Source organism: Azotosporobacter soli (assembly GCF_030542965.1).
In the GTDB taxonomy this organism is placed as follows: domain Bacteria; phylum Bacillota; class Negativicutes; order SG130; family SG130; genus Azotosporobacter; species Azotosporobacter soli.
The window spans coordinates 1-57,671 of record NZ_JAUAOA010000023.1; the positions used below are offsets into that span (position 1 = coordinate 1).

General features: G+C 50.7%; 46 protein-coding genes and 1 tRNA gene (1 of these 47 running past the window's edge). 34 read left to right on the forward strand and 13 right to left on the reverse strand.

The genetic code is table 11. The annotated features are described in order from the left end of the window. Positions 1 to 114 precede the first annotated feature (114 nt). From tnpA to QTL79_RS15300, 4 genes are all read left to right on the forward strand, one after another. Entirely contained in the window at positions 115 to 585 is a 471-nt protein-coding gene (tnpA, locus tag QTL79_RS15285; protein ID WP_346353254.1) for an IS200/IS605 family transposase, read from the forward strand. Positions 586 to 785: 200 nt separating this feature from the next. Further along, entirely contained in the window at positions 786 to 2,765 is a 1,980-nt protein-coding gene (locus QTL79_RS15290) for a methyl-accepting chemotaxis protein (protein WP_346355833.1), read from the forward strand. Positions 2,766 to 2,895: 130 nt separating this feature from the next. Then, positions 2,896 to 3,180: a hypothetical protein gene (locus tag QTL79_RS15295; RefSeq protein WP_346355834.1), complete on the forward strand. Its 285-nt coding sequence runs from the start codon at positions 2,896 to 2,898 to the stop codon at positions 3,178 to 3,180. A gap of 84 nt (positions 3,181 to 3,264) precedes the next feature. Further along, entirely contained in the window at positions 3,265 to 3,969 is a 705-nt protein-coding gene (locus QTL79_RS15300; RefSeq protein ID WP_346355835.1) for a 5'-methylthioadenosine/adenosylhomocysteine nucleosidase, read from the forward strand. 58 nt (positions 3,970 to 4,027) lie between these two features. Here QTL79_RS15300 and QTL79_RS15305 read toward each other — a convergent pair whose 3' ends face one another. From QTL79_RS15305 to QTL79_RS15315, 3 genes are all read right to left on the reverse strand, one after another. Continuing rightward, on the reverse strand, positions 4,028 to 4,711 hold the full coding sequence (locus tag QTL79_RS15305; RefSeq protein WP_346355836.1) for a response regulator transcription factor: 684 nt from the start codon (positions 4,709 to 4,711) through the stop codon (positions 4,028 to 4,030). Continuing rightward, positions 4,708 to 5,880 carry a sensor histidine kinase gene (locus tag QTL79_RS15310; protein WP_346355837.1) on the reverse strand — a complete coding sequence of 391 codons (1,173 nt, stop codon included), beginning with the start codon at positions 5,878 to 5,880 and terminating at the stop codon, positions 4,708 to 4,710. Before QTL79_RS15310 ends, QTL79_RS15305 begins: the two co-directional genes overlap by 4 nt. A 104-nt stretch (positions 5,881 to 5,984) precedes the next feature. Then, the gene (locus tag QTL79_RS15315) at positions 5,985 to 6,623 is read right to left on the reverse strand and encodes a hypothetical protein (protein ID WP_346355838.1); all 639 of its coding nucleotides are present in this window, start codon (positions 6,621 to 6,623) and stop codon (positions 5,985 to 5,987) included. Positions 6,624 to 6,809: 186 nt separating this feature from the next. Here QTL79_RS15315 and QTL79_RS15320 point away from each other — a divergent pair. The 6 genes from QTL79_RS15320 (at position 6,810) to QTL79_RS15345 (ending at position 15,657) form a co-directional block, all read left to right on the forward strand. After that, positions 6,810 to 6,886 (forward strand) — tRNA-Arg (locus QTL79_RS15320). A 128-nt stretch (positions 6,887 to 7,014) separates the two neighbouring features. Beyond that, on the forward strand, positions 7,015 to 8,346 hold the full coding sequence (locus tag QTL79_RS15325) for a PAS domain-containing sensor histidine kinase (protein WP_346355839.1): 1,332 nt from the start codon (positions 7,015 to 7,017) through the stop codon (positions 8,344 to 8,346). A 129-nt stretch (positions 8,347 to 8,475) separates the two neighbouring features. Then, the gene (locus QTL79_RS15330; RefSeq protein ID WP_346355840.1) at positions 8,476 to 10,740 is read left to right on the forward strand and encodes a HelD family protein; all 2,265 of its coding nucleotides are present in this window, start codon (positions 8,476 to 8,478) and stop codon (positions 10,738 to 10,740) included. Between the two features lie 296 nt (positions 10,741 to 11,036). Beyond that, positions 11,037 to 13,082, forward strand: coding sequence for a methyl-accepting chemotaxis protein (locus QTL79_RS15335; RefSeq protein ID WP_346355841.1), 2,046 nt, complete (start codon positions 11,037 to 11,039; stop codon positions 13,080 to 13,082). Positions 13,083 to 13,206: 124 nt separating this feature from the next. Continuing rightward, positions 13,207 to 14,922: a DUF3329 domain-containing protein gene (locus QTL79_RS15340; RefSeq protein ID WP_346355842.1), complete on the forward strand. Its 1,716-nt coding sequence runs from the start codon at positions 13,207 to 13,209 to the stop codon at positions 14,920 to 14,922. Between the two features lie 30 nt (positions 14,923 to 14,952). Next, on the forward strand, positions 14,953 to 15,657 hold the full coding sequence (locus QTL79_RS15345) for a 2-phosphosulfolactate phosphatase (RefSeq protein ID WP_346355843.1): 705 nt from the start codon (positions 14,953 to 14,955) through the stop codon (positions 15,655 to 15,657). Positions 15,658 to 15,699: 42 nt separating this feature from the next. On the opposite strand, the gene map is transcribed toward QTL79_RS15345, so the two are convergent. Both map and yjeM read right to left on the reverse strand, forming a co-directional pair. Further along, positions 15,700 to 16,497 (reverse strand): type I methionyl aminopeptidase, encoded by a 798-nt coding sequence (gene map / locus QTL79_RS15350; RefSeq protein WP_346355844.1) that lies wholly within the window; start codon positions 16,495 to 16,497, stop codon positions 15,700 to 15,702. A 114-nt stretch (positions 16,498 to 16,611) separates the two neighbouring features. Continuing rightward, positions 16,612 to 18,132, reverse strand: coding sequence for a glutamate/gamma-aminobutyrate family transporter YjeM (gene yjeM, locus QTL79_RS15355; protein WP_346355845.1), 1,521 nt, complete (start codon positions 18,130 to 18,132; stop codon positions 16,612 to 16,614). A 594-nt stretch (positions 18,133 to 18,726) separates the two neighbouring features. Between yjeM and dcuS the strand changes: the two genes are divergently transcribed. The 11 genes from dcuS (at position 18,727) to QTL79_RS15410 (ending at position 33,025) form a co-directional block, all read left to right on the forward strand. Then, positions 18,727 to 20,355, forward strand: a complete 1,629-nt coding sequence (gene dcuS, locus QTL79_RS15360; protein WP_346355846.1) for a DcuS/MalK family sensor histidine kinase — start codon at positions 18,727 to 18,729, stop codon at positions 20,353 to 20,355. Further along, positions 20,348 to 21,043 carry a response regulator gene (locus QTL79_RS15365; RefSeq protein ID WP_346355847.1) on the forward strand — a complete coding sequence of 232 codons (696 nt, stop codon included), beginning with the start codon at positions 20,348 to 20,350 and terminating at the stop codon, positions 21,041 to 21,043. The genes dcuS and QTL79_RS15365 overlap by 8 nt, the downstream gene beginning before the upstream one ends. A gap of 80 nt (positions 21,044 to 21,123) precedes the next feature. Continuing rightward, complete coding sequence (locus QTL79_RS15370) at positions 21,124 to 22,710, forward strand: ATP-binding protein (RefSeq protein ID WP_346355848.1); 1,587 nt, start codon at positions 21,124 to 21,126, stop codon at positions 22,708 to 22,710. 73 nt (positions 22,711 to 22,783) lie between these two features. Then, the gene (locus QTL79_RS15375) at positions 22,784 to 23,593 is read left to right on the forward strand and encodes a DUF4931 domain-containing protein (RefSeq protein WP_346355849.1); all 810 of its coding nucleotides are present in this window, start codon (positions 22,784 to 22,786) and stop codon (positions 23,591 to 23,593) included. A 186-nt stretch (positions 23,594 to 23,779) separates the two neighbouring features. Continuing rightward, positions 23,780 to 25,963: an ATP-binding protein gene (locus QTL79_RS15380; RefSeq protein ID WP_346355850.1), complete on the forward strand. Its 2,184-nt coding sequence runs from the start codon at positions 23,780 to 23,782 to the stop codon at positions 25,961 to 25,963. A 22-nt stretch (positions 25,964 to 25,985) separates the two neighbouring features. Further along, entirely contained in the window at positions 25,986 to 26,663 is a 678-nt protein-coding gene (locus tag QTL79_RS15385; protein WP_346355851.1) for a GNAT family N-acetyltransferase, read from the forward strand. A gap of 96 nt (positions 26,664 to 26,759) precedes the next feature. Beyond that, entirely contained in the window at positions 26,760 to 28,319 is a 1,560-nt protein-coding gene (locus QTL79_RS15390; protein ID WP_346355852.1) for a sensor domain-containing diguanylate cyclase, read from the forward strand. Positions 28,320 to 28,372: 53 nt separating this feature from the next. Then, positions 28,373 to 29,035: a glucosaminidase domain-containing protein gene (locus tag QTL79_RS15395; RefSeq protein ID WP_346355853.1), complete on the forward strand. Its 663-nt coding sequence runs from the start codon at positions 28,373 to 28,375 to the stop codon at positions 29,033 to 29,035. Positions 29,036 to 29,223: 188 nt separating this feature from the next. Next, positions 29,224 to 30,825, forward strand: coding sequence for a sigma-54 interaction domain-containing protein (locus QTL79_RS15400; protein ID WP_346355854.1), 1,602 nt, complete (start codon positions 29,224 to 29,226; stop codon positions 30,823 to 30,825). Between the two features lie 236 nt (positions 30,826 to 31,061). Next, positions 31,062 to 32,450, forward strand: a complete 1,389-nt coding sequence (locus QTL79_RS15405; RefSeq protein WP_346355855.1) for a tryptophanase — start codon at positions 31,062 to 31,064, stop codon at positions 32,448 to 32,450. 194 nt (positions 32,451 to 32,644) lie between these two features. Further along, positions 32,645 to 33,025: a RidA family protein gene (locus tag QTL79_RS15410; protein ID WP_346355856.1), complete on the forward strand. Its 381-nt coding sequence runs from the start codon at positions 32,645 to 32,647 to the stop codon at positions 33,023 to 33,025. A gap of 56 nt (positions 33,026 to 33,081) precedes the next feature. Here QTL79_RS15410 and QTL79_RS15415 read toward each other — a convergent pair whose 3' ends face one another. Continuing rightward, positions 33,082 to 33,405, reverse strand: a complete 324-nt coding sequence (locus QTL79_RS15415; RefSeq protein ID WP_346355857.1) for a hypothetical protein — start codon at positions 33,403 to 33,405, stop codon at positions 33,082 to 33,084. Between the two features lie 165 nt (positions 33,406 to 33,570). On the opposite strand from QTL79_RS15415, the gene QTL79_RS15420 reads away from it, so the two are divergent. The 3 genes from QTL79_RS15420 (at position 33,571) to pap (ending at position 36,947) form a co-directional block, all read left to right on the forward strand. After that, entirely contained in the window at positions 33,571 to 34,992 is a 1,422-nt protein-coding gene (locus QTL79_RS15420; protein ID WP_346355858.1) for a sodium:solute symporter family protein, read from the forward strand. A 72-nt stretch (positions 34,993 to 35,064) separates the two neighbouring features. Then, positions 35,065 to 35,304 (forward strand): hypothetical protein, encoded by a 240-nt coding sequence (locus QTL79_RS15425; RefSeq protein ID WP_346355859.1) that lies wholly within the window; start codon positions 35,065 to 35,067, stop codon positions 35,302 to 35,304. Positions 35,305 to 35,447: 143 nt separating this feature from the next. Then, positions 35,448 to 36,947, forward strand: coding sequence for a polyphosphate:AMP phosphotransferase (gene pap / locus QTL79_RS15430; protein WP_346355860.1), 1,500 nt, complete (start codon positions 35,448 to 35,450; stop codon positions 36,945 to 36,947). 103 nt (positions 36,948 to 37,050) lie between these two features. Here the strand turns inward: pap and glsA are convergent, their stop codons facing one another. Together glsA and QTL79_RS15440 are read right to left on the reverse strand one after the other, a co-directional pair. Continuing rightward, positions 37,051 to 37,968, reverse strand: coding sequence for a glutaminase A (gene glsA / locus QTL79_RS15435; protein ID WP_346355861.1), 918 nt, complete (start codon positions 37,966 to 37,968; stop codon positions 37,051 to 37,053). Positions 37,969 to 38,062: 94 nt separating this feature from the next. Beyond that, positions 38,063 to 38,479 carry a rhodanese-like domain-containing protein gene (locus QTL79_RS15440; RefSeq protein ID WP_346355862.1) on the reverse strand — a complete coding sequence of 139 codons (417 nt, stop codon included), beginning with the start codon at positions 38,477 to 38,479 and terminating at the stop codon, positions 38,063 to 38,065. Between the two features lie 173 nt (positions 38,480 to 38,652). On the opposite strand from QTL79_RS15440, the gene trhA reads away from it, so the two are divergent. Then, complete coding sequence (trhA, locus tag QTL79_RS15445; RefSeq protein ID WP_346355863.1) at positions 38,653 to 39,282, forward strand: PAQR family membrane homeostasis protein TrhA; 630 nt, start codon at positions 38,653 to 38,655, stop codon at positions 39,280 to 39,282. 4 nt (positions 39,283 to 39,286) lie between these two features. Further along, on the forward strand, positions 39,287 to 39,694 hold the full coding sequence (locus tag QTL79_RS15450; RefSeq protein ID WP_346355864.1) for a (deoxy)nucleoside triphosphate pyrophosphohydrolase: 408 nt from the start codon (positions 39,287 to 39,289) through the stop codon (positions 39,692 to 39,694). Between the two features lie 259 nt (positions 39,695 to 39,953). Here the strand turns inward: QTL79_RS15450 and QTL79_RS15455 are convergent, their stop codons facing one another. The 4 genes from QTL79_RS15455 to QTL79_RS15470 are packed head-to-tail and all read right to left on the reverse strand — an operon-like array spanning position 39,954 to position 45,767. Next, positions 39,954 to 41,222 carry an NAD(P)/FAD-dependent oxidoreductase gene (locus tag QTL79_RS15455; protein ID WP_346355865.1) on the reverse strand — a complete coding sequence of 423 codons (1,269 nt, stop codon included), beginning with the start codon at positions 41,220 to 41,222 and terminating at the stop codon, positions 39,954 to 39,956. Between the two features lie 55 nt (positions 41,223 to 41,277). Continuing rightward, positions 41,278 to 42,600 (reverse strand): SpoVR family protein, encoded by a 1,323-nt coding sequence (locus QTL79_RS15460; protein ID WP_346355866.1) that lies wholly within the window; start codon positions 42,598 to 42,600, stop codon positions 41,278 to 41,280. Beyond that, complete coding sequence (yhbH, locus tag QTL79_RS15465; protein WP_346355867.1) at positions 42,597 to 43,805, reverse strand: sporulation protein YhbH; 1,209 nt, start codon at positions 43,803 to 43,805, stop codon at positions 42,597 to 42,599. Before yhbH ends, QTL79_RS15460 begins: the two co-directional genes overlap by 4 nt. A 27-nt stretch (positions 43,806 to 43,832) precedes the next feature. Next, complete coding sequence (locus tag QTL79_RS15470; protein WP_346355868.1) at positions 43,833 to 45,767, reverse strand: PrkA family serine protein kinase; 1,935 nt, start codon at positions 45,765 to 45,767, stop codon at positions 43,833 to 43,835. A 229-nt stretch (positions 45,768 to 45,996) separates the two neighbouring features. On the opposite strand from QTL79_RS15470, the gene QTL79_RS15475 reads away from it, so the two are divergent. Continuing rightward, positions 45,997 to 47,265 carry an HD-GYP domain-containing protein gene (locus QTL79_RS15475; RefSeq protein ID WP_346355869.1) on the forward strand — a complete coding sequence of 423 codons (1,269 nt, stop codon included), beginning with the start codon at positions 45,997 to 45,999 and terminating at the stop codon, positions 47,263 to 47,265. Positions 47,266 to 47,341: 76 nt separating this feature from the next. Here QTL79_RS15475 and QTL79_RS15480 read toward each other — a convergent pair whose 3' ends face one another. After that, the gene (locus QTL79_RS15480; protein ID WP_346355870.1) at positions 47,342 to 48,226 is read right to left on the reverse strand and encodes an EamA family transporter; all 885 of its coding nucleotides are present in this window, start codon (positions 48,224 to 48,226) and stop codon (positions 47,342 to 47,344) included. 179 nt (positions 48,227 to 48,405) lie between these two features. On the opposite strand from QTL79_RS15480, the gene QTL79_RS15485 reads away from it, so the two are divergent. The 7 genes from QTL79_RS15485 to QTL79_RS15515 all read left to right on the forward strand — a co-directional run. Further along, positions 48,406 to 50,421 carry a DNA topoisomerase III gene (locus tag QTL79_RS15485; protein ID WP_346355871.1) on the forward strand — a complete coding sequence of 672 codons (2,016 nt, stop codon included), beginning with the start codon at positions 48,406 to 48,408 and terminating at the stop codon, positions 50,419 to 50,421. Positions 50,422 to 50,588: 167 nt separating this feature from the next. Then, positions 50,589 to 51,752: an MFS transporter gene (locus QTL79_RS15490; protein WP_346355872.1), complete on the forward strand. Its 1,164-nt coding sequence runs from the start codon at positions 50,589 to 50,591 to the stop codon at positions 51,750 to 51,752. Between the two features lie 184 nt (positions 51,753 to 51,936). Further along, complete coding sequence (locus QTL79_RS15495) at positions 51,937 to 53,397, forward strand: APC family permease (protein ID WP_346355873.1); 1,461 nt, start codon at positions 51,937 to 51,939, stop codon at positions 53,395 to 53,397. Positions 53,398 to 53,529: 132 nt separating this feature from the next. Beyond that, the gene (locus QTL79_RS15500) at positions 53,530 to 54,480 is read left to right on the forward strand and encodes a GGDEF domain-containing response regulator (protein WP_346355874.1); all 951 of its coding nucleotides are present in this window, start codon (positions 53,530 to 53,532) and stop codon (positions 54,478 to 54,480) included. Between the two features lie 59 nt (positions 54,481 to 54,539). Continuing rightward, positions 54,540 to 55,520, forward strand: coding sequence for a Gfo/Idh/MocA family protein (locus QTL79_RS15505; RefSeq protein ID WP_346355875.1), 981 nt, complete (start codon positions 54,540 to 54,542; stop codon positions 55,518 to 55,520). Positions 55,521 to 55,712: 192 nt separating this feature from the next. Next, positions 55,713 to 57,320 carry an ABC-F family ATP-binding cassette domain-containing protein gene (locus QTL79_RS15510; protein WP_346355876.1) on the forward strand — a complete coding sequence of 536 codons (1,608 nt, stop codon included), beginning with the start codon at positions 55,713 to 55,715 and terminating at the stop codon, positions 57,318 to 57,320. An 84-nt stretch (positions 57,321 to 57,404) separates the two neighbouring features. Then, positions 57,405 to 57,671, forward strand: partial view of a helix-turn-helix domain-containing protein gene (locus tag QTL79_RS15515; protein WP_346354983.1) — the 5' portion only. 81 nt of this gene lie beyond the right edge of the window; the window shows 267 of its 348 coding nt (coding positions 1–267); it begins with the start codon at positions 57,405 to 57,407; the stop codon falls past the right edge of the window.

The window sequence follows — 57,671 nt, forward strand, 5'->3', positions numbered from 1 at the left end:
CTAGGCGTGTGGTTCCGGAAAGCTTATAGCTATAAGTAGAAAAGAAAAGCCTCCTTTGCTAGAATAAATGCAGGTTTGCCGACCGCATAAACTAACAAAGGAGGAGTATCCAAAATGGATAACAGCAGTTTAGCACACACAAAATGGAAATGCAAATACCATATAGTTTTCGCACCGAAATACAGAAGACAAATCATATATGGGAAAATAAAAAGTGATATCGGAGTTATACTGAGAAAGCTATGCGAACATAAAGGTGTTGAAATTATAGAAGCAAGTGCTTGCCCGGATCACGTTCACATGTTGGTAAGCATACCGCCGAAAATAAGCGTGTCAAGTTTTGTGGGGTATCTAAAAGGAAAGAGTTCATTAATGATATTTGATAGGCATGCGAACTTGAAATATCGATATGGCAATCGACAGTTTTGGTGTAAAGGATACTATGTAGATACAGTAGGTCGAAATAAAAAAGCAATTGAAGAGTATATCAAAAATCAGTTAAAAGACGATGTGATCGCCGAGCAACTTACTTTGAAAGAGCTAGTTGACCCGTTCACGGGTGAGCCAGCAAAAAAGTCGAAATAAGACCCCTTTAGGGGTAGACTGAAAAGGCTATGCGGTTGGCGGACTATTCAGCGAGTCTTGAGACTCAGCCAGTATTATGCCCTTATAGGGCTAAAGCAAACCACCCGTTAGACGGGTGGTCCTGATTTGCAGAAGGGAGGCGGATAAAAGAAAAAAAGTACTGACAAACGCGATGGAATGAGCGATGAGGGGGAATCAAGATGAAATTACGCGGCAAACTTACGTTGATCTTTTCGGTACTGACACTGCTCGTGTTGCTGATTACATCGATTGTCGGTTATAAATTTGCCGAACAACAAGTGACGAGCGGAATTGAAAGGGAACTGAATGAAAGCATCAATGCGCATGCGAACAAGTTGGACGGTTGGTTGATCAGTAAAGCGAAGATGCTGGAAATTACAGTGGGAACGCTGAAAAGTACGGTCGGAGACGGTGAAATTACGGTGCCGATGCTGGCCGGATACAAGACGGTGGACAAGGAATTATCGGATGTGTATTTCGGTTCGGCGGAAGGGAAAATGATTGACGGCAGCGGCTGGACGCCGCCGGCGGATTATGACCCGCGCGCTCGTTCCTGGTATAAGGATGTAAAAGCGCAGGATAAGTTGATCTTTACCGATCCGTATCTGGATATGGTTACGAAGAAGATGGCGGTGTCGGTCGCGCTGCCGGTGAAAAACGCGGCAGGCCAATTGCGCGGCGTGGCGGCGGAAGATATTTTGATGCAGACGCTTGTCGATAGCATCAAAGATATCACTCTGAACGGTGAGGGGTATGCGTATCTGCTTGACGCAAAGGGCGTGATGCTGGCGCATCCGGTAGCCGAGCTGGTGAACAAGAATGTATTGAATGATGAAAGCGACAAAGCATCTGCGGCGCGAACCAAAGAAATGCTAAGCAATGAACGGGGCTTCATCAAGTACAGCTTTAATGACAAGGACGTCATGGTCGTATACAAGAAAGTGCCTGCAACGGGCTGGGTCTTGGCGATTGCGGTGCCGCAAGAGGTCGTGTACAAGCCGTTGGCGGCGCTGAAGTGGCTCTATGGGGCGCTTACGTTGGGCGCGATGCTCCTAGTGCTTTTGGTCACGTTCATCACCGCGAAGCGGATGACGAAGCCGATGGAAATTCTGGCTTCACAGGTGAATGTCGTAGCGAACGGCGATTTGACGGTACAGGCGACCGTTAATGGTCAGGATGAGATTGCTTCTCTGGCAACGGATTTCAACAAGATGGTAAGGAATTTGCGCAAGCTGATCCTTGAGGTGAATCATAGCGCCGAGCAGGTGGCGGCATCTTCGGAAGAGTTGACGGCCAGCGCGGAGGAATCGGCCAAGGCGTCGAGCCAGGTGGCCGGTTCGATTACCGATATCGCGCAAGGTACGGACGAACAATTGCGCGCGGTTGAGCAGGCGGAAGACGTGGTCAAAGCGATATCGGACGGAATTGAGCGTATGACGGTCGATGCTGACAAAGCGGTGCAAAAATCGGCGCAGGCGGCCGAACGCGCTAAGGCGAGCGGTCTTTCAATCGACAAGGCGGTGCATCAAATGCAGTTGATCGAAGAGACGGTCAACACGTCGGCGCAGGTCGTTGCGAATCTTGGCGAACGTTCGAAGGAAATCGGCCAGATTGTTGAGACGATTTCCGGCATTGCCGGGCAGACGAATTTGCTGGCGCTCAATGCGGCGATTGAAGCGGCGCGCGCCGGAGAACAAGGGCGGGGGTTTGCCGTAGTGGCCGATGAGGTTCGTAAACTAGCAGAGCAGTCGCAGGAAGCCGCCAAGCAAATTGCCGCGTTGATTGGTGAAATTCAAAGTGAGACTGCGAAGGCGGTTGCAGCGATGGACAGCGGCACACATGAGGTCAGCGTTGGGACACAGGTCGTCAATGAAGCGGGCGGCGCGTTCACTGAAATCGACGGATTGGTGCGGCAGGTAGTGGAACAAATCGAAGGCTTCTCGTCTGCGATGCAACAGATCGACAATGGAAGCCGAAGCATCGTTTCATCGATGAAAACGATTGATGCGTTGAGCAAGAAGGCGGCTGGGGAAACGCAGACGGTATCGGCTGCGACCGAAGAACAGTCGGCGTCGATGCAGGAAATCGCGTCGGCGAGCCAAAATCTGGCCGAAATGGCGCAAAAACTGCAGGAAACGGTGAAGCAATTCGAGGTGTGAAGTTTGTTGTAAAAAGCAGGCCGATAAAAGCATAACGCAAGTTAAAACAGCAGCCGATGGCTGCTGTTTTAACTTGTTCTTTCTACGCTGATTCGTGGTAAAATAAAAAGCGAAGCAGAGGAGGGAGAGAATGAAGTCATTACAAAAAGCGGCCGCGTTTCTGGTAATGATCGGTTTGGAACGGGGGCGTAGTGTTCTTGATCTGATGGATAGTGATGAAATAAAAACGGTGGTGGACGCGATCGGCAAGTTGCCGGCGTTAACGCCCGAGATGCAGCAGCTGGTGTGGCGTGAGTTTGCCGCTTTGGGCTATAAGGAAGATATGAATCCCTCGGATACGCTGAATGCGATACGGGGACTGTTTAACGGCAGCAAGATCAGCGAAAGGGCGGCTGCCGGCTGGTTCCAGAAGTAGCGGCAGGAAGTTTTGCGTCGGGACAGAATATTAGCGAAGTATGGTTTTGTTGGTCAGCGTAAAAAGGAAAGGATGATGAATGAAATGATATTGGGAATTATTGGCGCGATGCAGGAAGAAATCGAACTGTTATTGACGAAGGTGAAGACCGAAAAGACCGTTGAAAAGGCCGGGCTGAAATTCTTCGTCGCAACCTATAAGGGAGTAAAAGTCGTCATTGTCAAAAGCGGCATCGGCAAGGTCAATGCGGCGCTGTGTGCGCAAATCCTGATTTCGGAATTTGCCGTGACCGGAGTTGTCAATGTCGGCTGCGCGGGCGGCGTAATCCCGAGTTTGGAAATTGGCGACGTTGTCGTAGCGGATGAGGTTGTTGAACACGATTATGATTTGAGTACGGTATGGCCATCGTTCAAGGTGGGGCAATTGCCGGAGATCGGCCAGTTCATGCAAACCGATGCGACGTACCGCCAAGCGGCGATTAAAGCGGCGCAGTCCATTACGGATATCGGCGTATCAACCGGAAGAGTGGCGAGCGGCGACACTTTCGTCAGCGATTCGGCGCTGCGTCAGCGGATCGTCGATGCGGTCGCACCGGCCGCGGTGGAAATGGAAGGCGCGGCAATCGGTCATGTCTGCGTTTTGAACAAAGTTCCGTTCGTCGTAATCCGTTCGATCTCTGATAACGCATCGACCGGCGCGCATAGCTCGTTCGAGGAATTCCTGCCCAAGGCGGCTGCGAATGCGGCGGCCATCCTGCTGGCGATGCTGGACGGCTTTGCAGCGCAATAATAAAACGGATAAAATAAGACCTCCGGCCAATTGTTTTAGGCTGGAGGTCTTTTGTCGTTTAAGCGTTGAAGCGGTAGCCTGCACCCCAAAGCGTTTCGATGTATTCCGGTGCGGCTGGGTCGGTTTCAATTTTTTTGCGTATTTTTTGAATGTGAACCGCGACAGTCGCCGTATCTCCGCAGAAGTCATCGTCCCACAGCGTGTCGAACAAATGAGACTTGCTGAATACGATGTTTGGATTGGAAGCCAGAAAAAACAGCAAATCATATTCTTTGGCGGTAAAGGTGACGGGGTTGCCGTTGACGCTGACTTTGCGCGAGGCCGGAGTGATTTCGAGTCCACGATGTTGCAGGACGGTGGAGGCAATAGGGCCTTTGAGGCGTTCATAGCGTTTGATATGTGATTTGATTCGCGCGACCAATTCGGCGGGACTGAATGGTTTTGTCAGATAATCGTCTGCACCGAAGTCGAGGCCTCTTATTTTGTCGATGTCATCGCTGCGCGCCGAGACGATAAGAATCGGCACTTCGAGGTTCCGGCGAATTTCCTTGATGATTTCAAAACCGTCTTTTTTCGGCAGCATCAGATCGACGACGATCAAATGATAGACGCCGGACAGTGCATGGCTGAGTCCGAGCAGACCATCGGATACGATGTCGGCCTGATAGCCGTTTAGTTGCAGATAATCGCGTTCGAGCTCGGCGATGTCGCGGTCGTCTTCAATGAGCAAGATTCGTTTCATAAAGGAGCCTCCTGTTCCAGCGCGTCTGAGAGCGGCAGACGGAGCGAAAAGCAGCATCCCTGACCAAGCTCGCTGACGACGCTGATCGTGCCGCCATGCGCTTCAATCAATTCTTTGGCGATTGCAAGGCCCAGACCGGTACTGGCGTAGTCTTTTTTGCGTTCGCTGTCGACGCGGAAAAAACGGTCGAAGATAAACGGCAATTGATCGGCGGGAATGCCGGGGCCGTTGTCGGAAACGGCCAGCGTAAGCCAGTTGTCCGCTGCCGATACGGTCACGCGGATTGCGAGCTGGCCGTCAGTGCTGTGTGTTACCGCATTGCTGATCAGATTGTTAAAGGCTTGATGAAAGCGCTTGCCGTCGATTTTTATCTGATAGTCTTGCGTCAATGCGTCGCAATACTGAAAGGAAACGCCTTTTTCGCGCAGGTCAAATTCATATTCTTCCATAAAATCGCTGAGAAATGGGCGGATCGAGACGGGGGCATAGCAAAACTCAAGCTTGGCCATGTCCAGCTTGGAGAAGAGGAATAAGTCGTCAATCAGATTATTAATGTATATGGCGTTGGAATGGATCGTGCGTAAATATTTTTCTTGCGCAGTCGGCGGCGTCTGTGCGTCGCACAGCGCTTCGATATAACCTTGGATAGCGGTGATCGGCGTTTTCAAATCGTGCGAGATGTTGGCGATTAATTCTTTGCGATTGGCTTCGTACTCAGCCTGCATTTGCTCGCTTTCGGCCAATTTTTGCGCCATTTCGTTGAACGAAAGAATCAGCAAGCTGAGATCGTTTGGCTCGGCGCAATTTACTTTCACGTTGTAATTTCCGTTGGCAATTTCATCGATACCTAACTTAAGGTTTTCGAGCGGGACAAAAATTCTTTTTTCAAAACGTTCGAGAAAGAAAAAATGCGCGACTTCTTTTATAATAATCAAAGCGGCGAGAAAAAGAGCGACTCCTTCAAAACCAAGCCAAGTGAATAACAAATATAAGAGCAACAGGTTAAAAAGTAAAAGGATCGGGCGAAGCCGGCGAAAATTGCGATGATGACGATGAAAGTCGCGATGGTGATGTCCGTGAATCATGCGCAGACGCATGAGAAAAGGATCGCTGCAGCAACTGTTTGGCTGCGTGTCCGGCTGAGAGCGCGAGGCGCGACATTTAAACATAATCAAATCACCTGCCGTTTTTCCGTATAGCCGCATTATAGTGCAAATGACCGAAAGGGTGCAAACCATTTTTGGCTGCACCCGTGACGATTCTGCTTGGCGGCTTATTTTTTAAACTGTAGATCGCCGGAGAATTGGAGCGTGTGATTGCCTTTTTCTTCGCTGCGCTGCACGCCGTCGAAGGCGAGCGTCGCCGTTTGAATATCGCTCTTTTCGCTGACGAGAACGGTTAGCGAAAATTTTCCTTCCGTCAAAGCGGCGAGTTCTTTTCTGACGCAGCAATCGTCGCCTTCACCATGTTGTTCTTTGGCCATTTCCAAGAGTTCTTTGAGTTCTTCGGGCAGTTTTGTCAGGTTCAATGTCAGTCGAATCGTATGATCGGCCTGCTCTTCAGCCTGCAACTCCTGTAGAAGATGGAAGGCCAATGCCAGTTTGCTTAGTTTGGCCTTAAAGCCGCAGCAGCGGCCCATGTGGCGGTGATGATGGCCGAAAGCGTGCCCGCGACTATGGCAACAATTGCTGAATTCGGTCGTGCTTTGATGCTGGACTTGTTTTCCTTCGTAGTCGAGCGTGGTGTGAATAATGGATTTGCTTTGTTTGGTGAGTAAATTTTTTTCGAATTCATTTTGCAGCGTAAAAATTGTGTTTTGATCTTTTTTGATTTCCAGTTTGACAATTCCGGCGGCGCGCTCTTTGGCACGCAAATTTTTTACCACATCATAAATTACTTTTAGCTTGTTCATGTTATAGCCTCCTGATTTCTTTGTATTGGTTTCTCTGGCTTTAGTATAAAAAATGAAAATAAATGGCTGATAACCAAAAGATAAAAGTTTTATAAAATCAGTTAAAAGTTTTACGACAGAAGACGGCGGTCTGCTGATCATTGACAGAGCAGAATGGATTCGGTACAATAATAGCGGTGAACCAATGGCTCCGTAGCTCAGCTGGATAGAGCACTTGACTTCGAATCAATAGGTCGGGGGTTCGAATCCCTCCGGGGTCACCATTTAAAACAAGGCGTCCCAAGCTTAGGCTTGGGACGTTTTTTCTATCTTTCAAACAAAAGAAGGTAAAAAATGGAATGACAGGGAAGTGCTAATAGCAGAGCGATAAAAGAACAAGGAGCTGGAAAAAATGGAGCGGAAAACTGCTGCAACGAATTTTCTTGCTGAGCGGTCAGATGCAGCGGATAAAATGAAAATTTTATTTCAGGCGGTGCAGCAAAGTACGAACGTTGTGATTATTACGAATCGCCAAGGGAGCATTGAATATGTGAATCCGCAATTTTGCCGTGTTACCGGCTATACGGAACAGGAAGCGATTGGCGAGAATCCGCGGATTTTGAGATCGGGTAGTCAGCCGGACGCGGTATATAAAAGTCTTTGGCAGACGGTGTTGCGGGGCGAAAGCTGGAGCGGCGAGTTTTACAATCGTACGAAGAGCGGCGGTTATTATTGGGCAAATGCCGTGATTTCACCGGTAAAGAATGAAGCGGGGGAAATCATCCATCTGATGGGCATTCAAGAGGATATAACTCAACGCAAATTAGTCGATCAGGAGCTACAGCATAAGACGGCCGAATTGGAAGAGATGCTGCGAAAACTGCAGCAGACGCAAGGCGTGTTGATTCAACAGGAAAAAATGGCGGGTCTCGGACAATTGGCGGCCGGGGTGGCGCATGAAATCAATAATCCGCTCGGTTTCATCATGAGCAATTTGAACACATTGCAGAGCTATGTGGCTAAGATCAGTGAAATGCTGGAACTTGGACGGCAGCTGCGCAGTCAGGTGTTGAAAAGCGATGTCCGCGAAGCGCGTCTCTTGGCGGAGCGCATTGAACAGCAGGCGCAGGCGGCGCAGCTCGCGTTCATCTTGGATGACCTGCCGGCGTTGTTTAAAGAATCCGGCGAAGGCATGGAAAGGGTCGGCAAGATCGTGAAAAGTTTGCGGGCGTTTGCCCGGATTGATCAGCTTGGCGAAAAGGAACAGTACAATTTGCTGGAAGGCATACGCAACACTCTGTTGATCGCTAACAGTGAGTTGAAATATGTTGCCGATGTTGTCACGCAGCTAGAGCCGGTTCAAGAGATTGAAGCATTGGGCGGCGAAGTCAATCAAGTGTTGCTGAATATCATCATGAATGCAGTGCAAGCGATCAAAAAACGTCAGTCAGGAAGCGGCTTGGGACGAATCACGCTGAAAAGCTGGCAAGAAGCGGAGTATGTCTGCTGCAGCATTGCCGATAGCGGCGGGGGAATCAGTGAGGAGCATTTGACGCGAATTTTCAATCCGTTTTTCACAACAAAACCGGTTGGCGAGGGAACGGGGCTGGGACTTAGTATTTCGTATGATATTATCGTCAAGCGGCATGGCGGGAAGTTGTGGGCGGAAAACAAAGAGGACGGTGCGGTTTTTTATATAAAATTGCCGATTGTTTGCATGCAGAATTCGGAAATCATTTCGTGATAAATGGACAATTTATCCGGCATCGTGTATAGTGTAAGTGACGATACCTGCCACGCTGCGGTATGGCTTTTGCCCGTACTGCGAACTTGGCGGGTTGTCTCTTTTTCTATTTACAATGAAGGAGCATACATGAACGAACAAGAACAACGACAAGAAATAGAACGTCTGGCGATTACGATGCAGCAACTGGAATGCCAGTTGGCGATCAGTGAAGATCTGTGCAGCGAGAAACATTCGGAAACGCGCGATACGCTGCTTGATTACTGGGGCTTATGCGGCGGCAACATTGCTGACGAGGCGCAGCTGGTGGAGACGGCAAACCGGCAACGAGCGCTTTCGACGATCGTGCACGAGCTGCCGCGCAACTTGCGCAAGATGCTCGATGCGCCTTATTTTGGCCGAATTGATTTTGCGGAATCTGAAGGTGTTGTCCTGGGAACGCCGGAAGCGATATATGTCGGCTTGGCGTCGCTGAGCGATGGGGAAAGCGGTGAATTCCTCGTTTATGACTGGCGTGCACCAGTCGCGGGCATGTTTTATGATTTTGGTCTGGGCAAGGCCGGATACGAATGCCCCGGCGGCCGGATCGATGGAATGATCAGTTTGAAGCGGCAGTATAAGATCAAACAGGGACGGATGCAGTTCATGTTTGACGCCGATTTGAAAATAGACGACGAAGTATTGCAGGAGATTCTCGGTAAGAGCGTCGACGACAAGATGCATACGATTGTAAACAGCATCCAGCGCGAACAAAATCAAATCATTCGCGACGGAAAGTATCGGGCGCTCTTTGTTGAGGGGCCGGCAGGCAGCGGTAAGACCTCGGTTGCGCTGCACCGGATCGCTTTCTTGCTCTACCGCGATCGCGCAAGCATCAATGAGAAAAATGTGCTGATCCTTTCGCCGAACCATGTGTTTAGCGATTATATATCCAATGTCTTGCCGGAAATGGGCGAAAAAAACGTCTTGCAAATGACGTTTCAGGATTATGCCGCGGAGGTGATGGCCGAGCAGCCGATTCGCTTTGAAACTCGTACCGCGCACTTGGAAGTCGTTCTTTCCCCTGTCGGCGGTGATGCACAAGCCGTACGGGCGGCCAATATCCGCTTCAAGTCGTCCGCTGCATGGGAAAAGATCCTGCAGGCGTATCTGGGCTGGCTGGAAAAAGATTTGGTCGACGATTATCCGGATATCATGCTGCGCGACAAAGTGGTTTTCAGTAAAGAGAAATGGCGCAGTTACTATAAAGACATGTTTGCAGCGATGCCGCCGCATGTCCGCTTGGACAAAATCAGGCGACTGGTTCACGATGCATTACGTCCGTTGATTTATGAAATCCGTACAGAACAGGAAAAAAAGATTCTGGCGACGACGAATGAAGTGAACAAGAAGACGATTAAGGCGATGGCTCGCATGGCGGCGCAAAATGAATTGCGCCCGGTTTTTGAACGGATTGACAAACTGACGCGCCTGACGCCGCTCGCGGCGTATCGCAAATTGTTCAAAGGAAATTGGCTGGCGGCAAAGTTTTCTCGCGTTGCAGCGTTTCCGTCGGAATGGACAGCCATTCAGCGGCAAACATTGGCGTTTTTGAACAACGGCATCCTGACGAATGAAGATTTGGCGCCGTTTTTGTATTTTCAAGGCATGTGGCAGGGCTTTCCGGTGCGACGCGACGTCAAACATCTGATTATCGATGAGGCGCAAGATTATACGACGCTGCAGTTTAAGATTTTGAGCCGCATGTTTCCCGAGTGTACTTGGACGGTGGTCGGCGATACGGCACAGGCGATTCACCCGTTTTTGCGCACAGCTAGCTTTGCCGAAATGAGTGAAATTGTTGCGTTGCCCGATGCGCATACCTTTCAACTGAGTCGAAGTTATCGTTCGACGCGCGAAATACAGGCGTTTTGCCAGGCGCTGCTGCGTCAGACGATGCCGACCGACTCGGTCAATCGCAGCGGTGTGCTTCCGGCATTGACAAAGCTCTCCAGTCCGCAGGCGTTAGCGCCGACGCTGCTGGCGGCCATCGAAGAAATCCGACAGGCTGGCTGGAACTCGATCGGCATCATCGGCAAGAACATCGAAACTTGTCGACGGATTTTCCTTGCGCTAAAAGGAAAATTGAACGTCAATCTGGCGGTGGAAGAAGATGGCGGTTTTTATCGCGGTATTGTTATCATTCCGTCGTACTTGGCGAAAGGGTTGGAATTTGATGCGGTGCTGGTGGTCGATGCCGACGCAAGCCATTATCGACGCGAAGAAGAGCGCAATCTCCTTTATACGATTTGCACGCGGACGTTACACGAACTGCGTCTCTTTTATCGTAACCAGCCGTCGCCGTTTTTGGCCGGACTGGACGAAACATTATATCGTCGTCTGCCAGGCGCATGAAAAAAGAAGTCCCGTATTGCTTGTAAGCAATGCGGGACTTCTTTTTTACGAGACCTGCAGGGGGAAAGTATACATGTTTCTAAAGAAATAGAAACAGGAGAAAAACTGAAAAAAAAAGAATATTGGATCATAAGGAGAGATATAAATAAGATAGGATTTTGGAATTACTTTAGTTACACAATACTTAGAAAATGTGCGAAAAGAGAACGGACACAGGGGAACGATTGTTAAGTGGAGAAGTGTAACTTAATTATGTGTATTAGAAGAAGGGTTATAACTAAAAAGGAGGTTTCATTATGGAGAAGAAAATTGCGATTGGCGGAATACGGGGGAAGCTGCTAAGCGTCATGCTCTCGTTGTTGGTACTGTCACTGGGCGTCTCGGCGCTGCTCAGTTATTATTTCGCCAATCAGTATTTGAAAAAAAGCATTGATGATACGGCGATGGCGGTGGCATCGGATTATTCGCAGCGAATTCAAGGTGATATTGACAATCTGAGAATACAGTTGGAAGAGTTAGCGAACAGTCCAACAATTGAGATGGGCAAGGAACCGGCTGCGATACGCTCTTTGCTGGCAGATTTACAAAAGCGGCAGTCTCGTTTCGATAATGTGAACTTCATTCAACCGGACGGCAATGGTTTTCGTAATGACGGAAGCGTGACAAATGTCAGCGACCGTGATTATTATAAGAAGGTCGTAGAAACGAAAAAACCGTATGTCTCCGATCCGCTGCTTTCGCGCTCAACTGGCAAACTGGCCGTGATTATCGGCGTGCCGGTGCTTAACAGCCAAAACCAGCTGATCGGGATGATCAGCGGCAATTTATCACTCGACAGAGCCAGTGAAATGCTGAAAGATCTGAAATTCAAAGAGACCGGCTATGGTTTTCTGGTCGATGACGGCGGCCTGGTCATTGCACATCCAAAGCGGGCGGAGTTGATCGGCAAGCTTGATTTGAGCAAAAAGGAAATCGATCCGGTTGTCAAGGCCGCTACGAAAGAAATGGATGAACGTTTGATGAAGAATTTTGCCGCCGCGAAAAGCGGCAAGGCGGTACTTGGCGAATATGCCGCCACCGACGGAGTCAATCGTTTGGGAATCTTTGCACCGTTTCAAGTGTCGGAGGGGCAGCAGTGGATAATGGTCGTATCGGCGCCGATGGAAGAGGCGACGCGTGAAGTAAACAATCTGACGAAGATCATGCTGGGCGTCGCGATTGGCGCGGTACTGCTCGCTTCGCTTGTCATTTGGATCGTCAGCGGCAAACTGGCGATGCCGATCAGCCGGATGCGAGACGAAGCAATGCTTCTGGCCGAAGGAAATTTGCGGCGGCGTGATATTCTGATTGATTCCAACGATGAGATCGGGCAGCTGTCGAGGGCGTTTGATGTGATGACCCGGAATCTTAGGGAATTGATCACCAAGGTGCAGTCGCAGTCGGATACGGTTGCCGCATCGAGCGAAGAATTGACCGCGAATGCGCAGCAATCGGCCGATGCCGCGAGCCAGGTTGCCGATTCGATTACGACGATTGCCGGCGGCATCGACAGCCAGGCTACGGCGGTCACAAACATGTCGGCCGTGGTGGAAGAGATGTCGGGCAGTATCGAGCAAATCGCCGCGACCGGAAAACTGATCTCGGACATTGCCGCACAGGCTGCGCAAAATACCAGCCAAGGCGGCCGCGTCATCAGTCAGGCGCTTGAACAGATGAAAGAAATCGGCAATGGTTCACAGGCGGTGGAACACGCTATCGGCGAACTGGCAAAAGGATCGCAGGAAATCAGCGAGATTGTCAATCTGATTTCTTCGATTGCGGGACAGACGAATTTACTGGCGCTGAATGCTGCGATTGAAGCGGCGCGCGCCGGGGAACAGGGTCGCGGTTTTGCCGTGGTAGCCGAAGAGGTGCGTAAGCTGGCCGAGGATTCCAATCAGGCGGCGCAGCGTATCGCCGGATTGATACAAAAGAATGAAACGGATATGGCGGAAGCGATCCAAGCGACCCAGTCCAGCAGCAAAGGCGTTGTCGCCGGTGTTACGATGGTCGGCGAAGCCGGTGAAACGTTCAAAACGATTGCAGGCGCGGTCGAGACTCTATCGATTCAGATCAAGGAAGTCTCTGATGCAATCGATCAGATTGCGGTCGGCAGTCAGGATCTGGTCGGCTCGGTGCAGCATATCGACAGCATCAGCAAGACCAACGCCGATGAAGCGCATACGGTTTCGGCCGCGACGGAAGAACAGTCGGCCAGCATGGACGAAGTCGCTTCGGCCAGCCTAGCCTTGGCGACGACCGCTGGCGAACTGCAGTCGGCAGTGGCAAAATTCGAGGTCTGAGTTAGAACAAGAAAAACCTGTCTCTCAAAAGAGACGGGTTTTTCTTTGCCCAGAGCTTGATTGACGCAAAATAACGGGAGTGATAAAATTATATTTCGAGTATACGATGGGGGATGAAGAGATAGTGAGTATCGATAAAGGATCCGAAGAGGTTCAACCTTTGACAAAGGAAAACTGGTTTGCCTGGGGCATGCTTGGGGCAGTATTTGCCTATATGCTGACCCTGAACATATGGATGCCGCTACATCGCGATGATTATGAGTATGCGTTGATCTGGGGCACGCTTGATAAGATTGCGAGTTGGTCGGATGTCTATCAGTCGCTGCAGCTGCATTATCTGACGCATGGAGGCCGGATGGTCGCTTTTGCCGTTTTAGACAGTTTTCTGCTGCTCGGGAAACAATGGTTCAATCCGCTCAACGCGTTTTTGTTTGTCGCACTGATTGTTTTAGTTTACTGGCATTCGCAGCGAACGCTGACCAATCGCTTCAACCCGTATATTTTGGGTCTGATCACCTTGTTTTGCTGGTTGTGCTTTCCGCAATTCGGTTCCGTCAACATCTGGATGACGGGCGCGTGCGTATATTTGCTGACGGCAGTCTTGATTTTTTCTTTTTTATTGCCGTATCATCTGGCGTTTTGGAAAAGGTCGCCGCTGCAGGATACTTGGCTGAATGCGGTGCTCTTTTTTCCGGCTGGCATTATCGCGGGCTGGACGGTCGAAAATACGGCGGTGACGATGATTTTTGCGGTGCTTTGTTTGATATGGGATGCTTATCGAAAAAAATACCTTGAAAAGTGGATGTGCTCCGGTTTTGCAGGGGCTGTCCTTGGCGGTGCGCTATTGACAGGCGCTCCGGGCAACTATGTTCGCTACGCCGAACAAAGCGCCAAACCGATCGTACACGTTACGAATATCCTTGCCGCTAGCGGTGAAATGCTGCTTTATATGCTGCCGCTTGTTCTATTCGGCGTTTTGCTGTGGCGCGCCGTTCGCGTGGAATATGCCGTGACGCATCAGGGCCTGCAAATGCCAAAACCGATGCTTGCCGGTCGTGGTGTTGCCGCCGCATTAAACTGGTCGGTGATTGCGCTTATCGTGATATCCTATTGTAACGGCAAATTTCTTTCGCTTTGGTTGGGTCAGCTTTTATTCAATAAAGTGGCGGTGCCGCTGGGGATTGCTACCGGCCATTTGCAGGTGCAGCTTTCGAATACATTGGCAGGCCTGGAGGAAATGGCTTTGTACCTGCTTGTGATAACGCAGATATATAAACAGCTCGCGAAAAAAATGACGCTGCGCAAATGCGACGTCAAAGGTTTGGAGCCAAAGGTCGGCTGGCGAAAACTGGCGGCGGTATACCCGGAAGTCGGTGCGGCTGCTCTGGCTCTCTCTTTGGCGCTGCTAAACAATTTCGTTATGATCGGGTCGCCGCGTTTTCCGGGGCGCGCGACATTCGGCACGGTGGTGTTCTGCATCATTGGCGTGATGGCGCTCTTATCCGTAGCGCAGGTCAAAGAACGTTTTCTTGGCGCTGCAAGTAAAAAATATGCAGCAGCAGCGCTCATCGGATTGCTGCTTTTGCCGCTGGCGACAGTAACGCTGCAGCAGTATGCGATTGTCGACCGGGTGGATCAGGAGCGAATTGTCTATATCCGGCAAATGGTGCAACAAGGCAAAACCGATTTGGAACTGAGTCCCGTGCCAATTACGAATCGGGCGCTGCTCCATGTTTATTATATTGAATGGAACAATCCGGTATCTAAGTATGGCCTCTGCCGCTATTATGGCTTAAAAGATGTAAAAGTGATTGATCAGAATGGTTCGTTAGCGAAATAAGCAAGAACGAGTTGGAAAGGAAAGAATCGCATGAAAATTGATGTTGCATTATTGCCTGGTACTGTCAAAGAAAGAGAGCTAACGTCTACGGTCTGCATCGTGCTCGATATATTCCGCGCGACGTCTTCGATTGTCACCGCGCTTACCAATGGGTGCGCAGCGATTTTACCCGCCCTTTCGGTCGAACACGCGCAAGAGCTGGCGAAACAAAGCGGTGCGACGTTGTTTGCCGGTGAGCGAAAGTCGATACGGATCGAAGGGTATGATTTCGGCAATTCGCCTTTGGAATTTTCGTCCGCGAAGGTGAAGGGCAAGCAGATCGTGATGACGACGACGAACGGTACAAGCGCGATCAAATCGACGGAAGGCGCGTATCGCACGTTGATCGGTTCGTTTTTGAATGCGGCCGCCGTTTGCGCCGACGCCGCTGCAAGCGGCAAGGATATCCTGATCGTTTGCGCCGGAACGGACGGTCTGTTTTCGCTCGAAGACAGCCTGTGCGCGGGTCTGCTGACGGAAAAGCTGGCGGCATTGGCCGAAACGGAACTGACCGATGCGGCGCAGGGCGTACTCTTGATGTATCGGGCAGCGCAAGCGAACTTGGTGGCGAGCGCGGTGACCAGCCGCAACGGCAAGCGCCTGCAGGATCTCGACCTGATGGACGATGTCCGGTACTGCCTGCGGCAAGATGCGTTGACAGTTGTTCCCTGCTATGCGCAGGGAGTAATACGTTAAAAAAAGAGAGGCTGTCTCAGTTGAGACAGCCTCTTGTTCTCTTTATTCATCTTGTGCGGTCAGAATCAGGGGGCCTTCTTCTGTGATCGCCAGGGTATGTTCATATTGTGCGGAGCGGCTGCCGTCGACAGTGCGCGCGGTCCAGCCGTTCTGATCCATCTTACACTGCCAGGCGCCGACGTTGACCATCGGCTCGATCGTGATGACCATGCCGGCCTTCAGTTTTGCGCCCTTACCCGGTGCGCCAAAATGCGGTACGGCCGGGTCTTCGTGCAGGTCGCGTCCGAGACCGTGACCGGTGAAGTCGCGCACGACCGAGTAGCCTTCTGCTTCGACGTAAGTTTGGATCGCGTGACCGATATCGCCGATGCGATTGCCGACAACGGCTTTTTCGATGCCTTTATACAGCGCCGTCTTTGTGATCTCAAAGAGGCGTTTGGTTTCGGAGGAAGCGGTGCCGACCGCGTAACTCCAAGCCGAATCAGCCAGTGCGCCGTTCAGGTTCACGACCATATCGATTGTCACGATATCGCCGTTGCGCAACGGCTTCTTGCTTGGAAAGCCATGGCAGATCTCATCGTTGACGGAAGCGCAGGTTGCGTAGGGGTAGCCGTGATAGCCTTTTTGCTCAGGCGTTGCGCCATGTTTGCTCAGATAGCTTTCGACGAAGGCGTCGATCGCCAACGTGGTGATGCCCGGACGGATCAACTGCGCTATTTCCTTATGGCAATCGGCCAGCAGTTTTCCGGCCTCCTGCATCAATTTAATTTCCCGTTCACTCTTTAAGATGATCATGAAAAACAGTACCTCGATTTCTATAAAAATCCATCTGACTTTCATTATAGCACCGATCGGCGAACAATATGGCGACGCTTTTAAAAAAATCCTAAGGCGGCTTAACGCAAGAAAAAGTCCGTGCCGACAAAACGTGCGACACGGACGGAAAAAATAGTCTTAAGCAATGTTTTCGCTGTCGGAAGAATTCGCTTTGCCCTGGCGTCCATAGAGGACGAGCGCAATGATTGAAAAGACGGCCGGACCGGCGATCATCCAGATCGTGTCGTCGATTTCGCCGTTCATCGCCGGTTCGATAATCGTGAAGAAATTAGCGAAACCGACGGTCAGCGTCACGATGACGCTCGCGATCAAGGCGCTGCGGTAGCTTTTGAAGACTTCAAACGGTTTGTGGATTTCCTGTTTCTTTTTAAAGGAAGCGAAGGCGCCGGAGAGGAACATGTACGGGAGCGTCATCGCGACATTGGTCATCAACACTAACTTATTAAAGAACTTCGAAGCGCCTTCGCCGCCGAAGGTAATCATCAGGATAAAGGCGATGATAATGCCGCACTGCGCCCACATCGCATTTGCCGGCATGCCGGTCGTCTTGTGCAGGAGCGTCAGTTTTTTCGGCCACAATTGGGCGGGCGTTCCTTCGATCATCTGCTTGAGCGGTGCATAGCAGAGCGTGAAGAAAGCGCCGCTTAGGCAGAGGAACATGGAAAGGCCGACGAAACGAGCCATCCAGATGCCGAGGAGAAGCGAAGTCGGCTCAGCGGCGCCGAAGCTGTGGCCAAGCTGATAACCGAGGTTTTTCATCAGGACATAAGCGACATTGCCCATATGGACGTTTTTCGCAGACAGTACGTCAGCCCAGTTGGTGAACAGGCCGCAGAGGAATACGCCAAGCGAGTAAGCGATGGAGATGATGAAAGCGGAAATGGCGACGCCGCGCGGGAAGGTTTTTTCCGCTTTTTCCGTTTGGTCGACCAGACCGCCGACGGCCTCAATGCCGCCGTAAGCAAAGAGGGCAAAAACGAGGAAGGAAAGAATGGAAAGACCGGATTGATATTTGGGGTTCGGGGCATGGAAGAATCCGTTGCCCGCATCACTGAGTACCGGTTCGGCGAAATGACCGCCGTTTGCCAGCAGTACCGCGGCAGCGCCAATCAGCAATACAATGTTGAGCAGCGCGACAAAGGTGCCGCCGATCGAAGTGACCTTTGTGATGTTCTTTAAACCTTTATTGGCAATATAAGTGACGCTTAGAATCCAGCAGATGCCGAGAATGCCTAAGACCTGCGTTGATTTTAAGCCCATGACGCCCCAACTGGCTGTAATGTCGGAACCGAACAGCGCGTTAGAGAATGGAATCCAGATCGCGGAACAGATATTGACCATCCAAACGACATAAGAAGCATACCACATAAAAGTACCAATAAATGCATATTTAGGGCCGACGGATTTTTCCATCCAGGAATAGATGCCGCCGCGTTCGTTTTTAAAAGCGGCGCCGTATTCGGCCATCATGAAGGCGAACGGCAAAAAGAAAGTGAACGCCGACAAGATATACCAGGGAATTGCGGCGTAACCCATCAGATAAAAGGAACGCGGCATGTTGGCAAAGCCGAAGACGGAAGTGAAAATCATAAGGACGAGTGGGACCAGGGTCAGTTTGTTCTGTGTTTGTTCAGACATAGTTTACCTCCTGTAGTTTATAGTAGTTATGATTACTATAAGTATTATATGTAACAAAAATGTTGTTCGCAATAGTGCGAAAATTAATGCGGAGGCGAGAAAAGAAGCGGCTTTGAATAACTATAAGACGTGCTAAAAGTGCGGCATCCTGTGGTAAATAATAGTTGTCCTGTTAAAAAGTACAAATCAAAGCAAAAGGCGTGGCGAATTGTAAGGAAAGGATTTAAAAAAGCGAGCGTGCAGGATGGAGGTTGCTGAAAAAAATAACAGATATTCTGCTTGAAGGTATGCGGCAGGCAAAGTATTATGAGAAAAGGAATTTTTGAATGTCTCGTGGTGGTGGAAAAAGTCCGCGGAAAATGAAGTGCAGTTCAAAGTGTAATCCTGACAGGCGTAAAAAAGGAGTGAAAGCAGAGAAACAGAGGGCTGCGCCATTTTATAGCGCGAAAAAAGGAAATCTTATTTACGTAAAAATACGTACAATTAAATTTATATGCGCCATAAAAACGTTTGCTTTTTGTGCACGACTGAGCTTGCACAGCGCAAAGTGATACAGTATGATGCAAATAGTGGATGGTTCGAAGGAGTAAAGACGTGAAGAAGAGTTTGGATTTGCAAAGCAAGATTATTTTGCTGGGCTGTAGCGTGGTGGCGATTGCGCTATTGGTTTGCAATCTCCTGGTGTCCCAACTTGTGGCGGATGAAAAGGAAAACGATCTGTGGCGGCAGACGGTCAGCGTCGCACGGATGGTTGCCAAAGCGCCGGTCGTGGTGCAAAGTTTGAGCCACAGCGACGATGATGGCGAGATACAGGCCTATGCCAGTCAAAGCATGGTGGACACGAATGTCCAGTTCATTACGGTGTTTGATATGGAAGGGAAGCGGCGTTCGCATCCGAATCCCGAACTGATCGGTCAGCGCATTGCCGGTGGTGATGAAAAAGAGTCCCTTCTCGGCAAAGAATATCGTTCGATCGCGCAGGGAACGCTCGGTTATTCGCTGCGCGCGTTTACGCCGGTCATCGACGCGGAGGGACGGCAGATCGGCGTTGTGTTGGTCGGACTTTTGATGGACGATGTGAAGGTGGCGACGCGGCGAATGCAGGTGCTGCTCTTGGTGGCCAGCCTGCTTGGTCTGGCGGTCGGCATTACCGGCGCTGTGATGCTGGCGCGCAATATCAAAAAGACGCTGTTCGGTTTGGAACCGGAAGAAATCGCGTCGATGCTGGAAGAGCGCAACGGAATTTTGCAATCGGTGCGGGAAGGCATCATTGCAATCGGTAGCGACGGGCGGATCACATTGATCAATGAAGAGGCCAAGCGTCTTTTGAGTCTCTATGGCGTCGCAGGTGAACCGGTCGGTCAGCCGGTCAATCGTTTCGTGCCGAATAGCCGTTTGCTGGAAGTGGTGCGGACCGGGATGACGGAATTGAATCAGGAGCAGGATTTTTGCGGCGTTTCGGTGTTGACGAACCGGGTGCCGTTATTGGTAGAGGGAAAGATTGTCGGAGCGATCGCTTCCTTTAAAGACAAGACGGAAATCAACCAATTGGCGGAAGAATTGACCGGCGTACGTGAATATATGGAAGCGCTGCGCTCGCAGTCGCATGAATTTATGAACCAGTTCCATGTCGTCTTGGGCTTGGTTCGATTGGAGAGTTACGAGCTATTGGCGGACTATGTCAACAAAGTGGTCAAAGAGCATCGTACGGAAGTCGACTTTGTCAGACGCCGGATTAAGGATACGGTGATGGCGGGCTTCATTCTCAGCAAGCTGAGTGCGGCGCGCGAGAAAGACGTCGTGATGCGCTTGGCGGAGGAGAGCTGGCTGCCGAAATTAAAGCCGGACACGGTGGTGCATGAGTTGGTGACGATTATCGGCAATCTGCTGGAAAATGCGTTTGACGCCGTAAAGGACGCCGCCGAAAAGGAAGTTGAACTGAGCATTCGCCTGGTGGAAGATGGCTTAAGCATCCTGGTGCGCGACACCGGAACGGGAATCCCTTTTGAGCTGGGGGCGGCGATTTTTCAGCGCGGCGTTTCTGGAAAAGGACCGGAGCGGGGCATCGGTCTTTATTTGGTGAAACGAAGTCTGGAACGTTTGCATGGCGTGCTCGATTATGACAGTGCTCCGGAAGACGGCACGGAATTTAGAATCATCATTCCGTATGAGGACGCGCCGGGCATAAGCGGGCCGGAAAGTAAGGGGGAAGTAAATGATTAAGGTGTTAATTGTAGAAGATGATCCGATGGTTGCCGAGCTGAACCGGCGTTATCTGGAACGTGTGCCCGGTTTTGCGGCGGCGGGACTGGTGAAAACCGGCGGTGATGCGCTGGTCTTTCTTGAACGGCAGCCGGTTGATCTGATCTTGCTCGATATTTTTATGCCCGGGATGAATGGTTTGGATTTATTGGCTGCGATTCGCGGCAAAGGCTATAAGGTGGATGTCATTTTAGTGACAGCGGCCAGTGACCAGGACAGCATCGAAGCGGCGCTGCGCAGCGGCGCGGTGGATTATATGATCAAGCCGTTTGAGTACAGCCGTTTTCAAGCGGCGCTGGAAGCTTATAAAAAGAGGCGTAAATTGATGAACAGTCAGCAGCGTCTCGATCAGCAGGAACTGGACGAATATGTTTTGCAGCGGCGCAGCGCTGTCGGTGATATGACGCTGCCGAAAGGCCTGGATCGCAATACGCTGCGACGGATCTGGGCGAAAATTTCTCAAAACGAAAGCGAATTTACCGCTGACGGCATGGCCGCGGAAGTCGGAATTTCACTGGGCTCGATGCGCAAGTATCTGAAATATCTGCAGCAGTTGGAGCTTCTCGCGGCGCAGGTCGGCTACGGCAGTGTGGGGCGCCCGGTATATCGTTATCACCGTCTGGCGGGAAACTCCGACGTCGATCTCTAAGAGGGGATAAGGCAGGGAAATGAAAGGCTGTACCGAAAGATATCAGTAGATGTTTTTCGCCGTAAAGGAGGGGAAGCAAAGTGGAGACAAGAATTTTCTGGAGCGTGTTGCTGCTTGCGTTTGGCACAGTCGCGGCCAGTATTGGCTTTGTTTGGCTTTCCCGCCGTCGTATGATGCAGTCGCTTACAGAAATTAACGCTGCGGCTAAAGCCATGGCCTGCGGAGAACTGGAGCGACGGATCGATACGACTTGCAGCCCGGAGCTGGCAGAAGTGGCGCAAAGTCTCAATGCGATGGCGGAAAGTCTCGCGCTTGCCGGCAAAGAACGGGACGCTGCCAGTGAAGCGCTGCTGTTGGCGTATCGTGAAATGGAAGAGAACAATCGGACGCTGGAACAGGAAATATTTGCGCATATGCACGCGGAGCGGTCGATGACGGAATCGAAGGATAAATTTGCTACGGCCTTTCGCTGCAGCGCCGATGTGATCGGTATTGTTCGGGCGACGGATATGAGCAATCTTGAACTGAGCGATGCTTTTTTTGAAAAGTTCGGTTATGAAGAAAGTGAAGTGTTTGGGCGCTCGTCGGCAGAATTCGGCCTATGGCTGCATCCGCGCGAGCGGGCCGAATATTGGCGGCAACTGTTTGACAAGAAGATGGTGCGCGATCTGGAGGCGCATTGGCGGACGAAGAGCGGTGAAGTGCGGATCGGTACGATGGCGGGCGATTTGATTGAACTGGGCGGCAACCGTTGCGTGCTGTTTACCTGGCATGACATCACGGAGCGAAAAAAAGCGGAAGATGATTTGCGTGAGGCCAATGAACAACTGGAGCGTAAAGTGAATCTGCGTACGCAAGAACTGCTGGGGAAAAATGAAGAGCTGGCGCAATTGCTGGAAGAACTGCGCCGTACGCAGGAGTTTCTCCTGCAGTCGGAAAAAATGGTGGCCATGACGAATATGGTGGTCGGCGTTTCACATGAACTCAATACGCCGCTCGGCGTGGCGATCACGCTGGCTTCGCATTTGGAAGAAAGCGCGAAACAGCTGCAACGCTGCGCGCAACAGGAAAGGATGCGTAAATCAGAAGTGCTGCGTCTGATTCTAGAGGAACAAGAGGCGGCGCAAATGCTGCTGAAAAATCTCAATCGTTTGGCGCGCTTGATCGGAACGTTCAAGCAGGTGTCGGTCGATCAGATGAAGGAGATGCGGCGTCCGTTTAATTTGCGCTTGCATCTGGCGGAGATCCTGCAAAACATGGCGCCGCTTTTGCATAAAGGCAGGCATCAGGTGACGGTGGAATGTGCGGAAGAAGAAGAAATGGATGGCTTTCCAACCGCTTTTTCACAGGTCATCGTAAATTTGATCAACAATTCGATTTTACATGCCTACGAAGCGGAACAGGTTGGGCATATCGAAATTCGCGTACGACGTGAAAAGAAGCGACTCGATGTGATATATCAAGACGATGGTAAAGGCGTCAGTGAAGAGGTGCTGGGCAAGATGTTCAATCCCTTTTTCACGACGCGGCGCGGGCAAGGTGCGCTTGGCCTTGGCCTTTGCATCGTCTACAATCTTGTCACGCAACAGTTTGGCGGTACGATCGAATGTTGGAGCCAGCCGGGTGAGGGCATGAAAATCAGGATGAGTTTTCCTGATGCGATATAGTGCATGAATGCGGCGATTTTGATATGATAGGGAATGTATACGATGCATTGTTGCAAAGAAATAGGTGATTGGAATGAAGGATAGAAAAATGACACATCTGCGCTTCGATTATGACATTGGGCGATTCAAACCCGTGACCGTGGTGGAGCGCGGCTTTCATTGCCCGTTTTGCGGCCGGGAGCAGCTGGAAAATATTTTGGCGCAAGAGGGTTCGATTGTTTGGCTGAAGAACAAATTCCCGGTGCTTGAAGATACGCTGCAAACGGTGCTGATCGAAACGGAGGATTGCCAAAGCGAACTGTCTGTTTATAATAAAGAACATTTGCACCGCGTGATCCGGTTTGGCGTGGAGAAATGGCAGGAACTGGTGCGAAGCGGCGAATATTCATCGGTGCTGTTTTTTAAGAATCACGGTCCTTATTCCGGCGGTACGATTCGTCACCCGCATATGCAGATCATCGGTTTGAAACATTTGGACTATGTGCCGAAAATACCGCAGGAAAGTTTTAGCGGCGATGTGATTGTCAAGGAAGCAGGCATCGAGCTGAATCTGGCTACGTTGCCTAAAATCGGTTTTATCGAGTGCAACATCCGTTTGCGCGATCCGGCGAAAATTGATGTGATGGCGGATTACATCCAGGCGGTGGCGCATTATCTTTTGCATCATTTCCATAAGAATTGCAACAGCTATAATATCTTTTTTTATCACCTGGAAGAGGAAATCGCAGTCAAACTGGTGCCTCGTTTCGTAACGTCGCCGCTTTTTATCGGCTATTCCATACCTCAAATTTCGAGCAGGGGCGCGGAAGTGGTGCGTGAAATCCAGTTGCTGTATTTTGCGGAAGGCGGCGCTGCGTTGCGGGCAGAGGGGAAAAGTTCATAGAAAAGAGGCGCCGTACTTGTTGAGTCGGCGCCTTTTATATAATGGGAAGGAATTATTATCCATAAACTTGTTAGAAAAATGGTATTTTTTTGTTATAATGAAGAAGAGTTTTGTCCTTTATGAAAAAGGAGGCGGCTGCAAAGCAAGTGTTTGGCTAGAAGAGGTGGGGAGTCTGGAGATGACGATATGTTGTTAAATGAACGGTCCGTACGCACGACCTTGATTGCCTGGGTGCTATTGGCAAGCGCTTTATTTTTTATGGCGGGCGCTTTGTATACATATAAGGTGGTTCGTGAACAGGTATATCAGGAGTTTACCCTGCAGTCGAAAGAAGCGATCAATCACATACATGCCCGAATTAAAGAGGGGATCACGGAGCCGGCGTTTGCTGACGTTAGGCAGATGGCGTTTGATTATCGAACCTATCAGCTGATGCAAGGCATCGGCTCGGATGCGATTAGCGAAAAGTCGACGCTTGCGCCGCTTTTGTATCAGCCGCTGGATGCGTTTGTAAGAGCGCACAAACATACGCTTGGCGTCGGCGTTGGTACGCAAGAGGGCGGTTATTTTGAATACCCTCGTTTCTTTGCCGAACGCGGCTATGATCCGCGCGGTCGTTTTTGGTACAAGGAAGCGCTGCAGCAACCGGGACAGCCTTATATTACGAATCCATACGTTCGGGCGACAGGCGAGTTGACGGTCGCGGTGGCGCAGGCGGTGGAACAGGAAGGGCGAATCGCCGGTGTGGTCGTGTTCGGCTGGAACATTCAGGAATTGGCTAAAGAAGTGGAAAAAATGAAGATCGGCTCGAGCGGCTATATTACGGTACTCAGTCGTGATGATAGGATCGTTATTTATCCGCAGCATACGGATTGGTTGATGCTGACGCCGCAGGAGATCGGCGTGACGGATTTAGCGAACCTAAATGAGGACAGCAAAGAATTCAAGTTGGTGCGCGTTGAAGACAAATGGGAATTGATGTGGGGCGTCGTGGACGAAAAAACAGGTTGGAAAGTCATCGCATTGCTTGAAGCGGTTGAGATTGAAGCGCAGGTGATGCGCTTGCTATGGCCCATTCTGGCCTTGTACTGCCTGACGCTGCTGTCGGCGTTGGCGCTGATCTTTGTCCTTGTCGAACGCCAAGTGATTGCGCCGATCCATCAACTAAAGCAGGGGGCGTTAAAAATCGCAGCGGGTATGTTGACGGCCAGGGTGAATATTTCTGCAAGAAATGAATTTGGCATGCTGGCTGCCACCTTCAATGAAATGGCCGGACAACTACAAAATAATTTTACGGCGATTAAAGAGGCCAACCAGGAACTGTTCAAGCGGGAGCGTGAATTCAAAACGCTGGTTGAAAATGCGCAGGATATTATCTTGCGCCTAGATAAAGAATGGAAGGTTGTCTATGTGAATCCGGCCATTGAGCCGTATGCGTCGCTGACGGCGCCGGAACTTGCTGGACGGCAGCTGGACGCGCGCGACGTGCCGGAACCGTTTTGGCAGGCGGTGAATGAGATTCTGGTGGAAGAGGAGTGCGGTCCGAAAACGAAGCGGCATCCGCTCGAATTTGAGATGATGCTTCGCGATGGCGCGGTCGTCTATTTTCAAGCCGATATCATTCCGGAGTATGCAGATGATGGACAGATCGAAACGGTTCTTTCGATCATTCGTAATGTGACGCAGCAGAAAATAATGGAAAAGCAGCTGCTGCGTTTGGATCGCCTCAATACGATCGGCGAAATGGCTGCCGGTATCGCGCACGAAGTGCGCAATCCGATGACGACTGTGCGCGGCTTTTTACAGATGATGTCGCAAAAAGAAGCGGATGCGAAAAATGTTTCCTTTTATGAGCTGATGATTGAGGAATTGGATCGGGCGAACGGCATCATTTCCGAATTTTTGTCATTGGCGAAGAATAGGCCGGTCAGTTTGGAACGGCGCAACATCAACGACATTATCAGGGCAATTACGCCGCTACTGCAGGCGGATGCTGCGGTCGCGGACAAGTCGATCGAATTGCAGCTAGGAGAGGTTTCGGAGATGCTGCTCGATGAAAAAGAAATTCGCCAACTGGTTATCAATATGGCGCGCAATGGCCTCGAAGCGATGCAGAGCAAAGGGATATTGAAAATCAAGACCTACCGGGAGAAGGACGAGATTGTATTGGCGATCCGGGATGAAGGGGAAGGGATTTCACAGGAAATCCTCGATAACATAGGGATTCCATTCTATACAACAAAAGCCAACGGCACAGGCCTCGGCCTGGCTGTTTGCTATAGCATCGCGGCGCGGCATCGTGCTAAAATCAATGTGGAAACGGGCAAAGAGGGAACGGTGTTTCAAATTCGATTTTGTCTGGATGATTGAGAGAGCGGAAGGGAGCAGCAAAGTGGGGGAGAGAACAAGCTTGGAAGAAGCGGGCTATCAATGGCGGTTTTTGGGTGAGGAACATTTGCCGCAGGTCATGCGGCTGCAGCATCTGGCGGCAAAAGAAACAGAAGTGGCCGGCATGTTTCACCCGATGCCGGAAGACTATGTCATGAATCAACTGAAGACGGGGCGAAACGGCATTGGTGTATTTCAGGCAGGGGAGCTGGTCTGCCTGCATTTGATTTCTTTTCCGCGACGGCAGGAGGAGAATTTTGGCAAGGATGTAGGATTAGTGGGCGAGGAACTTAAGAATGTCGCTCATATGGGGGCCGTGGCGATTCATCCCGCACACCGCGGCAAAGGATTGCATCGGGAAGTGGGCGATTGTCATCTGCGTCTGATTAAGCGCAGCGGCTGCCACCACGTATGCGCTACGGCATCGCCTTACAATTATCCGAGTCTGCGCTTTTTGACGACGCGCGGTTTTCGCATTCGCGAGATGCGGGAAAAATACCAGGGACAGTTGCGCTGTATATTGCATTTAGCGCTGCAAGAGGTCGTACCGGAGTGGAAAATGACGCAAGAGGTGGACAGTCGCGACATAGTGAAGCAAAAACAATTGCTGGAAGAAGGTTGGCAGGGATGCGGCGTGGAGCGGACGGCCGAGGGCTTTTCTCTCCGGTTCGTTAAAGAATGAAGGCGAGAGCGCACACGCAGCAGGAGTTTTCCTAGGGCATCCAGTATTATTATATAAGAGCGATGTAACGGTTCTGAAAATTGGAGGGACTAACAGATGGACAAGGATGTCGATATGCTGCAAAAAAATGCTGCACTTCAAGCGGAAATGACGGTCTTAAAGCGAAAACTTGAAGAAACAGAGGCGGAGCTTGCCCGTCAAATGGAGCGGCAACAGCGCTTGGGCGATATAACGGACAATTATTTGATGCTGCATTATTTAAATAAGAATATACAAGAATGCCGGACATCACAAAAAGTATGGGAAACCTATCTGCATAATATCGGTGAACGTGGCTTTCGTTATGCGAATGCCAGCGTCCTGCTGCCGGATAAGCGCGGCGAGTTTCAGGTCAAGCTAAAGCTTGATGAAAAACAGGTGAGTGTGACGAAAGAACCGATTGGCGAGGAATTTCTGCAGGAACATATCCGGCAAGCGATTGTTCGCAAGGTGGTGCGCTTGTCGGCGGACAATCTGCGCGTTGCCATTCCGATGGTTAATAATCGAGGCACAATCTTGGCTCTCTTGTGTGCGGAAAAAGAACGCGGCATTTTTTTTGAGGACATTCAGCTGCTTGAAGTGTATGTGCAGCAGACGGTAGCAACGATCGAAAACATTATTCTCAACGAACGTTTGACGCATTATCAGGAACTGCTCGGCAAGCAAATGGATCAATTTGTCATGCTGCATTATATTGCCCAGGAAATAAACGGCGCCAACGATTACTTCGATTTGCTGGAGCGTTATTTGAAAACGCTTTGTTCCAAGATGGGTTTCAATTTTGTGAGCGGTTTTATGTATGTGCTTGACGACGGACAGGTCCAGCGGGCCAGTCTGGATGACGATAAACTGTTGCTGAGTGAAATGGCGGAAGTCGACAATGAGCTGGCGCGTTTAGCCTTGCAGGATAAACGGACGGTGCTCGATGAAGCGCGTTGCCAGCTGGCAATGCCGCTCAACTTGTTCGGTAAAGTCAACGCGGTGGTTCTGGTGATGAACGAAACAGCAATCCCGCCCGATCAGGTGCAGGTGCTCGAAACGTTTGCGATTCAAACGTCGGCTACGTTGGAAAATACACGCTTGAACATGAATCTTGAGTATTTGAGCCAGCATGATCCATTGACGAAATTGCATAATCGATTCTTTTTTGAAAAAGAAATTCGCCGTGTCGAGGCGGAACAGTTATTTCCGGCCGGCCTTATCATTTGCGATATTGACGGCTTGAAAATGGTCAATGACAACCTGGGGCATGATGCAGGCGATCGCCTCTTATGCGAAGCGGCGCGTCTGATTGAAAACGCCGTGCCGGATTGTGTGGTCTCTCGGATCGGCGGCGATGAATTTGCTGTGATTGCGCTGTTTGCTATAACAGCTGAAGTAAAGGCGGCTTTGCAAAGCATCCAGGAAGCGCTGCTGCACTACAATCAGGCATCGCCCAAAGTGCCGCTATGGATATCGTTGGGTTGGGCGGCCAGTGAGCAGCCGATCGCGATGGCGGAATTAATCAAAGAAGCTGACCGACGAATGTATGAAGATAAAATGACGCATGGCGAAGAACGGCGCGGTGACGTGCTGCAGGCTGTTCGCCGCATCCAGGGTCGAAAAACGCTTGTTTAAGCGGGTATGCGTTTTGAAAAAGAAGAAGGATCTTAGATAAAGGAATGGTTGTAATGAAAAAATATATTGTTAGCGCTGTGATTGCGGTAAGTATCGTGACGGGGCTAGCTTCTCAAGCGTCAGCAGAAAAAGTGGTGACGGCAAAAACGAGCGAAACGCCAAAACGTACACGGCAACTTGACCGAATGGTTTTTCGGCAGATGGTGTATAGCGATATCTCGATCCAAGGCAATGCGGTAGCCAGTTTGGAACAGTGCATCCGTTACCTGCGCAAGCAAAACCCGACGCCGTATTTGGAATGTACGATTCGTGAGCTGGTGGAAATTTACTATGAAGAAGGTGCAAAAGAAGGGATTCGTCCGGATTTGGCGTTTGCACAGGCTCTTTGGGAAACGGGGCATTTTCGCTATGGCGGTGATGTCGTGCCCTTTCAGAACAATTATTGCGGCTTAGGCACGACCGGCGGCGGAGCTAAAGGCGCTTGGTTTCCCACGCCTCGCATCGGCGTGCGTGCGCAGATTCAGCATTTGATGGCGTATGCGACAACGGAAGCACCGGTCAATGAAATTGTCGATCCGCGATATGAACTGCTACGCGCTTCGGACCGCTTCGGCAAAAATAAACGCTGGACCGATCTCAACGGTAAGTGGGCCGTTCCGGGAAACAGCTATGGACAAAATATCCTGATGATTCATGCGCGCATTCTTGAATCATAGCGGAATCGATAGCATAAAAAACACCTCTTTATCTGGTAACGTCATTGCGAAATGATGTTAGCATAATAAGAAGGTGTTTTTCTATAGTTTTGAAAAGTGAAAGCAGTCTGTTGAAAAGAGCTACAATTGCTAATTACTTCGATTGTTTTGACGCTATCATAAAAGGATCGGGAAGGCGGGGAAAACGCATGCAAGAATATGTCATTCGAATTGATTTTATCGATTGTTTGGGCCTTGGGTATGAGATCTTTAAAATTACGGAAAAAAACGGCATTGATAAAATAGCGATGGAGGTTATTCCGGGCCTTGGTATGGTCATTAAGTTTCGCTGCCCGCTGGAAAGCCTGGTTAAGAAATTCGTGGAAGAATTAAGAGCGGTGGCAGGGATTACGGCCGTTCGCTTTTTGGAGCAGATGCCATATGAGGATCGGGAATATAAATTGCGAACGATCTTGAATTCGGTGAGCGAAGGGATCATTGCGGTGGATGAAAAGGGTGATGTCACCCATATTAATGACGTTGCCTGCAATATCTTTCACTGTGACGCAAGTAAGGTCGTTGGTTTTGCGGCAGAGGCGCTTTTGGACGACTCTGCTTCCCAGATCGATACGCTGCATACGGGCAAGAGTTATAAACTGCAGGAACATCGAATTAAAAATGGTGAAAGAAAGATCCATGTATTGATCAGCTGCATCCCGGTTAAAAGTGATCACGGACAAATTATCGGAGCCGTATACACCGTTCAAGATTTTCACAAAGTGAAAAAAGTCATCGCGCAGGTGGATGAGAAAAAGCGCCTGACGACGTTTGAGGATATCATTTGCCAAAGCCAACAGATGACCGAGCTGATTGCATCGGCGCGCACCGTTTCAAAAAGCAGCTCTACCGTTTTGTTACGCGGCGAAAGCGGGACGGGCAAAGAATTGTTTGCTCGCGCCATTCATGCGGATAGCCATAGATGCAAAGCCCCCTTTATCGCGATCAACTGCACTGCGCTGTCGGAAAATCTCTTAGAAAGCGAATTGTTCGGCTACGAGGAGGGCTCTTTTACCGGTGCGGTTAAGGGCGGGAAAAAAGGGCTGTTTGAACAGGCGCATGGCGGAACTTTGTTTTTGGATGAAATCGGTGAGATATCGCATAAGCTGCAGGTCCGTTTGCTGCGCGTATTGCAGGAAGGGGTAATCCGGCGCGTTGGAGGAGAGGATGAAATTTCGGTTGATGTGCGGATTGTTGCTGCTACGCATCGTAACTTGGAAAAAATGATGCGTGCGGGAGAATTCAGGGAAGACTTGTATTATCGCTTAAATGTGATTCCGCTTACCATTTTTCCTTTGCGCGAGCGCCGCGCAGACATCCCTCTCCTGGCGCAACATTTGATTCGTAAAATTTGCAAAAAGTTGGCTAAGCCGGAAGTCCATTTATCGCATGGCAGTGTGGAATTCCTGATGAAGCAGGAATGGCCCGGCAATGTAAGGCAACTGGAAAATATGTTGGAACGCTTGATTAATCTGGTGGATACGCCGGAAATCAGCGTGCAGCATCTTCGCTTATGGGGCGATGTGGCAAACGGCACAAGAGCGGCGGATGCGCCCGTGTCAGACAATAAGCGGATACAGGTTGAAATTCCAAATGACGGTAAATGGCCGCAGCTCAAGGAAATCGTGGCGGATGTGGAGAAAAAAGTGATTCAGCAAGTTTTGGAGAAATATCCTTCTTCCCGAATGGCCGGACAAGCGCTTGGCGTCTCGAACACGACGATATTGAACAAGATGAAGATATACGAGCTTTAAAGGTGCATTTGCCGCTTTGCTTCTACTCACGTAGGTTGCTTTTAAAGGCAAGAAGTGATAACTTTTCTTGTTGATTGATAAGAAAAATTGGCAAGGAAAGTTATCAGAAGCGTTTGCAAGCGCCTTGCTGCAAGGTTTCTCTGGTTGGCATGAGAATTGCTATAGTAAAAAGCAAGAATACTCATACGAATTAAAGTGAAGATGCACTTTAAAAAAATGTAACGGAGGAAATCAGCATGGCAATCGAGTATGTAGCAGAACCGTTTCGAATCAAAATGGTGGAAACGATCAAAATCCTAAGCGCGGAGGAAAGAGCGCAAAAAATTAAAGAGGCGAATTATAACTTGTTCAACCTTGCGGGAGAAGACGTCTATATCGATCTTCTGACGGATTCCGGTACGAATGCGATGTCTGATAATATGTGGGCCGGCGTAATGAAAGGAGACGAATCGTATGCGGGATCGTCGAGTTACTATAAATTAGTGGAAGCCGGCAAAGACATTTTCAATTATGGCTATATCCAGCCGGTTCATCAGGGGCGTGCGGCGGAAAAAGTTCTGTTCGGCACGATGCTCTCGGAAGGCAAGGTCGCGATTTCCAACATGTTCTTCGACACCACAAGAGCGCATGTGGAACTTTGCGGCGCGCGCGCCATCGATTGTGTGGTCGAGGAAGCGAAAGATCCTGCTAAACGGGTGCCGTTCAAAGGCAACATGAATGTTGAAAAGATGGAAAAAATTATTCTTGAACAGGGTCCTGAAAAAGTCGGCCTGGTCGTTATGACCATCACAAACAACTCTGCTGGCGGTCAGCCTGTATCAGTAAAGAATATTCGCGACGTAGCGGCTGTTTGTAAAAAATATAATATTCCGTTGAATATTGATGCTGCTCGCTATGCTGAAAATGCATACTTTATTAAGCAAAGGGAAGAAGAATTCAAAAACAAATCCATTAAAGAGATCATCAGAGCCGTCTTCGACTGCGCAGACATGTTCACCATGTCCGCCAAAAAAGACACGCTAGTGAACATGGGCGGGCTGATTGGCGTCAAAGATGCAAATTCGCCGTTAATCCTGCCGATTAAAGCACGCTGCATCTCCTATGAAGGTTTCACAACCTATGGCGGCCTTTCAGGGCGCGATTTAGAAGCGTTGGCGATTGGTCTGTACGAAGGACTAAACGAAGACTTCTTGAAATATCGTATCGGTCAGATGGAGTATCTGGCGGCGCGCTTGGATGATGCAGGCATCACCTATCAATCTCCGGTCGGAGGCCATGGCGTATTCGTCGATGCCAAAGCGATGTTTCCTCAAATACCATACTATGAATTTCCCGCTCAGGTCTTAGCTATTGAACTTTACAAAGAAGCAGGCATTCGTACTTGCGATATCGGTTCCTACATGTTAGGAAATGATCCGGATAGCAAAGAACAGCTGCAGGCTGATTTCGAGTTTACACGCTTTGCGATTCCGCGCCGTGTATATACGCAAGCGCATGTTGACATTATGGCGAATGCTTTGATTAACATCAAAGAAAGAGCGCATGAAATCAAACGCGGCTATAAAATCACATGGGAGCCGCCAATCCTTCGTCACTTCCAAGCTTCGCTTGCACCCATTGAATAATTGCATTATGGTTGACTGGCGGAGCTGCTGTTGATAAACTAAGAAGGTGGCGTTGCCTGCGAAACCATGAACCGGATATGTTTGTCTGGAGTGGATTTCCTTTATCGAAATGCGGGCAGTGGCTTTTGTTGCTGCCCGCTTTTGTCGTTAGCTTCGCTGACATGAAGTTCAAGCAGAGAATTGGAGGAATGAACATGAACAAGAAATGTATCGTTACCACAGGAGCGCCTTCCGCTATCGGGCCTTATTCGCAAGGCGTGCGCACTGGCAATATGGTGTTTGCTTCCGGTCAATTGCCGCTCAATCCGGCGACGGGTGAACTGGTTGCCGATATCAAGGCTGCAACGAAGCAATCGCTGGAAAATGTGAAGGCGATCCTCGAAGCAGGCGGCGCATCGATGGCTGGCGTTATTAAGACAACCGTCTTTTTGCGCGACATGAATGATTTTGTCGCAATGAACGAAGTATATGCGACGTATTTTCCGGAAAATCCTCCGGCACGTGCTGCGGTTCAAGTCGCCCGTTTGCCGAAGGATGCGATCGTGGAAATCGAAGCGATTGCGATTGCTGAATAATAGCAGCGTGAATGCGAAAAAGCCGCCAATTTGGCGGCTTTTTTATGTTCGATTGATTATTCGGCGTCTTTACGGAATTGACGGGCTGCTGCGAATTTTTCCGCGAGTGTTGCCGGGGCAGACCAGACTGATTTAAAGAGTTCGGCTGTTTTAAACGTACTGCTCCACTGGAATGCGCCTTCGGCGCTGTAACAGGCAAAGACGAGCGGTTGCGTAAGACTTGACGGCACTCTGCCCTCGGTGTCGCTAAGCAGACCATATTCACTGTCTTCGTCGATTTCAGCAAACAGGGCGGTCAGGTTGTCTTCCACTTCAACTTCTTCAAAATCCAGATCTTCAAAAAAATCCAGAATCTCATTATGAATATCATTTTCTTTCATGCAATCATCTCCATTCATTTTAAAATCCCTCTTTCTTTAGAATAGCATAAAAAGGGGGGGAGAGGCTAGTCCAGTCTGGCTTTTACCTCTGCTTTGACAATTCGAGCCTCGTACACTACAATATGAATGCTATACGATTCTTAGGATGAAGAGAGGCAAGGAAGAATGAACGGTTATGTGTGGGCGATTTTGCTGTATGCATTGCTCTTGATTGTTGTTGGTCTGTTTATTACCAAAAAAGTAAAAGGTGCGGCCGATTTTTTTGTCGGCGGGCGAAAATTTGGCCCGGCGCTGTTATTCATTACGTTGGTCGCGCCAAACATCGGCGCCGGATCGACGGTCGGCGTGGCTGGACTCGGTTATAAAGTCGGCATTTCGGCGGCGTGGTGGATTGCGGCATCCGCATTAGGCACTTTTTTTCTGGCTTTCTTTATTGGCCCGGCGATTTGGCGCCTGGCCAATAAGCATGATTTTTATACTTTGGGCGATTATCTGGAGTACCGTTACAATCGAAACTTCAGAGGTTTGGTCTCACTACTGATGGCGGTGGGCACGATTGCTATCTTTTCCGGACAACTGATGGGCATTGCCTGGATCCTTTCTGCGGTGGCGGGCATATCAAAGACGATGGGTGTTTTGATCGGCGCTGTCGTGGTGGTACTGTATTTTGGCGCAGGCGGCTTATTGACCGCCGCGTACGTCAACATCATCGAAGCGGCGGTCAAACTGATCGGATTCATGATTGCGGTGCCGTTCGTCTTGCATTTCGTCGGCGGATGGGACGGACTACAGGCAAAGCTTGCCGCCAATGTCGGCGCGGAAGCGGCGCAGGCTTATTTCAGCGTCGATGGCGCAGGTGTTTCGACGATCATCGGTTTTTTCCTGATGCTGACGCCGTCGTTTTTTATCTCTCCCGGCCTGATCGGAAAAATATATAGCGCCAAGGATGAGAGGACGGTGAAGTGGGGGACGACGCTGTGCGCACTTGTTATGCTGGGGTTCGCGGTGATTCCCGCCTTCCTGGGCATGGCAGCGGCGACGTTGGTTCCGAATCTGTCGGAGCGCGAGATGGCGCTGCCCTTAGTCATGAAAGAATGCATGCCGTTTTGGGCTTCGGCGCTGGCTTTGGCGGCCATCTTTTCCGCGGAAGTCAGTGCAGCCGATGCGGTGTTGTACATGATCACCTCGTCCTTCTCCAAAGATTTGTATAAAGGGTTTTGGCGACCGGATACGTCCGATGCCAAGCTGTTGAAAGTGAGCCGAATTGTGGCGGCCGCAGCGGGCATCTTGGGCGTGAGCCTGGCGATTTTACTGCCTAATATCATAACCGCGCTGTCCATCTTTTATTCGCTGATGTCGGTATGTCTCACCGCGCCTTTGCTGTTTGGTCTTTTCTCGCGCCGTCCTACCACGTCGGCTGCGTTTACTTCGGCGCTTGCCGGCGTTGCTGCAATGATATATTTTCAGTTTTTCAACAACGGCAAGGGTTTGGGCCTGCTGAATGGCCAATCGACAGCGATCCTTTTAACGCTTCTTTTGATGCTGGCTTTGATGTATCTTCGTCCGGCGAAGGGGAAAGAAAAATAAGCGCATCTCATGAACATCCCGGATTTTTGCCGGGAAGTTTTGTTGTAAAAAAAAGGAAAACAAATTGACTCTATGGCGCCAAATGTTATAATTAAAGTAATAGAAGACGCGATGCTGCCTGTGACATTAGGCAGCATTTCGTATATTTTCTTCGGCTTCCCGGTTCAATACGTTGTTACCGGAAACGGCAGAATGCAAAATGGTGTGGGGAAAAAAGAAAGCAGGAGGGTGAACGTCATGTCGAAATGGAACGTTGCGTTGCTGATTCTCTTTATCGCCTCATTTATCGTAGGCGTAATCCTATGCGGCTAAATGACGAAAAAACTCCGGTTTGAACCGGAGTTTTTTCGTTAGCATGCTTAAATAAACAATACTGTAATTACAATTCATATGATTTAATGTGAAAGCTTGCTTCGCATAAGCGGAGGGCCGCAGGAAAGAGAGGGAGAGAAGAGATGTTGGAAAAAGTGGATTTGAAAAAAAGTCTGAGTAAAGAAGAATACAAGGCGATGATCGGGCCGCTGCAAGAGCGGTTGGGTGAGTTGCAACGCTGGGCCAAACAGCGTGATATCCCGGTGCTGATCGTATTTGCCGGCTGGGAAGCGGCCGGCAAGGGGACGCTGATTAACGACTTGATTCAAGCGCTCGATCCGCGGGGCTTTGATGTCCATACCGGTGGCGACGAGAAAGAGGAAGCGGCGCATCGTCCTTACTTCTGGCGCTTTTGGATAAGAACGCCGCGCAAAGGCCGGATTACGATCTTTGATCGCAGTTGGTATGCGCCAGTCTTGTCGCGTTTGGCGAAGCAGGAAGAGAAAGAAGTGCATCTGCATGAGCTGTTCAAAGACGCATTGTCTTTTGAACAGCAATTGGCGGATGCGGGAACGCTGGTCATTAAGTTCTTCTTACATATCAGCAAACGGGAACAGAAAGAGCGCATGGAGAAATTGGAAAAAAATCCGGCGACTGCATGGCGGGTGAAAACGGACGATTGGAAACAAAACCTCCATTATGAAAAATACCAGACGGCAGTAGAGGAAATGCTGCGTCAAACCGATACGGAGCATGCGCCGTGGACGATTGTGGAAGCGCATGATCGGCGTTTTGCAGCGGCGAAGATAGCGGGAAACGTGGTGCAGCGCTTAGAAAGGGTTGTGCGCGCAAAAGCCGAAGAGATGAAGGCAGCGGAAACGAAGCGCAGCGAGCCTGCGCTGGCGAAAGTCTTTACCTCTTCGGTGCTGAGCGATGTCGATTTGACGCGGGACCTGAGTGAGGCGGAGTATCAAGAACGTTTGAAAAAAAGCCAGAAACGTTTGCGCGAACTGGAATACATCTGTTATAGCGAACGGCTGCCGGTCGTCATCGCGTTCGAAGGCTGGGACGCCGCCGGAAAAGGAGGCTGCATCCGCCGTCTGACGGAAAACATGGATCCGCGTGGTTACAGCGTCATACCGGTTGCGGCGCCAACGGAGGAAGAAAGAGCGCAGCATTACTTATGGCGCTTTTGGCGGCAGATGCCGAAAGCGGGGCATATCGCGATTTTTGATCGGACCTGGTACGGGCGCGTGCTGGTGGAACGGGTGGAAGGCTTTTGTCAGCCTGCGGACTGGCGGCGCGCCTACCGCGAAATCAATGAAATGGAAGAGCAGTGGAGTGAATATGGCGCGGTGCTGGCAAAGTTTTGGCTGCATATCGATCAGGCGGAACAGAAGCAGCGTTTTGAAGCAAGGATGGCCGCGCCGGAAAAGCAATGGAAAATCACCGAAGAAGATTGGCGAAATCGGGAAAAATGGACGGAGTATGAAGAGGCCGTCAATGAGATGTTCTTTCGCACCAGTACGATTCACGCACCTTGGACGATTGTCGAAGCGAATTCGAAGCTCCATGCCAGAATAAAAGTGATTGAAACGGTCATTACGGCGATTGAGAAAAAATTGCAGAATAACGGGAAATAGTTTTAAATAGGGAAATGAAGAGAAAAGTGGCTGTCTCAAAATAGCTTTTGCTATAACGAGACAGCCACTTTTCGATTTCTTCCTGTTAAAAGCGGGTGGGCTTTTAATAAATACTCAAATCCAAGCGCTTAGACAAGTCTTCCAGTACTTTGATTCCGGCAAGACTGTTGCCTTTTTCGTCAAGTGCGGGGCCCATGACTCCGATGCCCATGCGGTTGGGCGAGACGGCCAAGATGCCGCCGCCGACGCCGCTTTTGGCAGGCAGGCCGACGGAGGTGGCGAAGAGACCGGAACCGTTGTACATGCCGCAAGTAGCCATCACGGCTTTGACGATGCGGCAGATGTCTTTCGGAATGACGCGTGTCTCTGAACCGGGCAGCAGGCCATTGCCGGCGAGAACCGCACCGATGCGGGCGATATCGTGACAGGTGACTTGCAGCGAGCAAAGTCTGAAATAGGCGTCGACCAATTCTTCGACATCATCGTGGATGATATCGGTGCTTTTCATATAATAAGCCAGCGCCCGGTTACGATGCCCGGTGCGCGATTCGGAGGCATAGACGTCCTGATTCAAAGGTAGCGCTTCATTACCGGTCAGTAACTTGGCGAAGGAAAAAACCCGCTGGAAGCGTTCGGCGTATGAGTCTCCTTTAACCAGACTGAGTGTGGCGATGGCGCCGGAGTTGATCATCGGATTAAGAGGCTTATGGGTATTCTTGATTTCAAGGCTGGAAATTGAATTGAATTCATCGGACGTCGGCTCTAAGCTGATGATTTTTGAGAGTTCGGCGAACGGCGTATCCATAAGTGCGCAGGTAAAGGTCAGGATCTTTGAAATGCTTTGGATCGTGAAGGGGGTTTCATGACTGCCGGCGGCGTAACTTTGATTGTCGGTGGTGATGAGGACAATGCCGAGCGCCTCTGGATTTGCTTTGGCCAGTCCGGGAATATAATTCGCCACTTTGCCCTGGCGCGTCCAGGAGCGATTGGCTTCAATGATGGAATATAACAGTGATTGCACGCAAGCACATCCTTTCTCTGATGCAAAGCTGAACATAATGTTATTCTATCAGGCAAAAAGAAAACTGTAAATATGAGGAAAGTGAGTGGTGCGTTCAATCTTTTTCCTGTGCTTCAGACCAACGCAGCATGCCTTCTTTCATGCTGGCAGTGTTCTGAAAACCCAGCTGCTGCAGGAGCAGATTCGCTTGGGCACTGCGTCTTGCGCTGCGACAGACCAGGATGACCGGGCGATCTTTGGGGATTTCGGCGAAGCGGCTTTCCAACAAGGGCAGCGGCAGCAACTTTGCGCCGGGAATGTGTCCCTCGCTAAATTCCTCTGCGCTGCGGACGTCGATAAAAACGGCGCTTTTATTTTGCCAGGCCGCGACCGCATCAGACAGGCTGATTTCGCAAATCGTCAAGGAGCCAGCTTGCGAAGTGGTTCCGACGCCCGCAGGGACTTGCGAGCAACCGGCGGCAAGGATAAGAGAAAGGTACAGGGCGGCAACCGTTAAAAAGCGTTGCAGCATGAACAGACCTCCTTTTGCCGTAAACAAATATAGTGCCCTGATTCGACAGTGAGCGAGATAAATCCTTTGACGCGAGGCGGCTTAAATTTTTCCGCTGATAGGAATTTGCCGTTAGGGAGCGAATACTAACAAAGTGGTTTCGTAAAGAAAAGTAACGAAGAGGAGGACTGAATATGGAGGAACGAATAAACGCACTGACGCATGGCGTGGGGACGGCATTGTCCGTAGTCGGTCTGATCACACTGGCCGTCGCCGCTTACCACTATCATAGCGTTTGGCATCAAATGAGCGTCTTCATTTACGGAGGTTCGCTGGTACTTTTGTATTTGGCATCGACGCTGTATCATAGCTTTAAGGATGAAAAGATCAAATATCGTTTGAAAATCTTTGATCATTCGGCGATCTACCTGCTGATTGCCGGTACGTATACGCCGTTTACGCTGATCCCTTTGCATGGAACGCTGGGCTGGTCGATCTTCGGCATTGTTTGGACGGTGGCCTGCATCGGGATCGTACTGAAACTGTTTTATGCCAGGCGTTTTAAACTGTTGTCTACGCTTTGCTATCTGGCAATGGGCTGGTTTATCGTTTTGGCGATCAAGCCGCTGGCGGCAGCGCTGCCGGATGGCGGTATGAGCTGGTTGGTGGCTGGAGGCGTCTTTTATACGGTTGGCGCCGTCTTTTATCTGTGGCGGCGGATGCCCTACAATCATGCGGTCTGGCATCTGTTCGTGATGGCTGGAAGCGCGGCGCATTTTGTTGCAGTGCTCTATTACGTGCTGCCGTTGCCGGTTGCGGTATAAAGAGATGCTGCAAGTAACGGCGGGCCTGATCATTTTTGCCGGACGCATCTTACTCGCACAGCGTCCGCAGGGAAAGAGGCTAGGCGGCCAATGGGAGTTTCCCGGCGGTAAGGTCGAAGCAGGCGAGGCACTGACGGCTTGCTTACGGCGCGAGTTGCAGGAGGAGCTGGAGCTTAGCGGAACGGTTGGCGTCAAATACGCAGAGTCGGTTTACCGCTATCCGTTCGGCGACATTTGCCTGCATGCGTATTGGTTTGCGAGCGAAAGCGAGCATGTGACGCTGCATGAACATCAGGCGGTCGTTTGGCTTACGCCGGAAGAACTGAGCGATTATGAAATGGTCGCAGCCGATCGTGAAATCGCAGCGCGCTTAAAAAAACAATTTCATGGGCAATTCATTGCGCAAATGTAGTGCAAAGTGAGAAGCAAAAAGGAAGCGGAGAAGTATCTCCGCTTCCTTTTTGCTTTCTCGCTTCAGAGTGCAGACAATTGAAAAAAAGAATGGACACAAAAGAATGGAAGGACGAAAAGAAACGATAACACGAAGAAGCGAAGCGGGCCGATCGTATTGGCCCGGTGGAAAGAAAGGAAGAATAATTTTTAAAATCTTCCTGCCTTCCCTTCTTCGCCTCTTCGTGTAAAAAACGTCCCGCTTGATTTCCTTTTGTCGCTTAACTTTTGATTTGTTTTTCGATGTTGGGCATGATGGCGCGCACGCCGCGCTCGTAGAAAAAATATTCCCAGGCCCAGTTTAAGAGAACCATCAGGCGGTTGCGAAAACCGACCAGACGGAGTACGTGGATGCCGAGCCAAAGAATCCAGGCAAAGAAACCTTGAAATTCCATGTTGCCCATTTTGGCGACGGCGGCATTGCGGCCGATCGTTGCCAAGATGCCGGGATCTTTGTATAAGAAGGGGCGCAGCGGTTGGCCTTGCAGAATGTTTCGAATGTTTTGCGCCGCGATGACCGCGCCCTGGTTGGCTACCGGCGCAATCATCGGCAGAGGGCGACCGTCCTGTTCAAAGTGTGCGGCATCACCAATCACGAAGATTTCCGGGTGCTCCGGTACCTGGAGAAACTGATTGACGATAATCCGTCGCATGCTGCCGAGTGCGAGGCCGCTGGTGGCCGCGAAACTGGCGGCCTGAACGCCGGCCGCCCAAATCAGCGTGCGCGCGGGAATCACTTCATCGCCGCGCAGCGTTACTTTTTCTCCGTCGAAATCGGTCACGGTAGCGCAAAAACGAACCTCGACCATTTTTGCCAGCAGCGTGTGGTAGGTAATGTCCTGCAATCGCTCCGGCATGGCGGCCAAGAGGTGAGCGGAGGCTTCCAGCAGGATGATGCGAACTTCCTTGATGTTGAGACGCGGATAATCTTTTACCAGCACCAGGCGAACAAGCTCGGACAGAGCGCCTGCACTTTCAACGCCGGTGGGGCCGCCGCCGACGACGACAAAGGTCAGCATCGCACGCCGCAGGTCAGGGTCCGGTTCCTGCATCGCCCGTTCTACCATGCTGAGAATCTGGTTGCGCAGGCCGACGGCATCTTCGATATCTTTCAGACCGAAACCGTTGGCCGCGACCGAATCGAGCCCGAAGAAATTGGTTGAGCCTCCGACCGCGACAATCAGATAGTCGTAGGGGATATCACCGGCACGCGTCAAGACGAGTCTTTTGTCGACATCGACGCCGGTCGCACGCGTCATGCGAAAGTCAAGATTCTTCTGCTTGCGCAGAATCGTTCGAACCGGATAGGCGATGTCGCCTGGTTGTACGCCAGCCGTAGCCACTTGATAGAGGAGTGGCTGAAACAGGTGATAGTTCCGTTTGTCGATCAACGTCACGTCAGCCTCTGCGGCGTGAAGTTCCTGTGCGGCATTGAGACCGCCAAAACCGGCGCCGATGATGACGACATGGGGGCGCGTCTTGCTTTCCATGCTCGTTCCTCCTTGACGGGATGTAGTCGGAGTCTTGGATTTGCCAGCCGCGATGCTAAAAAGTGAAGCTGGTTGGAATCTCTTCCGTGGCAACAGTACGTTCTTCCTGCTTTTCGGAGCTGAGACGCTTTTCCTGACCGGCGATCGTCGTTTGCAAAGTAGCCGGTCCGCCCCAAAGCGTTGCGACATACTTCAACGTTTCCGCGGCGTAGGTTAGTTCCAGTTCGCGACCGTCAAATTCGTGCTGCAGCTGAAGGCAGCCGTTTTCGACCGCGCTGACGCGAATCACCGGAATTCCGGCCATGCCGACCGACGAGGCCAGAACATCGCGAACCGATTTCCAACCGGCTTCGTCGGACACGTCGCTGACGACAATAGCCATTCCGTTAGACTCATAGGCAAACAGGTGCATCGCTTCGCATAACTCACGGTTCAGATAGCGACGCAGAAACGATTCGTCACGCTCTTCGGAGCGGATGGCGAGCGCTTTTTCCAAGCCGTGTTCGCGGATCAGGTAATCGAACATTTTGTAACCGACAAAATAAGGATTGATTTTGCCGTCGAACGGTCGTACAACCAGGTTATGGCGCTGGAGAAATTCGAGATGCAACTGTTGCGGCAAACCGAGGCGCTGCAGAAAAGTATAGTGCCAGTAACTGGCCCAGCCTTCATTCATGATTTTTGTCTCGATTTGCGGCAAGAAATAGTAGGCCTCCGCTCGCACGATCTCGACCAGATCGCGTTCCCAGTCCAGCAAATTTCCTTTTTCGGCCAGGAAGCCGAGCAAGTCCTCTTGCAAGCGTTCCGGTACAGGCTTTTGTCGTTCTTCGCTCTCCAGTTTGCGATCGGCCAGTTTGGGCGCGCCGCGCCGCCGGATATGTAATTTGAGACCATGCGCGGCGTCGAGGATTCGTTCCACTTTTTCTGGTCCGATGCTGGGATCCTGAACGTAAGTGCGCACCCGGTCGGCGTGGGCTTTGAATGTCTCGACCGTGAGCTCGGCCCGCGTCTCATTGCGAAAGAGACGGTTGTTTTTAAAAAAGTCATTGTGTCCATATACATGGGCGATCGTTAAAATTTGCAGCAGCAGTGTGTTGTCGCGCATCAGATAGGCCAGACAGGGATTGGAGTTGATCACCAGCTCATACGGCAGGCCGCTCAAATTGTACTGGTAAAAGGTGCGCTGGCGCTCATAGGACTTGCCGAAACTCCAGTGCGGGTAGTGCGACGGCATGCCGATATAGGCTTCGTAGCAAAGCATGTCTTCATAGCTGACGATTTCAAATTGCTGTTCGTAGCAATCGAGGCCGGAGGTGGCGACAAGCGCTTCGATCCGCTCGTTCCAGCTTTGCAGATCACTTAGGTTATAATCGGTCACGGCAACTCACCTCCTGCGGCATCGCCCTCTTTTTCCAGAATGCGCCGGAAACTGGTCCAAATGTCTTCCTTGCGGTTGATATTGACCATGACGAAATTTTCGGCTTTGACCTCTTTGGCCAACAGTTCGCGAATGCCATAATTGTAAGCGGCCAGAACCTGACCATAACCGAACAGATTGCAAATTTCGCACAGCTCCCTGGCGAGTGCGACGGTCTTTGGATTATCCTCGGTCCAATTGTCGCCGTCGGTGCAATGAAAGGCATAAATGTTCCAGACGCTGGGGTTATAGCGTTCTTCAATGATTTCGAGCGCCTTGGCGTAACCGCTGCTGATATAAGTGCCGCCGGATTCGCCGTGGTGGAAGAACTGACTTTCATTGACTTCCTTGGCTACCGTGGAGTGTGAGATGAACACGACTTCGACCTGTTCGTATTTCCAGCGCAGAAATTGATGCAGCAGAAAATAAAAACTGCGGGCCAAATATTTCTTTGTCTGGTCCATCGAACCGGATGTGTCCATGATGCAGATGGCCACGGCGTTGGAATGGCGACGGACGTCTTCTTTAACGCGGAAATAGCGCAGGTCGTCAATGCGAAACGGAATGCGCTGCGTCTCTTCTTCCTCAGTTGGCGCAGGAGAAACATCCTCTTCTTCGGCCGCGCGGCGATGCATGACTTTGCTGCGTTTGATCTTTTCCACCATCGTACGTTTCTTGGCCAGACGCGGTGCGATGCCCTTCTTTTGATAACCGGCGCGACGAAAGAGCGCTTCTTGTTCGAGCGCGGCGAAGCGTTTGCGCTCGAGATCAGGCAGTTTCAGATCGTCGAACAGATAACCGATCAGCTGATCAAGTGTGATTTCCGTTTCATAGACATCTTCGCCGGGCTCGCTGCCGGCGCCTTGGCCGACGCCTTGGCCGCGCGCAGGGTCAGAGCCGATCTTGTCGATGACCTGGCCGCGTTTCTCGCCGCCTTGCCCGCCTGCGACGCCGGGGGAGTTTGTGCCGTACATGAAGCGGTATTCTTTGATGCCCTTGATCGGAACTTTGATTTTTTTATCTTTGCTTTGGCCGATGATGCTTTCTTCGGCTACAATGTCGCCGAGATTTCTGCGAATGGCGTCTTCGACCAATTCACGGTGACGCTTGCGATCCCCTTGCGAGCGGTCGGAGTGACTGGCGCCGCCGTCTTTGAAAATAGCCATCGCTGATGCCCCCTTTTCGCGCGTCGCTCAATCCTTCCATAAATTATTGGCCGCATATTTTAGTACGACATTGCAGCAGTGGTCGCAGTAACCGTTGCGACTCATTTCCTCGACCATTGCATTGTATTTGGTGTCTTGCTCCTGGTCGCGGACCCTGGCCTTGGTGATAACGCGCGACAATTCTTTGACCGAGACGGTCAGTTTCTTTTCAATCGCTTCTTTTAACGGTTCATAGCAGCAATAGTCGATCTTGCCGCCGGTACGCATCACGGAGAACATATACGATGTGACATCCTGACGGAAGCCGCTGGCTGCACTGCCGCTGATGCCGATCTGTTCTTCGATCGACTGCAGGAACTTGACGTCCGGCTCCAGTTCTTCGCCGGTGTTACGGTCTTTGATCTTGGTAGAATTGGCAAACGCTTCGGCGTGGTCAAGATAACTGTTGAAGAGGCTTTCCGCCTGATCACGGTAACCGTGGATAAAGGCGCGTGTGACTTCTTTCTCCAAAATGAGATTGTATTCTTTTTTGATGTCGTCCTGTAAAAAAGCCAGATAGCGTTTGCGTTCGTCTTCGCCGATCGCCATTTCTTTCACGGCGCGGACCAGCGTGTCGATGATGGCGATCGGATTGATGCAATTGGTTTCCGATTCGGAGAGGGCCGTGTCAATCGCCTTCATGATGAAGCGGGTCGAAATGCCGGACATTCCTTCGCGCACCGCTTCGTCGCGCAGTTCCATGATGTCGAGTTTTTTCGTCGTACCCTGTTCGACAATTTCTTCGCCGTTGTAGATTTTTAATTTGGTCATCGGCGATACTTTGGCGGACGGAGAGAGGCGGGAGAGAATCGCAAAGCGTGAAGCGACTTCAATCGTGTGCGGCGCGATGTGCGCGTCAAAATTGCTCTGTGCGAGAATCTTGCGGTAGATCTTGACCTCTTCATCCAGTTCGAGACAATAAGGAACTTCCACTTTTACGATGCGGTCGAGAATCGCTTCGTTGGTATGGTCGGCTTTGAACTTGTTCCACTCCGATTCATTGGAGTGAGCAAGGATTACGCCGTCAAAATACAGCATCGAACCTTTACCGGGTGAAGGGACTGACTTTTCCTGCGTCGCGGTGATCATCGCGTGCAGATATTCGACGTCATTTTTAAACACTTCGATAAATTCGACGATGCCGCGGTTGCCGACGTTGAACGCGCCGTTTAAGGATAAAACGCGGGGGTCGTCTTCCGGGTAAAGATCGAGCTTTGAGATATCGACCGAACCGCATAATACGGAGGTATCTTGGTTGTTGGGGTCGACCGGAGGCACGACGCCGATGCCTTTGCGCGAACGGATGGAAAAATCGGCGGTCGTGATCGGGAAGCGCTCGTATTCGCCTTTGAATTCGTTTTTCAAGCGATAGCGGCAGACGGGGCATAAATCGCCTTCGATCTTGACGCCAAGCAGTTCTTCGAAGCGTGGACGCAGGTGTTTCGGAATCAAATGCAGCGGTTCTTCACGGATCGGGCAGCCTTCAATCACGTAAATGGGCGGACTCATTTCGAGCGCCTTTTTTAGCGCCTCGACGATTGACGATTTGCCTGCGCCGACCGGGCCGACGAGGTAGAGGACCTGGCGCGATTCCTCGCCGCGCATCGCAGCGGAGTGGAAGTAACGCATGATTTTCATGATGCTCTTGTCAATGCCGAAGAAGTCGCGGTTGAAATAATGATAGCGCTTTAACGTTTCGTTGCCGTAAATTCGTTTTAAGCGCGGCGTTTCCTCGGCTTTTACCAATTCCATTCCGTCGGCGATCAAAAGTTCATAGAGCCGTTGATGCGCCAGGTCGACCAATTTCGGGTTTTTCTTGACGAGTTCGAGATAATCGAGCAGCTTGCCGGTAAAATGTTGATAGGTGCGTTCTTCACGATCCTTCAAAATCAAATCACAAAACTTGGTATCTGCTTTAGCCATGTCGACACCTCCATTGGAATATGAATACCGTCACTCTAATTATCGGTAAAAAATGGAAAAAGAGCAAGAGAAAAAGCGCACGCGGGGCAGACTTTTTCATCGGACGTTCTAATTTGACACTCTAAAGGATACAGTCTAAAATATAGAAAAAGAAACGCAAAGGGCAGACCTAGGAGCGGGGCTGCCTTTTGCGCTTTAGAAATGCGTTAGCCAGGGAGGGCGGCTCTGAATGTTCAAAAAACCAATGATCTCGATCTTCAGCATCGCAGTTACGTTGTCGAGCACACTTAATTTAGTGATGCCGAAAATGGCCAATCATAACCGACAGGTTGCGTTTATCGCTTATTTATTAGGCGCGGAATTGAACTTTCCACTGGAAAAACGCAAGGAACTCTTTCTTGCCGCTGTGATGCACGATATCGGCGCTATTTCGCAGCAGGAAAAAATGGACAATATGGCGTTTGAAGTCTTGAATCCGCATCGGCATAGCGAGATCGGCTACCGATTACTCTGCCAATTCCCGCCCTTTGCCGCGATTGCGGACATTGTGCGTTTTCATCATGTTCGCTGGGCGGATGGCGAGGGCATACGCTTCAACGGACATGATGTCAGCGAAGCAAGCCATATTATCCATTTTGCCGATCGAATCGCCGTTATGCTGCCGGAACAGTCGCGTGTGTTGGGTGCGGCAAAAAGAATCGTCGAAGAGATAGACAAATATCGCGGAAGCTGGTTTAAGCCTGAATTTGTCGATGCTTTCACCAATCTGGCAGGCCGGGAACATTTTTGGCTGGATGCGACGGCGGCTTCGCCGACGGAGACCTTGCTCGATATCGTAAACAGCGACAGCGTGGAATTTGACATTGCACTGCTGCAGGGGCTCAGTCGGATTTTTGCCCAAATCATAGACTTTCGCAGTTCTTTCACCGCCACGCATTCGGCTGGCGTTGCTGCATCGGCGGAAATTCTGGCTCAACTGGCCGGATTTAGCGAAAACGAACTGCTGATGATGCGAATGGCAGGCCATTTGCATGATCTAGGAAAAGTTACTGTGCCGACGTCCATTCTGGAGAAGCCTGGCAAACTTTCGACGGAAGAATGGGATATTATGCGCGCGCATACTTATCATGGTTTTCGTACGTTGCAAAAGATTCCCATTTTGGAAACTGTTAACACCTGGGGGTCTTTGCATCATGAAAAATTGAACGGCAGCGGTTATCCGTTCCATTTGACCGCGGACGAATTGCCGCTCGGTTCGCGCATCATGGCGGTGGCCGATATTTTTGCCGCACTTACGGAAAATCGTCCATACCGTGAAGGGATGCAGCCAAAGCAAGCGCTGCAGATCATTTCCGGCATGGCTAAGGCCGGAGAAATCGACACGCATCTTGTCGCTCTGCTGCAGGAAAATTTAAAGGAAATTGATGCATGCCGTCAAGCGGCAGTCGGCCAGGCAACAACCGATTATTGGGAACTGTTTCGCGTCTCGAATTTTTAGCTGGAATAAAGAAGAAACCGGATCACCGTTACGGGCGATCCGGTTTCTTCTTTGCTCGACAACGGCAACGACGCTTTTATGCAGCTGGTTTAAACCAACGCTGGCCAAAGACATGCATAACCAGGCCGGACATAACGAGCAACGCACCGACACATTGCCAGATAGAGAGATGTTCCTGCAAAAGCAGAGCCGAACTGCTCAGACCGACGACCGGAACGAGCAGCGCAAACGGCGCGACGACGCCGGCGGGATAGCGGGCCAACAGCTTGCCCCAGAGTCCGTAACCGACCAACGTAGCCAGATAGGAAAGATAAAGGATGGAAGCGGCGCTGTTTAGGCTGGGATGGAGGAAAGCAGCCTGCCAGGCGGAAGGGCCTTCGATGAACCAGGAAAGCAGCGCAAGCGGAAGGATGGCGACGGCTCCGGCCCAAACAATTAAAGAGAGAATAGAAAAAGGCGGCACGCCTTGTGTGGCGCGGCGCATGACGACATTGCCGGTGCCCCAGCTTGCGGCGGCGCAGATGGTCAACCAGAAACCGATCGCAGTCATGCTGCCTCCCTGCTGCGCGCCGATCACACTCATGCCTGCGGCGGCGATCACGAGTCCGAGGATGTGATGCCAGAGCCAGCGTTCATGCAGGAGTAAGACGGCGACAGCGAGTGTGAAGAAAGCCTGCGCCTGCAGAACCAGTGAGGCGAGACCGGCCGGCATGCCGAGTTTCATGCCGAGAAAGAGAAAGGCGAACTGCCCGACATTGATCGATAAACCAAGTGCGATCAGCCAGCGCCAGGCAACCGGCGGACGCGGCAGAAAAAAAATAACCGGAAAAGTGGCGAAGAAGAAGCGCAGCGCGCCAAGGAGCAGCGGCGGCACGTCTTGCAAGCCTACTTTAATCGCGATAAAATTCAAACCCCAGATCACGATAACGACGAGTCCAAGTAGAATGTCTTTTGCTTTCATAATAAGAGCTCCTTTGCAGTCAAAAATGGTCATGAGTATTCCTATTCGTGAAACGGCGAATGAATCCTGCCGCAGTCGCGGTCATTGCCAAGCGCGGCAATGCTTGTTATAGTAATAAGCTAAGGGGTTTAGCCAAATTTTATTTTAAGTGCAAAGCGAAGGAAGTGCGAGGACGCTAAATGAAGCTGTTTATAGCCGAAAAACCAAGCATGGCGGCGGAAGTCGCCAAATGCCTGCCCGGTCCGCTGCAGCGCAAGGACGGGTATATCGAAACCGGCGCGGGAATCGTGACCTGGGGTTATGGCCATATTTTAAGGCAGGCAGAGCCTGGTGAATACGATGAAAAATATCAAAAATGGCGGGTGGAAGATCTGCCGATCATACCGGAGCAGTGGAAACTGCTGATTTCTGAATCGGCGCGCAAGCAGTTTGCGATCGTCAAAGGTTTGATCGAAAAGGCGACGGAGATCGTCCATGCTGGTGACCCGGATCGCGAAGGACAACTATTGGTTGACGAAGTGCTCGATTATCTGGGCAACGAAAAACCGGTAAGCCGTTTACTCTTAAATGCGCTTGATGAAAAGAGCATTAAGAAGGCGCTGGCATCGACGCGCAACAATCAGGAGTTTCAAAATCTAAAATTTTCTGCGCTGGGACGGCAACGCGCCGACTGGCTGGTGGGTATGAATCTGTCTCGTGCCTATACGCTGGCCGCGCAGCGGGCCGGGCATCGGGTCGTATTGCCGGTTGGCCGTGTTAAGACGCCGACGCTGGCGCTTGTCGTGCGGCGTGAACGGGAAATCGCCGATTTTAAACCGGCCGATTATTACCTGATAAAGGCGGAATTCCGTCATGCAAACGGTTCCTTTAAAGCGGCTTGGCGCGCAAAAGATGAACAGCGCGGAATGGATAGCGAAGGCCGTTTGGTTGATGCCGCGATTGCCGATGCATTGCTGCAAAAACTGACGAACCATCAGCAAGCGGCGCGAATCGTCAGTTGTGAGACGGCGGAAAAGAAAGAGGCGCAGCGCCTGCCGTTCTCGCTTTCGGCGCTTCAGGTGCTGGCAGGCAAAAAGTTTGGCTATGATCCGCAAACGGTGCTTGATACTGCACAAGGCTTGTATGAAAAAAAACTGACCACTTATCCGCGTTCCGACTGTGACTTCCTGCCGGAATCGCAGCATGGCGACGGTGAAGCTATACTTGCCAATTTAAAAGCGATTGCACAACCGGAACTGGCCAATTGGGCGGCGAAAGCCGACAACTCAATCAAGAGCCGGGCCTGGAACGATAAAAAAATCACGGCGCATCATGCGATCATTCCGACCGGAGAGCCGTGCAATTTTGCCGCGCTGCGCGATACGGAGCGCAATCTCTATTTTCTGATCGCGCAGGCTTATATCGCGCAATTTTATCCGCTGCATGTGTATCAACAGACAAAAGTCGAAGTCGAATATGCGGCGGAAGATTTTGTCGCTAACGGACGCGTCATCGTCAAAGCAGGCTGGAAAGAATTATATGGTGTTGAAGCGGAAGAAAAAGAAGATAAGGACGGCAAAGAAAAAGAGGACGACGACAGCGCGAATGGAACGCTGCCTGCAATGAAAAAAGAAGATCCGGCCGATTTTATTAACGCTGCCGTCGATAAAAAGACAACCAAACCGCCGGTGCGCTTTACCACCAGCACACTCTTGCAGGCGATGAAGGAAATTCATAAATACGTTAAGAACCCGGAATTGAAAAAAAAGCTGAAAGATGTTTCGGGCATCGGTACGGAAGCGACGCGGGCGACGATCATCAAGGAACTGGTCGATCGCGCGTTTATGCAGGAGAAGAAAAAATATCTCTATCCGACAGCGGTTGGCAATATGTTGATCGATGCGCTGCCGGAAGAAATGAAATATCCGGATTCGACCGCGGTCTGGGAAGAAATTCTCCATCGCATGGCGGGCGGCAGCGAAAGTCTGGATGCGTTTCTCGCGCAGCAGATCCGCTTTGTGAAATCGTTATGTGCAAAAGCGAGAGGCGAAGCGCGCATTCCGCCGTCGCAAGACGGCATTCCCTGCCCGCGTTGCAAACGGGGCGTGATGAAACCGCGAACCGGCAAGAACGGAAACTTTTGGGGCTGTTCGCGCTATCCCGATTGCCGTTCCTCCTGCGATGATAAAGACGGCAAGCCGGACTGGAAGAAATGACGACATGCCATGCTAAAGTCTGAAAGTAAAGGCAAAGGCGTTTAACACGAAGACACGAAGAAAAAACAGAGATAGGAAGGTGCGTTCGTTGGAATATCCTTCCCTCTTTACAGTCTTCGTGTCTTTGTGTTAGAAAATACGGCTGTCTTTAAAAATGAGGTGATACTTTGCTGGGTTTGCAGGGATATGATAAGACATTCAAGCAAATGATCGTGGTCGATATGGGCTTCTGGCTCAGCGTATATCTATTTTTGCCGGTGTTGCCGCTTGCTTATCGCTCGATGGGGCTGCCGGATCAGTCGGTTGGACTGGCGGTAGGCGGTTATGCGCTGGGTGCGCTTGCAGTGCGCCTGCCAGTCGGACGCTTGATCGACCGCTTCGGTTGTCTGCCTGTGATCCGATTCGGCCTACTGCTTTGCATTCTTACGGTGGCCGCCTATCCGTTTGCGCAAACGGCGCTCGGTACGACGCTGCTTCGTTTTTTACACGGCGTTGGCGGCGCTTCTTACAGCACGGCGGCGATTACCTGGGTGACGCTGCAATATGGCGACGGACGACTCAAAGAGTCGATTGCGCTTTATACTTTGTGCATCATGCTCGGCGTTGGTGCAGCAACCGCGGGCGGCAGCTGGCTCTATCAGTATGGCGGCTTTAACGGCATCGTACTGCTCAGTCTATTTGGCGCGGCGGCTGCGCTGCTCGGCTTTCCACAGCAGGGCGTGCGTCCTCGGATCAGAAGGATCGCTGCTCCTTCGATCCGCAGCGTCTTGCGCCAACCGTTGGTTTGGCTGCCGACGCTGAATCAGTTTGTCGTGTATGCCTGTTATGGAACGATGACGACGTTTCTGCCGCTGCAACTGGCGACGACTGCGGATGCGGTGCTGTGGCCATTTTATCTTGCCTATGCGGCGGCTGTTTTAGTAAGTCGCTTATTTGCGCTACGCCTAGGACAGCTGCTCGGGCGTTATGCACCCGGCACACTCTTGCTCTTGGGCGGCGGCACTTGTCTATGCCCGCTCTTCGTCAAAGGCGAGCTGCTCTTGTGGTTAAGCGGTATCGGAGCGGGATGCGCTGTGGGACTGGCCACGCCGATCCTGACCGGACTGGTCGCAGCGAATACGGAAAGCAACGTAAGGGGCACCGCGCTGGGCTTGTTTGGTATTGCGATGGATTTGGGCTTGGGTTTAGGAGCGATCGTTATGGGCGTCGTAGCGACGCATGCGGGATACTCCGGCGTATTTAGCGCAATGACTGGAATTTGCGCCATCGTTTTGCTGATCAATTTTTTTCCAATAAAGCGAAAGGAAACGCTTGTCAGAAGTGACAAATAGAAAGCGGTATTTTTGTGCAAAGGTGACATGACCGCTGTGCGGCTTGGAATCGGAGGTCGATTAACAAAAAGCGTCCAATAAACCAAGCGTTATTTGCTGATGTTGCTTGATTGTGTAAACTGCATGGTAATGTTACAATAACAATCGACAAATGTCTGAAAATAAACGCAGATGGAGGGTATGTATGGGCGCTGAAGAAGCAAAAAAACTCAGATGGTATAACCTGACCCTGATGTCGTTCGTCATGGTTTGGGGCTTTGGCAATGTAGTCAACAACTACGCCAACCAAGGTCTTACCGTCATCGTTTCCTGGATTTTGATTATCGGACTTTATTTTATTCCATATGCACTAATGGTAGGCGAAATGGGCTCGACCTTTAAGGACGGCAAAGCTGGCGTCAGCACCTGGATTCGCTCTACGATGGGCGCTACGATGGCGTATATGGCCGGCTGGACTTATTGGGCCGTTCATGTACCGTATCTGGCGCAAAAGCCGCAGTCGGTTTTGATTGCGCTTGGTTGGGGCGTGTCGCAGAACGGCAGTTTCATTAAGGCTTTCAGCCCAATGGTGCTGCAGTCGGTTATTTTGGTGTTGTTCTTGTTTTTCCTTTGGCTGGCTTCGCGCGGCATGACGTCGTTGAAGCGGATCGGCGCGATTGCCGGTATCTCTTCGCTGATCATGGGCTTCATGTATGTGCTGCTGATGTTGGCGGCGCCGGTTTTGCGCGGCACGACGCCTGCGGCGATTGATTTCAGCCTCAGCACGTTTATGCCGAACTTTGATTTCACTTATTTCACGACGATTTCGATGCTGGTGTTTGCGGTCGGCGGTTGTGAAAAAATTTCTCCTTACGTAAACAATACGAACAATCCGACGAAGGAATTTCCGCGCGGCATGATCGTGATGGCGATTTTGGTTGCGCTCTCGGCCTTGCTCGGTTCGATTGCAATGGGCATGATGTTTGATTCGCACAACATTCCTAAAGATTTGAAAATGAATGGTCAATATTACGCGTTCAAGATGCTCGGCGAGTATTACGGAGTCGGCAACTTGCTGCTCGTTCTCTACGCGTTCACGAATTTTGCCGGTCAGATTGCGGCACTGATGTTTTCGATTGATGCGCCGCTTAAAGTGTTATTGGCTGAGGCGCAAAGCGAATCACAATTCATACCGAAAGCGCTGGGCAAGACCAATGAATTTGGCGCACCGATCAATGGCTACAAGATGACTGCGATCTTGGTCGGCATCCTGATCATCGTTCCGGCGCTCGGCATCGGTAATATGAACGATTTGTTCAACTGGCTGCTGGATCTAAATTCCATCGTCATGCCGATGCGTTACATGTGGGTTTTCATCGCGTATATGGCGGTTCGTAAAGCTGCGGGGAAATATTTTTCCGAGTACCGCTTCGTACAAAGCCGCATGTTCGGCATGATTGTCGGCGGCTGGTGCTTTGCGTTCACCGCGTTTGCCTGCGTGATGGGCATGTTCCCGAAAGGCGTTGCGCTCTACACGTCGCAATGGTACTTCCAATTGTCGATGAATCTGGCGACGCCGATTGTATTGATCGGTTTGGGGTTGATCATGCCGATGATTGCCAAGATTACCAACAAAGGCGAAGAAAATACAGAAAAGATTGGTTAACGTTTGATTTCCAAGCACCCGCATCCGGCAATTGTCGCAGTGCGGGTGCTTTTTATTATTGCCAGGTAGGAATCTGCTAAAGGACAGCGAACCATTAAGGTAGAGAATGGATGCGAAAAGAGGTGGCAGGCGATGAAACTGGTGATTGTTGATCGTGATCCTCTGCATTTGGCCGAGCTTGAGGAGAGCCTGAAGCACTGGGAATATGAAATTATCACGACGGGCGATAGTTTGGAGGCTTGGGAAATCCTGCAGAATGATCCGGAGCCGGTCATGGTGCTGCTTGATTGGCAGAGTCCGATGATGAACGGAGAGTCCTTCTGTACGACGTTGAAAACCAAGCGGCCGAATCGTTTGTGCCATGTGATCATGATTGCCGACTGCGGCGATAAGGAACAAATTGCAACGGGTCTTGCTGCCGGAGCCGACGCCTGGGTCAGTCGGCCGATTCATCCTCAGGAATTGAAAAGCGCATTGGCGCTCGGCAAACGCGTCTTGGAATATCAATATATGATTGAAAAACTCAATGAGGAATCGCTACAGGAAAAACGAAAACTGGAAACGATGACCGGCGTTGATGCATTGACCGGTACTGCAAACCGGAAGCTGTTCGATGAACGTTACCTCGAAGAGTGGCGGCGCGCCGAACGCGACGGACTGTTGCTTTCGTTGATTTTGCTCGATATCGATGATTTTCGCCAATACAATGAAACATATGGCTATATGACGGGCGACGAATGCTTAAAAAAAGTCGCCGAAGCGATTGAGGCCACCGCGATTCGCGCCGGTGATCTGGTGGCGCGTTATGCGGCCGACGAATTTGCGATTCTGCTGCCAAACACCGATGCTGTCGGCGCGACCGTCGTTGCCGAATCGTTGGGCGCTGCGATTTTACATTTGAATATTGAACACCGTCAGTCGCCGCGTCAAATCGTATCGGTCAGCATCGGGCATGCGACCGTTTGGCCGCATAAAGAAGCTAATGGCTCGCAAAGCTTGTTGGACAAAAGCACGCATATGTTGACGTTGACCAAGGCGGCCAATCGGACGCGGAACCGGGAACTGAAAGTCAATAAGAAATGAAAGCTTCCCCCCACGGCCTTCCCGGCTGTGGGGGAACTTATCTATAAGGGGGAAAGAATATGATTCGCTTTGGCATCATTGGAACCAGTTGGATCAGTGAAGCGTTTTTAACTGCGCTTTGTCAGGTGGAAGGCGCATGCGTAACAGCCGTTTATTCGCGCACACTGGAAAAAGCGCGTGAATTTGCCGCACGGCATGGCGCGGAACATTCGTTTTGCGAGTTGGCGGATTTGGCTGCGAGTGATGCACTTGATGCGGTCTATATTGCCAGTCCTAATTCGTTGCATGCGGCGCAGGCGATTTTTTTATTGGAGCGCGGCAAGCATGTGCTGTGCGAAAAACCGATCGCTGCAAACAGCAGAGAACTGCAGGCAATGATTGATGCGGCACAGGCCTCGGGGACGCTGTTGATGGAAGCGATGAAAAGCAGTTTTCTACCTAACTGGCAGGCGGTGCGCGACAACATCGGCCGAATTGGCCAAGTGAGACGCTTTGTCAGCGTCAAATGTCAGTATTCATCGCGCTATGACCTCTTTAAGGCCGGCAAACCGACCAATACCTTTGAGCCGGCGTTTGCTAATGGTTCGTTAATGGATATCGGCGTCTATGCGTTGTATCCGATCCTCAGCCTGTTCGGCGAACCACAGACAATACAGGCGGATGGGATGTTGCTTTCGTCCGGCGTTGATGGACAGGGAAGCGTCACGTTACGTTATCCGGAAATGGATGCCATGGCTCTTCATTCCAAAGTGGCGGATTCAAAGTTGCCGAGTGAGATACAGGGTGAAGAGGGGACAATTATCATCGATAAAATTTCGACGCCAGGCAAAGTCACCCTACTGTTGCGCGATGGAAGGAGCGAAGATCTTTCGCGTACGCAGGAAAAACATCTGATGGCCTATGAGATTGAAGAATTTTGCGCATTGCTGCGCGCCGGGCGGACGGAGTCGTCAGTTAACAGCCACGCCTTGGCATTGCAGGTGATGCGCGTATTGGATGAAGCAAGGCGACAAGTCGGGGTAGTTTTTCCTGCTGATTAGAACAAACATGACGGGCGGAGCATTGTTCAACAGCAAATGAAAAAATCCTGCTTACCGGCAGGCTTTTTTCATTTTTACCCGGCTATTTCTGGACTTATCCTGACAGATATGCTAAACTTCTACCTTGTGGAGTCTGCTCAGAAAACCCCTAAGCAGCCTCAATCAATATACGAAAAAGGCTGGTAGATGTGAATGATTAGTACAAATAAACTGACTCTGCAATATGGCAAACGGATTCTTTTTAAGGATGTAAATATAAAATTTACGCCGGGTAACTGCTATGGCCTGATCGGTGCGAACGGCGCCGGTAAGTCCACGTTCCTGAAAATCCTGGCGGGAGAAATCGAGACGACCAGCGGCGACGTCGCGATTACGCCGGGTGAGCGTCTTGCGGTACTGAAGCAAAATCATTACGAGTTTGACGAGTTTGAAGTCATGCAGACCGTCATCATGGGGCATGCGCGTTTGTATCAGATCATGCAGGAAAAGGATGAACTGTATGCAAAGCCAGACTTCTCCGACGCAGACGGCATCAAGGTTTCCGAACTGGAATGCGAATTTGCCGAACTGAACGGCTGGGAAGCGGAACCGGAAGCGGCGCGCATGCTGAACGGCATGGGCATTCCGGAGGCGCTGCATAATGTGAAGATGGCGGAACTGAGCGGCCAGGACAAAGTAAAGGTTCTGCTGGCGCAGGCGCTGTTCGGCAACCCGGACATTCTGCTGTTGGACGAGCCGACAAATCATCTCGATATGGAAGCGATCAACTGGTTGGAAGATTTCCTCTATTCCTTCGAAAACACCGTTATCGTCGTATCGCATGACCGTCACTTCCTGAATAAGGTTTGCACGCATATTGCCGATATTGACTTTGAAAATGTGCAGCTATACGTCGGCAACTACGACTTCTGGCTCGAGTCGAGTCAGTTGGCTTTGCAACTGGCTAAGGACGCCAACAAGAAAAAAGAAGACAAGGCAAAGGAATTGCAAAGCTTTATCCAGCGCTTCAGCGCCAATGCGTCGAAATCGAAGCAGGCGACGTCGCGTAAAAAACAGTTGGAAAAACTTACGCTCGACGACATCAAACCGTCTTCGCGCAAATATCCGTACGTCGCGTTCAAACCGGATCGCGAAGCAGGCGATCAACTCTTGACGGTCGAAAATCTTTGCAAGACGATTGACGGCGAAAAAGTGCTTGATGACGTCAGCTTCACGATTGCCAAAGGCGACAAGGTAGCTTTTGTCGGTACCGAGGGTCTCGCCAAGACGACGCTGTTCAAGATTTTGATGGGCGAAATGGAGCCGGACAGCGGTTCGTTCAAATGGGGCGTCACCACGACCCAGGCCTATTTCCCGAAAGACAATGCGGAATACTTTGAAGGCGTTGAACTGACGCTGGTCGACTGGCTGCGCCAATTCTCGATGGAGCAGGAAGAAGGCTTCATTCGAGGTTTCCTCGGCCGCATGCTCTTTTCCGGCGAAGAAAGTTTGAAACAGGCCAACGTACTGTCCGGCGGCGAGAAAGTCCGTTGCATGCTGTCGCGCATGATGCTCAGCGGCGCTAACGTTCTGGTAATGGATGAGCCGACAAACCATTTGGATTTGGAATCGATTACTTCGCTGAACAATGGTCTAATCAGCTTCACCGGCACGTTGCTCTTTGTATCGCATGACCATCAGTTCGTCGATACGATCGCCAACCGGATTATGGAGTTCACGCCGCAAGGTCTTATCGACCGTCGCATGACCTATGAAGAATACTTGGAAGCGGTCGCCGCGCTTAAAAAAGCGGCTAAATAAAAAAAAGTCCCGGCAATTAAATTTGAACTGCACCCCCAAAGTTAGACAGTATAGTATACTGAAAATAACTTTGGGGGTGATTTTATGCCAAAAGGGATACCGAATCAAAAATACACTGGGGAATTTAAACTAAATGTTGTAGAAACAATGCATCGAGAGAAATTAAGTTATCGCGAGATAGCACTGCAATTTGGTATAAGTAGTCACAAGCGTGTCTCCAACTGGGAACGAATCTATCTGGAAGAGGGACCTGAGGGACTTTTCATAGAACGTCGAGGGCGTGGAAGCAAAGGTCGTCCTATCGGGTTACCAAAAAAAACAGAAGAAGACTTACTTGCTGAAGTCCAACGG

Bases quoted from the DNA above. Each gene is read 5' to 3' on its own strand.
- tnpA (WP_346353254.1), top strand. From the start codon at position 115: ATGGATAACAGCAGTTTAGCACACACAAAATGGAAATGCAAATACCAT.
- QTL79_RS15400 (WP_346355854.1), top strand. From the start codon at position 29,224: ATGCAAGAATATGTCATTCGAATTGATTTTATCGATTGTTTGGGCCTT.
- QTL79_RS15305 (WP_346355836.1), bottom strand. From the start codon at position 4,711: ATGAAACGAATCTTGCTCATTGAAGACGACCGCGACATCGCCGAGCTC.
- QTL79_RS15375 (WP_346355849.1), top strand. From the start codon at position 22,784: ATGAAGGATAGAAAAATGACACATCTGCGCTTCGATTATGACATTGGG.
- yjeM (WP_346355845.1), bottom strand. From the start codon at position 18,132: ATGTCTGAACAAACACAGAACAAACTGACCCTGGTCCCACTCGTCCTT.
- QTL79_RS15480 (WP_346355870.1), bottom strand. From the start codon at position 48,226: ATGAAAGCAAAAGACATTCTACTTGGACTCGTCGTTATCGTGATCTGG.
- pap (WP_346355860.1), top strand. From the start codon at position 35,448: ATGTTGGAAAAAGTGGATTTGAAAAAAAGTCTGAGTAAAGAAGAATAC.
- QTL79_RS15510 (WP_346355876.1), top strand. From the start codon at position 55,713: ATGATTAGTACAAATAAACTGACTCTGCAATATGGCAAACGGATTCTT.
- yhbH (WP_346355867.1), bottom strand. From the start codon at position 43,805: ATGGCTATTTTCAAAGACGGCGGCGCCAGTCACTCCGACCGCTCGCAA.
- QTL79_RS15505 (WP_346355875.1), top strand. From the start codon at position 54,540: ATGATTCGCTTTGGCATCATTGGAACCAGTTGGATCAGTGAAGCGTTT.
- QTL79_RS15380 (WP_346355850.1), top strand. From the start codon at position 23,780: ATGTTGTTAAATGAACGGTCCGTACGCACGACCTTGATTGCCTGGGTG.
- QTL79_RS15485 (WP_346355871.1), top strand. From the start codon at position 48,406: ATGAAGCTGTTTATAGCCGAAAAACCAAGCATGGCGGCGGAAGTCGCC.
- QTL79_RS15310 (WP_346355837.1), bottom strand. From the start codon at position 5,880: ATGTTTAAATGTCGCGCCTCGCGCTCTCAGCCGGACACGCAGCCAAAC.
- QTL79_RS15405 (WP_346355855.1), top strand. From the start codon at position 31,062: ATGGCAATCGAGTATGTAGCAGAACCGTTTCGAATCAAAATGGTGGAA.
- QTL79_RS15420 (WP_346355858.1), top strand. From the start codon at position 33,571: ATGAACGGTTATGTGTGGGCGATTTTGCTGTATGCATTGCTCTTGATT.
- QTL79_RS15450 (WP_346355864.1), top strand. From the start codon at position 39,287: ATGCTGCAAGTAACGGCGGGCCTGATCATTTTTGCCGGACGCATCTTA.
- QTL79_RS15415 (WP_346355857.1), bottom strand. From the start codon at position 33,405: ATGAAAGAAAATGATATTCATAATGAGATTCTGGATTTTTTTGAAGAT.
- QTL79_RS15295 (WP_346355834.1), top strand. From the start codon at position 2,896: ATGAAGTCATTACAAAAAGCGGCCGCGTTTCTGGTAATGATCGGTTTG.
- QTL79_RS15455 (WP_346355865.1), bottom strand. From the start codon at position 41,222: ATGGAAAGCAAGACGCGCCCCCATGTCGTCATCATCGGCGCCGGTTTT.
- QTL79_RS15290 (WP_346355833.1), top strand. From the start codon at position 786: ATGAAATTACGCGGCAAACTTACGTTGATCTTTTCGGTACTGACACTG.
- QTL79_RS15475 (WP_346355869.1), top strand. From the start codon at position 45,997: ATGTTCAAAAAACCAATGATCTCGATCTTCAGCATCGCAGTTACGTTG.
- QTL79_RS15425 (WP_346355859.1), top strand. From the start codon at position 35,065: ATGGCGCCAAATGTTATAATTAAAGTAATAGAAGACGCGATGCTGCCT.
- QTL79_RS15335 (WP_346355841.1), top strand. From the start codon at position 11,037: ATGGAGAAGAAAATTGCGATTGGCGGAATACGGGGGAAGCTGCTAAGC.
- QTL79_RS15440 (WP_346355862.1), bottom strand. From the start codon at position 38,479: ATGCTGCAACGCTTTTTAACGGTTGCCGCCCTGTACCTTTCTCTTATC.
- trhA (WP_346355863.1), top strand. From the start codon at position 38,653: ATGGAGGAACGAATAAACGCACTGACGCATGGCGTGGGGACGGCATTG.
- QTL79_RS15325 (WP_346355839.1), top strand. From the start codon at position 7,015: ATGGAGCGGAAAACTGCTGCAACGAATTTTCTTGCTGAGCGGTCAGAT.
- QTL79_RS15365 (WP_346355847.1), top strand. From the start codon at position 20,348: ATGATTAAGGTGTTAATTGTAGAAGATGATCCGATGGTTGCCGAGCTG.
- map (WP_346355844.1), bottom strand. From the start codon at position 16,497: ATGAAAGTCAGATGGATTTTTATAGAAATCGAGGTACTGTTTTTCATG.
- QTL79_RS15390 (WP_346355852.1), top strand. From the start codon at position 26,760: ATGGACAAGGATGTCGATATGCTGCAAAAAAATGCTGCACTTCAAGCG.
- QTL79_RS15315 (WP_346355838.1), bottom strand. From the start codon at position 6,623: ATGAACAAGCTAAAAGTAATTTATGATGTGGTAAAAAATTTGCGTGCC.
- QTL79_RS15330 (WP_346355840.1), top strand. From the start codon at position 8,476: ATGAACGAACAAGAACAACGACAAGAAATAGAACGTCTGGCGATTACG.
- QTL79_RS15300 (WP_346355835.1), top strand. From the start codon at position 3,265: ATGATATTGGGAATTATTGGCGCGATGCAGGAAGAAATCGAACTGTTA.
- QTL79_RS15495 (WP_346355873.1), top strand. From the start codon at position 51,937: ATGGGCGCTGAAGAAGCAAAAAAACTCAGATGGTATAACCTGACCCTG.
- QTL79_RS15345 (WP_346355843.1), top strand. From the start codon at position 14,953: ATGAAAATTGATGTTGCATTATTGCCTGGTACTGTCAAAGAAAGAGAG.
- QTL79_RS15470 (WP_346355868.1), bottom strand. From the start codon at position 45,767: ATGGCTAAAGCAGATACCAAGTTTTGTGATTTGATTTTGAAGGATCGT.
- QTL79_RS15395 (WP_346355853.1), top strand. From the start codon at position 28,373: ATGAAAAAATATATTGTTAGCGCTGTGATTGCGGTAAGTATCGTGACG.
- QTL79_RS15410 (WP_346355856.1), top strand. From the start codon at position 32,645: ATGAACAAGAAATGTATCGTTACCACAGGAGCGCCTTCCGCTATCGGG.
- QTL79_RS15500 (WP_346355874.1), top strand. From the start codon at position 53,530: ATGAAACTGGTGATTGTTGATCGTGATCCTCTGCATTTGGCCGAGCTT.